Raw genomic sequence first — 55,021 nt, 5'->3', positions numbered from 1 at the left:
GATACCCAGCGGTGTCAGGGTCGTTTCGTAGAAACGTATTGAGCGCGCAATATCGCTTATCGACAGAAAAATGTGATCCAGCATGTCAAAACCCTCGCGTATTCAAATGTTGTACCCGCCAGCAACTTCGATGGTCTGTGCATTGATCCAAGCGCCATCCTCAGATAACAGCATCGCAATAATACGTGCGACATCTTCGGGCTCACCGACCCTGCCCAGCGCCGTTTGCGCGGCCAGCAATGCTTCAAACTCATCATTCAGCCCACCGCCCAGTTCGGTGCGGATAGCCCCCGGAGACACGGCATTGGCCCGTATGCGTCGCTCGCCAAACTCTTTCGCCATGTAACGAGTAAGCACTTCAAGACCGCCCTTAAACGACGCATAAGGAGCCACTCCAGCAGTGGCCACGCGGGTGGTTGCGCTGGTCAGGTTGACGATGCTGGCGTTTTCTTCAAGCAAGGGCAGAAGCGCTTGGGTCAGGAAAAATGGCCCCTTGAAGTGGACATTGAACAGCCCATAGCCCGCATTGTTAACCAGTCCACCGAGGCTGCTGGTACCCCAGCGTTCCTGCAAAGTCATCAGAACTGTTTCACGGAAAGCTTCAAAACTGCCAACATTGGCAACATCGAGTTTTAGTGCGACGGCCTTACCGCCCGCCTGCTCGATAATGCCTGCGACCTCTGCGGCCGATTCGGGATTGTTGTTGTAAGTCAGAATGACACCCATGCCGCGTTGGGCAATGTGCTGGGCTGCACTGGCACCAATCCCCCGGCTGCCTCCGGTGATGACGATGACGCTCATAGCGTGCTCCGCTGTCGAAGAGATGAGCCACTACAGTACCTACTCATGGTTTAGCCGGCACAACCGTTCCTGCTCTAAACTTGCCTGTTTCTGCTTTTTGCTTGCGCATCGTATGGGTCTTGGGTCAACATCCAGCTCATGAAAAATCAACTGAATGAACTGCGTTTCTTGGCCGCCAAAGCCGAAAATCGCCGCACAGAGACAGGTATCCCGCGAGTCGCCATGGTTCAAGGCAAAATCCCTGAGCACATGCTGGCTGCCGTTTACGACCCTATGATCAACCTGATTCTGCAAGGCAGTAAAACGATGACGGTTGGCGACCGCACACTGCAGTACGATCCCGCGACGTACTTCGTGATGTCCGTCGACTTACCTGCGGTGGGCGCAGTGCATCCGACTAAATCGGGAGAGCCTTATCTAGCTGTCAGCCTGACACTAGACCCAACGGTACTCGCAACCTTACTAGCCGATTTAGCCAAACCCACGGCGCGTAATGAAAATGACCCCGGGTTTTCGGTGGCAGCGGTGACGCCAGAGCTAATGGACGCTTGGGTGCGCATGCTGCGACTGATGAATAACCCTGACGCTATCGCAGCACTTGCTCCGGTCTACGAGCGCGAGATACTGTTTTGGGTCCTACAGGGCCCCCACGGCTGGATGCTGCGTGAGATCGCTGCACCAGACACGGCTATGGCTCGTGTAAGTCTCGCCATTCAATGGATTCGTCGGGACTTTGCCCTGCCCATCAGAGTGGAAAGCTTGGCGCAAAAAGCGGCCATGAGTGTTTCGGCGTTTCACCGGCATTTCAAAGCCGTCACGACGTTAAGCCCGTTGCAGTATCAAAAGCGCGTGCGCCTGTTGCAGGCCCGGACGCTCATGGTTGCTAGTGCCAAAAGCGTCACGGCCGCCGCCTTCGAAGTAGGCTACGAAAGCGCCACACAGTTCACCAGAGATTATGCGCGAGTATTCGGCCTCCCACCTGCGAGAGATGCGGCGAGAATCCTGAGCGAAACTAGAGCCGATAAGTGACATTGGCGAGATCCGATACCAATCAACGAGCTGTCTAGAGTGTTGGTCTGTGTTGGAACCGACCGTTGTGCTTTAGCCCTGGTCAGATGACCTGCGAGTGACCACTTTTGGCCGGCTGTTGCCTGTCGCGACCGGCAGCAGTTGTTGTTCTCTGCCAGCATGCCGGGCGCGTTCGATGCAACTGACGGGTCAGGTCGAATGCAAGTGCGTTGGCAAGTCTGTGCAATTACCCAATCAACCTACATAAGCAACGCCGCGCGCCTCATCGGCGGCGGTTGCGGTGGGTTTTTCGAGGCCTATTCGGGGTCAATTTCCTTTTCGCCCGGGTCTTTGCCTTCGTCAAGGCTGTGCTCGATGACCGCATTCAGTTCGGCGCCGAACAGCAGCACCGCCGATGAGATATAGAGGTAAAGCAGCAGGATAATGATTGCGCCAATGCTGCCGTAGGTGGCGTTGTAGTTGGCGAAGTTTTGCGCGTAGTAGCTAAAGCCCACTGAGGCTGATATCCAGACAATTACCGCCAATATGGAACCGGGGGTGATAAAGCGAAATTCCTGCTCGACATCCGGGGCCACGTAATAGACCACCGAAACCACTGCCATCAACATGAAAACTGCCAAAGGCCAGCGCAGTATTGACCAGAGCGTAACCACGATTTGCTCGATACCGAGTTGCTGCGCCAGCCAGTTGATTGCTTGGGGCCCTAGTACCATCAGGCCGGCTGCGCCGAGCAAGGTAATTGCGATGGCAATGGTGTAGATAAATGACAGGGGGAAACGCTTCCAGGCGGGACGGCCTTCTTTGACACCATAGGCGCGATTGGTGGCGGTCATGACAGAGCGTACCGCTGATGATGCGGTCCACAGTGCGACCACAATAGCGACAGAGAACAGCCCTGCTTTTTGCGTTTGCAGTTGATCGATCGCTGGGTTGACCAGGTCATAGGCATCGCGCGGCATCACAAGCGAAGCTTGGAGGCGTAGCCAGTCGAAGAAAGGTTGCAGGTCCAGTACGCTGATGATGGCGATCAGAAATAGCAGAAAGGGGAACAGCGAGAAAAATATCTGAAAGGCTAACGCTGAGGCGTAGGTAGGTAACTCGTCATCGACGAAATCGATAACGGTTTTTTTGATGACCCTATGGAGCTTGAGGCCGGTAAAGTCCGGGAAAAGCATGCTGATTCCTTGCTGCGAGTGACGGTCCAATACCTAGTAAATGCTTTGCGTGTTTACTTTTGAGCACCACCAGTCAATAACAGTTCCCGCTTAACAGAGGGTGAGCCCTGGGTGGGTGAGCTTGCCTCTGGCTCAGCACTGAAGCGTTGTAACTGCATCTCTTGCAGGCGGCTGAGGGTGCGGCGGAAGGCAAACTCCAGATAACCTTCGGTATACAACTCGTTCAGTGGTACTGCCGCTTCAATATACACAGGCACGCGGCGGTCGTAGCATTCATCTATCAGGGCGATAAAACGCCGCACGCTGTCATCAAACACGGCCAAACTGGGCAGCTTGCGGTCACCTGCCTCAATACGCTGTGCGCTGTCCTCGGTGCCACGGGCAATCTTTGCATGACGTTGCTGACCGCTCAGACAAGGCACATCACTGATTAGAATCGTGCTGAATCGATCACACAAGGCAATGTAGTCCTCAGAGCCAAGAGCCTCTACGCAGAGGTCGGCAAAACGACACCAGATCACGCTGTCGGCATGGCGTATCAGCTTTATGTGGCGTTGATTCAGTGTGATCGCTTCGGCGGTGTTTGGCTGCCCCTCACTCAAGCGATTGAAGATCCCGTGCAAGGCGCTTGGGCTGTCATTGGCAGTGAGCCAATAGCGCTGCACTTGTGTGCCCGGATGCAAGCGATGGTCCTGGCCGCCATCCACGTTGACCACCTGCATATTCGCCTCAATGGCGGCGATTGCCGGCAAGAATCGCTCACGGTTAAAGCCGCCTTCATACAGCTGGTGGGGCGGTTGATTGGACGTGCAGACCAGTACTACGCCTTCCTCGAACATCACTTGGAACAGTTTGCCGAGAATTATCGCGTCGCCGATATCATTGACGAAAAGTTCATCAAAACACAGCACCCGCACTTCGTCGCGCAGCTCACAGGCTAGCGCCCGCAGTGGGTCAGCGGTGCCCGTCAACTGGAACATGCGCTGATGGACCCAGCGGATAAAATGATGAAAATGCTGACGCCGGGTCGGTACCTGCAGGCTTTTATAGAATTGATCCATCAACCAGGTTTTACCGCGCCCCACAGGCCCCCACAGATACACGCCGACCGCAGCCGGTTTATCCACTGCGGAGTTGTGCAACGCGTCGTAACAGGCCTGCAGTTGCTCAGCGGCAAACTGCTGTGCGTTGTCCGGCTTGAAGTCCAGTTGATCGATGGCGTGGTGGTAAGCGGCGAGTGGCGGGCGTTGGGTCATGTTTGCGGCTGGCTTTCTAGTTTCTTACGACAGGAACGCCCAGTTTACAACGTCAGCGCAGGCTGGGCGGTTACATCACTGCAGCAGTTTCAATACAGCTTCTGCTGTGGCTTCCGATGAGCCGGGGTTCTGACCGGTAACAAGATGGCCGTCGCCGACCACATAGCTTTCCCAATCAGCCGATTTTGAATAGATCCCGCCTTTCTCCTGGAGCATGTCTTCAACCAGGAAGGGCACCACATCAGTCAGCTGTACCGCAGCTTCTTCGCTGTTGCTGAACCCGGTTACGCTCTTGCCATTGACCAGCGGTTTGCCGTCGACCCCTTTGGTATGGCGAAAAATAGCCGGGGCGTGGCAAACGGCGCTAACCGGTTTACCCGCAGCATAAAAGTCCTCGACCAAGGCAATCGAAGTGGCATCTTCGGCCAAGTCCCAGAGCGGGCCATGGCCGCCCGGATAGAATAAAGCGTCATAGTCTGTGGCGTTTACCGTCTCAAGCTTAACGGTGTTGGCCAAGGCTTTTTTCGTCGCCTCATCGCCCTTAAAACGGTCGGTAGCAGCTGTCTGTGCATCAGGCTCGTCGCTTTTCGGATCGAGCGGTGGTTGACCGCCCTTGGGTGAGGCCAGAGTGATCGCGGCGCCCGCATCTTTAAATACGTAGTAAGGCGCGGCGAACTCTTCGAGCCAGAAACCGGTTTTTTTACCGGTATCGCCCAGGCGATCGTGGGATGTTAAAACCATCAGAATTTTCATATCAGCCTCTTAATAGATGCGCTTAGTCTTCGTTGCCGACTTGAATCACTAACTTGCCGAAATTCTTGCCTTGGAGCAGGCCGATGAAAGCTTCTGGTGCATTCTCCAAACCTTCGACGATTTGTTCGCGGTACTTGATTTTGCCGTCGGCCAGCCATTGACCCATATCGCGGGCAAACTCGTCATAGCGGTGGGCGTAATCATCGAAAATGATGAAGCCTTGAATCTTCAAGCGCTTAGTCAGAATGGTGCGGGTGAGCAGGGTCATGCGGTCCGGCCCATCAGGCAAAGCGGTCATGTTGTACTGGGCAATCAGCCCGCAAACCGGAATCCGTGCGCGGGCATTGAGCAGCGGCAGTACCGCATCGAAGACCTTGCCGCCGACGTTCTCGTAATACACATCGATGCCTTTCGGGCAGGCTTTGGCCAATTGCTCGGCAAAGTCGCTGGCGTGGTGATCGATGCATGCGTCAAAACCAAGCGTCTCAACGGCGTGGCGGCACTTCTCAGGGCCACCGGCGACGCCGACCACATGGCATTGTTTAATTTTGCCAATTTGGCCCACGGTGGCCCCAACAGGCCCAGTCGCGGCGGCTACAACCAAGGTTTCACCGGCTTTCGGTTGACCAATGTCGAGTAAGCCCATGTACGCGGTAAAGCCCGGCATACCCATGATGCCCAAGGCATAGGCAGGGTGTTGCGGGTTGCTGCCTAAGTTGGTCAGGCCCGTGCCGTCCGATACCGAGTAGTCTTGCCAGCCGCTGTAGGACAACACCCAGTCGCCGGTTTTGAAGTCTGGATTATTGGAGCTGACCACGCGGCTTACGGTGCCACCGACCATCACGCCATCGACCTCAACGGGATCGGCGTAAGAGGCAGCGTCGCTCATGCGACCGCGCATATAGGGGTCGAGTGACAAGTACACACTGCGCAGCAACAGCTGATTTTTCTCAGGCGTTGGCACTGGCTTCTGTTCAATTCGGAAGTTCTCTGCGGTCGGCGCGCCACTCGGGCGTGAGGCGAGAACAACTTGGCGGTTCATACTCGTTGATTGCTGCATCTGTGCATGACTCCTGATTGAGTGTGTTGCAGACCTGACTGCAATCCGGCTCAGGCCATATGACTACTTTGTTAGGTGGGCTTTTGGGCCAATCGTTTCAATTATCTCGGGTGCTTCAGCTTAGCTGATGCTCACCATAGAGAGTTATTAGACTGGTCGTCTAGTTTTGGTTCAATTGGATTTCAGATTGCGGCTTGGGAGGGGTTGGAATTGGGTGTCGCATGCGAAGATTGGTCATCGAGGGTCAACCAATCATCGAATGTGCTTGCGAAAATGGTGGATGAAAAGAGCGTCATCCAGCCGATTGGCAGAGGCGTCAGGGCGTGAGCAGTTGTTGCGAGACGCGCATGGCTTGCTGCATGGGTTCGCTGGTGCGGTGCAGCTTGCTCAATAAGCTGGCGCCCAGCCATAACTGGTAGAGCATTGCCGCATTGTCTTTGGCATCAAGGTCGGGCAACGAGCCGTCGGCATTGGCGGCGTCTATGCAGTCAGCCAGACGGCCTATGACTTGATCGGTGCCGTCACGCAGGGTAATGCGCATGCCCTCCGAGAGGTCGGCCACCTCTGCGCTCAACTTCACCACCAGACACTTAGCCTCGCACTGCGGGCCGCTGTAGCCGTCGAGCCAATGCTGCCAATAACCAAGGAGACGTTCGCGCGCGCTAAGCGCCTGATCGGCGAAACGTTCATCCAGTCCGGCGAGATAGTGCTTGAAATAGTCTTCGAGCAGGGCTTGGCCAAACTGCTCTTTCGACTTGAAGTAATGGTAGAACGAACCCTTGGGAATGCCTGCCGTTTGCAGGATTTCACTAAGACCGACACCGGAAAAGCCTTTGCTCGACATGATCTGATGACCGGTGTCGAGTAGGTGCTGGCGAGTGTCGTCGTATTTAGGCTTCATGGACCCTAGCTTAATTGAAACATCGCCCCATGGGCTAGCAGGCAGAAATTAAGCAAGGACGTGTGTCCCATTTTCATTGGCTTGGTTGAGCCTCAGAACGGCAGCAGCTCACGGAGGAGCTTACTCGCTGACCACTACACCTTTCCAAAATGCCACATAGCCCCGAATGTTGGCGGCGGCATCTTTGGGTTCAGGGTAGTACCAAGCGGCATCGGCGTTACGCTGGCCCTCAACCTCAAGGGTGTAGTACTGCGCTTGGCCTTTCCACGGGCAATGACTGCTGTGGTCGCTGGGCTTGAAGTACTGGCTGACAATGGAGTCAGGCGGGAAGTAGGGGTTGCCTTCGACCAATACGGTCGCATCTGACTGAGCAATTACTTTGTTATTCCAGATCGCTTTCATGGTTCAGTCCTCAACCAGATGTGGCGCGAGTTCGCGCCACAGGTACTTGTCACAGGAACTTCGAGAGCGCTAAGCGAGCTTCTTCAAGGAGACAGCGTTCATACAGAAGCGCAAACCGGTTGGCTCTGGTCCATCGGGGAATACATGGCCCAAATGTGCGTCGCAGACATTGCAGGTGTTCTCAATGCGGGTCATGCCGTGGCTTGAGTCCGAATGATAGGCAACCACGTTGTCTTTGATCGGCTGGGTGAATGACGGCCAGCCGCTGTGCGATTCGTATTTGCTGCTGCCATCGAACAGTGGCGTATCGCAGCACACACAACCGTATACACCGGGTTCAAACAGGCTACACATCTGTGAACTATGTGGCCGCTCTGTTCCGGCTTGGCGGGTGACCCGGTATTGCTCAGCGTCGAGCTGGGCGCGCCACTCTTCTTCGGTCTTGGTGACCTTGCGATCAGGCGCTGGGTTGCCGTGGGTGGCGCGAGAAATGACATCGTTCCAGTTATGCATCATAGGCTCCTAGCTAAATATCGATTGTGCAGCCGACTGAGCCAGCTGGGGTAGTCGCATATGTATCGCTATGTTGAACAACTCACTGCAGTGAGTCGCATAACCAACCGGCTGTTGAGCGTCTACGCAGATACAGACGTGTGAATCTGTAAAGTGTTACAAAAAACTGATCTGGCGGCGCGCAGTCCTGCGGCAGGGGGCGGCACGGGGCGATAACCTGTCAACAGGGTACAGCAAGTCATACTGTGTTTGCGGCGAAAAATGGTGGCTGAAAAGAGCGTCAGCCACCCTACAAGAGCGTCAACCACGCAAGCGTCAAGCTGTGTTTAACCTGTATGCGGCTTAGCGCCAGTTGAGGATTGGCCAGTGGGCCTGCTCGGCATATTCCCTGAGCTCCGGATCCGGATTCACCACGCGTGGGTTGTCGACTTGCTTGAGCAGGGGCAGGTCGTTGCGCGAGTCTGAGTAAAAATACGCCCCTTCAAGGGATTCGCCATTGTCGGCAAGCCATTGTTTGAGGCGGGTAACCTTGCCTTCGCGGTAGGTCAGTACGCCTTGGGTGTTGCCGCTGTAGCAGCCATGTTGAATGTCGAGGTCGATGGCCAGCACCTCTTCAACGCCAAGGCGCTGGGCAATTGCACTGACCAGAAAATGCGCAGAAGCGGAGATAATTACAATGCGCTCGCCTGCTTTGCGGTGTGTGGCCAGGCAGCGGGTTGCATCGCTGTGCAAGCGCGGCTCGATCACATCCTCGACAAATGGCTCAACCACAAAGGCCACTTCTTCGGGCGTGCGGCCAACCAGTGGGGAAAGGCTGAACGCCATGTAATCTTCCATCGCCAGTTCGCCTTGGGCATACAAGGCCATCAATTGCTCATCGCGGGCCAGAAAGCTTTCGCCATCGACCCAGCCAATCTTGGCCATTTCAGCGCTCCACAAGCTCGCGCAGTCGCCGTCAATCAAGGTGTCATCTAAGTCAAAAATTGCCAGGGTCATTACGCCACTTCTCGTACGGCTTGCTCATCGATACTGAGGATTATACGTTGGCCTTTGCTGTGCAGGTCGCTCTCGCTGCGATTGAGCACATCGACCAGTAACTCAACTCCCCGTGCTTCTACGCGGTAGCGGATCACGTTGCCGAGCAGGCTGTGGCTGCGGATCTGCGCTTCAATCTCACCGCTGGGGTTGATCGCGATGGCTTCAGGGCGGATGGCCACGCGCGTGCTGAACGTGCGGTCCAGCAGACGGCTGGCAGCATCAGCATCAAGCAGGTTGTAGTTGCCGATAAAACCAGCAGCGAAGGCGTCAACCGGTTCGGAATAGAGGGTTTCCGCATTACCGCTTTGCACGATCTTGCCCGCGTTCATCAAAAAGATGCGGTCACTCATTACCAGCGCTTCTTCCTGGTCGTGGGTGACGAAAATCGTGGTCAGGCCCAACTCTTGCTGAATCTCGCGGATCTGCTCCCGCAAATGCTTACGGATGCGAGCATCGAGCGCAGAGAGCGGCTCATCCAGTAATAACAAGCGTGGCCGGGTCACCAGCGAACGAGCCAGCGCCACACGTTGGCACTGGCCACCGGACAGCTGGTGCGGATAACGATTGGCAAAATCGCTAAGCTCAACCATCTTCAGGGCTTCTTGCACGCGCTCATGCGTTTGTTCTTTTTTTACTTTTTGCATGCGCAGGCCAAAGGCGACATTTTGCTCGACGCTCATATTGGGGAACAGCGCATAGCTCTGGAATACCATGCCGATGCCGCGCTTTTGCGGTGTGACTGGCACCAGGTCTTCGCCGTCGAGCAGAATCTGCCCACCGTTGACTGTGGTCAAGCCGGCAATACAACGCAGCAAGGTCGATTTACCGCAACCTGATGGGCCGAGCAGGGTGACAAATTCGCCCTGGGCGATTTCACAATTGATATCGCTGAAAATTTGCGTGCTGCCATAGCTTTTATGCAGGCTCTGAATGCTCAGAAAACTCATGATTTGTCCTTGTTCAGGCGATTGGCTGCCCAGGTAAATATCAACACAAAGAAGAAATAAGAGATCACCAGCGCACTGTTGAAGTGGCCGCTGCTGTTGCGCATGTTGTTGAGGTAAACCTGCAAGGTTTCATAGCGCGTGCCGACCAGCATGTTGGCGAAGACAAATTCGCCAAACAGGAACGAGAACGACAGAAACAGCGAAACCATCAAGCCTTTGCGCAGGTTAGGCAGAACCACCAGAAAAGCGGCTTTCCAGGTGCTGGCGCCTAGCAGGTGCGCAGCGTCCATCAGGTCTGGCAGGTTGATCGCCTGCAGGTTGTTGGTGATCGCCCGGTACATAAAGGGCAGGGCGATGGTGAAGTAACAGCCAATCAGAATCCATGGCGTACCCACTAACTGCACCGGCCCGGAACCATAGACTTGCAGCAAGCCCACCGATGACACCACGGGCGGCATGGCAAACGGCAGCAGGATGAGGATATTCATCAGTGCGTCGAGTTTCGGGAAGTAGTAATGCACCACAAACAGCAGTGGCAGGATCAATACAGAGGCCAGAAACAGCGCGGCAAAGCAGATCAACAGTGACTGACCAAAAGCCCTGAGGAAACGCGGCTCACCCCATAATTCGAGGTACCACTTGAAGGTCAAACCATCGGGCAAGATGGTCGCCGACCAGCTGGTCGCCAAGGAATACAACAAGGTGCCTGCCAGGGGTAATAGCAGGATTAAAAACAGCAGCCATACGACCACGCGGTGGTAGAGGATGCTGGCGGTCTGGGTCTCAACGCGCGACATGGTAACTCCTCTTCAAAAGCACCTGGTGGACGATGGTAATCAGCGCCATCAACCCGAGCAGGACCATGGACAGGGCGCTTGCCAGGTTCGGATTGAGCGAGATGTCGCCAGAAACCAAGCCGGCGATGCGAATCGGCATGATATTGAAGTTACCTGTAGTCAGGTAATACACCGTGGCATAAGCGCCCAAAGCATTGGCCAGTAAAATCACAAAGGTGCCGAGCAGCGCCGGTGTCAGGACCGGTAAACCGATATGTCGCCAGAAATCCCAGCCGTTCGCCCCGAGCAAAGCGGCGGATTCGCGCCAGTCTTCGCGCAAGGCATCGAAAGCCGGGTAGAGCAGCATCACGCCGAGGGGAATCTGGAAATAGGTGTAAAGGACGATCAAGCCGGTTTTCGAGTACAGGTTGAAATCGTCAATCCAACCAATTTGCTTGAGCAGCAGGGTGATAGCGCCATTGAAACCGAGCAGGATGATAAAGGCGAAGGCCAGCGGCACACCGGCAAAGTTGCTGGTCATGTTGGAGAAGGCTATGACGAAGTCGCGCAACTTAGAATCGACCTGATGCAGCGAGTAGCTGCCGATGATGGCGATGATGATGCCGAACAGGCTCGACCAGAACCCCACCTGCAAGCTGTGTTTGATCGCTTGCAGGTAAAACTTGGAGGAGAAGATTTTTTCGAAGTTGCCCAGGCTCCAACTTCCATCAACGTTAACGCTGTTAAGGCTAATCCAGATCAGCGGGGCGATCTGAAAGGCGAAGAAGAACAGTGCAAAGGGGACAAGGCACAAGGCTGCCAGCCATTTACGCTGTGACAGTCGGGATTTAACAGCACTCACTTAAGCAGTTCCTTGCACAGTGGTTTGTCGTGATCGGCGCCAAGCAGTTGGCAGACCGTGCCGCACAATTCAGTCTGCTTGGGCGCTGCTTGTGGATCAAAGCTAAATGCATCACCAAGAACAAACAGCGGGACTTCGCGTTCTTCAGCCAGCAAACCGTTGTGCGAGCGGTCGTTGTTCATGCCGTGATCGGCAGTCACCAATACTTGATAACCAGCCTCCAGCCAGCGCTGCAAATACTCGGCGAGGATTAAGTCAGCGCGTCTGGCACTGTTGCGATACTGCGCGGAGTCGAGCCCGTGCTTGTGACCGGCATCGTCAATATTCATGGGGTGCACCAGCAGAAAATTCGGTGTGTGCCGGGCGCGTAAATGCTCAGCATCGTCAAACAGGTGCGAGTCAGGGTAGTGATCGGCGTAGTAGAAGTGGCCGTGCTGAATTGCCAGCGTGGCGTCGTCGGTATGGCGATCGCGGGCGGGTACGAATGGCGCACGGTTATAGAGTTCACTCATCCAGTGGTAAGCCGCCGCAGCGGTACTGAGGCCGGCGTCGCGCGCATAGTGAAAGATGCTGCGTTGGTTGCTCAGGCGCACCACATCGTTGTGCACAATGCCACTGTCGATAGGCGAAATACCGGTCATGATGCATTCGTAGAGCGGTCGCGACAGCGAAGGGAGCTCACATTCGAGCTTGTACAGCGCGGCGCGTCCGGCACCGCAATAGGCCTGCAGGTGGCCCATGGCATGCTGGGCGACCTCATAATTCAGGCCATCCAAAATCACCAGGATGACATTGTGTTTCATAGTCGACTCACAGGGTTCTTTATCAAATCAGGGAGACAACTCGCGTTGCCTCCCTGCTGGTCAAGCATGCAAAAACCGCTTATTCCATATTGATAATGACGTTCTCTTGCCACTGTTGCGGCAGTGCCTTGGATGTTGCTTCCCATGCAGCCGCATCCTTGATCGGCTTGACGTTGGCATACTGCTCGTTAGGCAGCAGTTTGGCTTGAACCTCAGCCGGCAGGGTCAGGTGGTCAGCGCGAATTGGCCGCGCATTACCTTTGGCCAGGTTGATCTGACCGGCATCGCTAAGAATGTACTCACGCGCCAATTTGGCTGCATTGGGGTGCTTGGCGTATTTGTTGATGATGGTGGTGTAGCCCGAAATCACCGAGCCGTCAGATGGGATCAGCACCTCAAACCGACTTGGGTCGATGTGATCGCGGTAGCTTAGGCCATTGAAATCCCAGACCACGCCGACTTCGACTTCACCTTTTTCCAAGGTCTGGATTGTTGGGTTCGACAGTGACAAGCGACCCTGCTCGGCAATTGCAGCGAAGAAGTCCAAGCCGGGTTGAATGTTCTTTTCGTCACCGCCATTGGCAATGGCTGCTGCCAGCACGCCGTTTACCGCTTGGGCGGCGGCGCTGACGTCACCAATGGCAACCTTGTACTTACCGTTTTTCAGGTCTGCCCAGCTTTTAGGCACATCTTTAACCAGCTGCTTGTTGACGATAAATGCAATCGAGCCCGTGTAGGCGAGCATCCAATGGCCATCTTTGTCTTTGGCCCACTCTGGAATCTGGTCCCAGTTTGTCGGTTTGTAGGCCTGGGTTACCCCTTGTTGCACGGCGATAGGGCCGAATGCGGCGCCGACGTCACCAATATCTGCGGTGGCATTGTCTTTTTCGGCGGCGAACTTGGCGATTTCCTGCGCCGAGCTCATGTCGGTGTCGAGGTGTTTGAGGCCGTAGGTTTTGTTTAGATCAGCCCAGGTGTCTTTCCAGTTGGCCCAGCTGTCCGGCATGCCGACGCTGTTCACTTCGCCCTCAGTGCGAGCAGCCTGCTCGAGTGCTTTGACATCTGTATCCGCAGCCATCGCGTGTGTCGCCATGGCGATGGCCGAACCCATCAATGTAGCTAGCAGCAGTTGTTTCATTGGAAACTCCCTTGCAATTGAGTGTTGGTCTAGATCAGCAATACCCGAGCCAATTTAGGCGGAAAAAATGACAGTTTTATGTCCTCCGCCACTGCTTATTGTTAGTACCCTTTGGCCGCGTGCCGCTCTTCAAGCGTAGACCATGGATAAGTCGCTGTTTTAAAAGATCATATTTACCCATCTTGCTGGCACGAGAGGTGCTTTGCCTCTACCTGTCATCTAGCCGTCATCTAGACTGCCTAGGCTTGCTGCAAATGTTGAGCGGATTGAATGAAGTATTTAATGCCCCGAAACAGGGCTGGACTAGTCCAAAAGGAACACCTTGATGCGTGAGGTAACACCGCGGGCCGTTACGACTATCTGTCGTGCGCTGGAAGAGCAGATTGAGCATGGCTTACTCGCATCCGGAAACAAGCTGCCCGCCGAGCGCAAGTTGAGTGAGTTGTTCGCCACGACACGCATTACATTGCGCGAGGCCTTGGGCCAGTTAGAAGCGCAGGGGCTGGTGTACCGTGAAGAACGTAGGGGCTGGTTTGTTTCGCCCGCACGGGTGGCTTACAACCCACTGGTGCGCAGTCATTTTCATGCGATGGTTGCCGAGCAGGGTCGTGAGCCTGCTACCGAGGTATTAAGTGCGCGGTTGATACCGGCCAATGCCGAGATTTGTCAGATACTGGGGCTATCTGCACTGACCAGCGTGATTCAGATTCGCCGCGCGCGGCGCATTGACGGGCGCTTGGTGCTCTACGTTGAACACTATTTGAATCCGGTATATTTTCCGGCGATTCTTGAATTTGATCTGACCCGGTCTTTGACCGAGCTTTACGCCAGGCAATATCAGATTCGCTACGGACGGGTGCGGTTTGACATGGTACCTACAGCGCTGCATGCCGATGCGGCGAGCAGCTTGAGGGTGGCGGTAGGGAGTCCGGCGTTGCGCATTACGCGAGTCAATCGTGATCAGCATGATCGCTTGATTGACTGCGATCTTGAATATTGGCGCCATGACGCCATCCACGTCAGCGTTGAAGTGCCGGATTGATCGTCGGGGTGGGTGACGCTTTGTTCGCCCACCCCGGCATCTGCAAGGCTTGAAATAGCGTTATGCGTAGTTTTCCGGGCTGAGCTTGCGCTCGATCAGCTCGATCAGGATATGCACAACCTTGATATGCAACTCCTGAATACGGTCGGCATAGTTGCCTCCCGGTGCGCAAATGCAAACATCTGCCAGTTCTTCCAGCTTGGAACCGGGTTTGCCCGTCAGGCCGATGACCTTGACCCCAAGCTGCTTCGCTGCAGCGACTGCATTGAGCACGTTGGGGCTTTTGCCACTGGTGCTGAATGCCAGCAATACATCGCCTTCACGGCCGTGGGACTCGATATAACGCGAGAAAATGTATTCGTAGCCAAAATCATTGGCCACGCAACTTATATGGCTGGCATCGCTGATTGAAACTGCGGCGATGCCTGGGCGATTGCCACGGTAACGACCGGTAAGCTCTTCAGCAAAGTGCATGGCGTCGCACATTGAGCCGCCGTTGCCGCAGGAGAAGGCTTTACCCTTATGCTCAAAGCTGTCGACCAGCATTTGTGCAGCCCGCTCGATATTTTGCAGGGTCTGCTCATTGTTGATGAAGTTGTCCAGCGCACTTTGCGCTTCCAGCAGGCTGTTGCGAATGTGCTCGATCATATGGGCCTCAAGGCAGCTCAGGGCTGCTGTAGAACGCACTCAGAACTTTAACCAGATGCGCCAAGTCATGGCTGCCGGCAAGCTCGCGGATTGAGTGCATGGCAAAGGTTGGCAAGCCAATATCAACGGTACGAACACCCAGTTGGCTGGCGGTGATTGGACCTATGGTCGAACCACACGCCATGTCACTGCGCACCACAAAGCTCTGTACGGGTACTTCGTTTTCCAGGCACAGGTGGCGGAAAAAACCTGCCGTTTCACTGTTGGTGGCGTAGCGCTGGTTGCTGTTGATTTTGATCACGGGACCAGCATTTAGTTTTGGCCCGTGATTCTCGTCATGTTTGTCTGGATAGTTCGGGTGAATACCGTGAGCGTTGTCTGCAGATACAAGCAGCGAGCGTTGAATGCTGCGCACGAAGTCTTGATCATTAGGAATCACCCGGCGCAGTACTTGCTCAAGCATCGGCCCATCCGCGCCGCAGGCTGAGCTAGAGCCGATTTCTTCGTGGTCGGTGCAGACCAATACGCAGGTTTCGGCATCGCCAGCACTCAGCAGCGCTTGCAGCCCGGCATAACAAGACAGCAAGTTGTCCAGACGCGCCCCAGCGATGAAATCACGGTTAAGCCCGATCACCGCAGCGGGCTGGGTATCGTAAAAGCTCAGTTCGTAATCAAGTACGGCGTCGGCATTCAAGCTGTGCTCAAGCGCCAGTTGGTTAGCCAGCATGGCGCGAAAATCAACCGGTTCAGTGCCGGCAACCTGAGCCAGAATCGGTGGCATCTCGATTTGCTTATTGATTGCCCAACCACTGTTAGCATCACGGTTAAGGTGGATCGCCAGATTAGGGATGACTGCAATTGGCAGCTCAAAGTTGATCAACTGGCTTTCAACCTTGCCGTCGCGGCGGAAGGTGACACGCCCGGCTAAGGACAGGTCGCGGTCAAACCAGGGGGCGAGTAATGCACCGCCGTAAATTTCGACACCCAGTTGGAAAAAACCATGGCGTTGCAACTCTGGGTTGGGTTTAACGCGCAGGCATGGGCTGTCTGTGTGGGCGCCGACCAGGCGGATACCGGCTTCGGTCAGCGGGCGCTTGCCAACTTTGAAGGCAATGATGGCCGAGTCATTACGCGTGACGTAATACTGGCCACCGGCTTCGGTGTGCCAAGTATCGCGCTCATCCAAGCGCTGGTAGCCCGCAGCTTCCAAGTGAAGCGCAAGGTTGGTAGTAGCATGGAAGGGCGTTGGCGAGGCTTTGAGAAAGTCGATCAAGCCTTGATTCAGTTCGTCGCGCATAGGTGCTCCTGGCAGCAATGAGCAGAGTTTATCGGATTTGCGCGCAGGAGGGGATTAACTAAGGCTACTGAGGTGATTAAGTCGGGATATGGACCAGGCTGAGCTGGTGATTGCCAACCCGGCAAAATTGCCCTTCGACCTCATGCCCGGCACGCCAGTGTTGATTCAAATCGACGAGCAGGCGCAGGCGCGCTTTTCCCTGATCGCCGCCGTCGCAACTGATCAGTTCCGCGTCCTCAAAGTAAAAGCGTTTCAACACCAAGGGGTAAAGGGCTTTGAACAGGCTTTCTTTGAGCGAGAATGTCAGGCTGATCCGCCAGGCTTGCTGCTGGGCACTTTCGTCGGCGATCCGCTGTAGTTCTGCCGGGGTTAGAATTTCCTTGGCCAACCGTGTCGCCCGTTCAGTGCTCAGTGGGCACTCAATGTCCAGGCCAACGCCGCGCCAGTGGCTGACGTCGGCGACAATGGCGGCTGCCAGGCCGCGACCGTGAGAGATCGAACCACTGATACCTGTTGGCCAGACAGGGGCGCGGTCTTCGCCTACTTCTGGCACGCTTGCGACCCCGGTAACCTGATACAACGCCTCACGCGCGCAAAGACGGCCAGCAAGGTATTCAGTCTGGCGCTTGGCAACGCCGCGCACAGGGGCAATCCCGCAGCGATCAAACACCGTGGGATCAAACAGGCCGGGGTCAAATTGAGTGCTGATCAGCCGCGTATTGGGTAAGTGCAATGGCAAAGGCCAGTGATCACTGAGGGCAGTACAGCAGTTTGGGATATAGCGTTCATTCATCTGTGCATTCTGCACTGTGTATAGCCGCAGTTCTAGGTAAAGGGCGCGGCTGGATACTCATTGGACAGCGCAATAGTCAGCCGGCAACGCTGCGATGGGGTGATTATATTGTGGCAGGGCGTACCAAGTTGAAACTTCGTTCGGTGGTGCTGGGGCTTCGGGTCGGCAGGATGCTGCGGTCTAGGTCGCCTTTCAGGGTTTCGAACAAATCGAGGGTAAAAACCCGATTTCCAAAGAACCATGAGTGGCTTTTATTGCCGTGAAAGCCGTCAGCTTGATCGACCGCCTGCAAGGTTTCGCTTTCAAGCAATGCCTGATGATAAAGCGAACAATCAATATTGGCGGTTGTACCCGGTGCACGTGGCGGTAAACCAACGCGTCCGGCGCGTGGCGCGACGCCTGCGCGTTTGACGTTACTTAGCTTAAGCACGCTGTCACCCAGGCTGAAGTAATTAGTCAGGCGGGTACTGTGGCGGTATAACGAATCAGTTGTAGCATTGCCTTCAGTGAGCGAGCCAGATGAGATGTCTGCGCCAATAAAACACAGTTGGCTGATCATCCAGCTGTTGTTTTCCAGGCGGGCGTCATCCGCGTCATCGAAGGCTTCGCGCACCACATAAGCGCCCATTGAGTGCGCCAGAATGTGGGTATTGACTGCACAATCCGGGGTTTGCTTGGCGGCGAGTAGCGAGATCAAATCGGTGACCAGTTGCATGGCGCTTTGCTTCGCGTCGTGGCGGTCCTCCAGATAGCCTGCGGTTTTGTTGTCGCAAGGCCAGTCAAAAGAGACCAGGGCGCCTTTCCAGCCAACCCTGTAAAGGTCATTTTTCAACTGTCGGTGTCGCATTATCAGTTCTTCGGGGCTGTTGTTGTAGCCGTGGACGAAGATCAGAATGTCACCGCGAGCGGCTCCTGTTCGCTCATCAACCCCCCAAATCGCAACCTCAAGCATTTGTTGCAGCCAGGCATTGACCCAGGTGACGCCGGTACGACCGTCTTGCGGTTGTGGCAATTGCTGCTCGGCAACCCGCAAAAAACGCGAAGGCCCGGGTTCGGCTATAAACAGTCCTTGTTTGATACGGCGTGCGCTAACGACAAAATCGGTCATCGTGGAATCCTCCGTGATTGCCCATGCAAAGTAACCCCATGAGCATTTCCAGAGTAGGACGTGGAAGGCAGCACGTCTAGGCCGCAAAGTGCCACCTTTCTTTAGGCCAGTTTCAGGGTTACCACACCCATTAAAATGACGATGCAGGACACCACTCTGAGCAGGGGCAGCGTCTCTTTAAGGACCACACGGCCGATTAACAAGGCAAACAGGACGCTGCTTTCACGCAATGCTGATACCACTGCCACCGGAGCTAGCGTCATGGCCCAGATGACAATACTGTAGGCCATCAGTGACATCACGCCACCGCCCAGTCCGCCTTTCCAGTAAAGGCTTAACCTGCTCAATATGGCTGTGCCACGTAGGCCAACCAGGATCATAAAGGTCACTGCGCCATTCATTGCAAACAACCACATTGCGTACGAGAAGGCATCGCCATTGACCCGAGCGCCTACCGCATCTGCCAGCGTATAGGCGGCAATAAAACTGGCAGTAGTTAACGCGGTAAGCAGCAGCGGGGTGTTAAATGGACTGTCTTTGCTGGTGCGCAGCGCCATCAACCAGATCCCGGTGACCAGAATCAGCAAGCCGCTGATTTGCCCCCAGCTCAAGGTTTCATGGAGCAAGACCACGGATATCAAGGCAACAATCAGCGGCGAACTGCCCCGGGATAACGGGTACACCTGACTCAGGTCGCCGTATTTATAGGCATGGGCGAGAAAGCCGTTGTAGCCGATATGCAGCAGCACTGAGAGTATAATCCACGGCCAAGCCTCGACTTGAGGAAAGGCCACGAACGGCAGTGTGCAGAGCGCGGCAATGCCCGCGCCCATCTGAATCAGGCACACGGTAAGGTAGCGGTCGAGGCCGATCTTGATCAGCGCGTTCCAGCCGGCATGGAGCATGGCGGCGGCTATAACTGCAAAGAAGATACTGCTGTCCAAGCGTGCTTATCCTTAGTGCAATCCGTGCGTAACAGCCTGTGCGCAACGAGCTGCGTGGTTCTTAGGCGCAGTGCTCGAGGCCCTCCCGATAATGCATGGACGAATTAGCTATAGGTGTGCGCAATAGCTTACGCCTCTATGGCGATAATTTGCCAACCCAGCATGCCGGGACCTTCGGCCTTGGGCCATCAGGCAAAGTTGCGCCGTCGCTTGTTAATGCTCATCCATAAGGTCGATAGCATGCTAACATTTGTCGGCGGCCAGTCAGGGGCCGTGCTTTGTGAGCCGTGAAATGTCCAATACCGCTATTGCCAGCCATCTGCAACAAGGCACACCCGCCTATAAACGTGCCACTTTGGCGCTTTTCTGCGCTGGGTTTTCAACCTTTGCCCTGCTGTATTGCGTGCAGCCTTTGCTGCCGTTATTGACCAGTTATTTCAATGTTTCTGCCGCAGCCAGCAGCTTGGCATTGTCTCTCACCACGCTGAGCCTTGCCTTGTGTTTACTTGTGTCTGGTGCGCTGGCGGAGAGTTGGGGGCGCAAGCCGGTAATGGCGGTGGCGCTGGGGTTGGCCAGTCTGCTTGGAATTGCCTGCGCATTTGTCAGCGACTGGGATCACTTGTTGGTTCTGCGTGCAATGCTGGGGCTGGCGCTCAGCGGCTTGCCGGCACTGGCCATGGCCTATGTCGGCGAAGAATTCGATCCCAAAGCCCTGCCGGCAGCAATGGGCCTGTATATCGGCGGCACTGCGCTCGGCGGGTTGTTGGGCCGTTTGCTGGCGGGTTGGCTCAGCGATATTGGCGGTTGGCACCTGGCCTTGGCGGGTATTGGCGGCCTTGGCGTATTGGGTCTTGGTCTGTTTATCTGGCTGCTACCCCCATCCAGACATTTTCAAGCGCAGTCGTTATCGCTTAAGGGGTTGCTGGGTAATTTTAAAATGCATCTGGCCAACCCAGAATTACGCCTGCTGTTTAGCATGGGGTTCTTGTTGATGGGCGGCTTTGTCGCCATGTTCAACTACGTGGGCTTTCGTTTAGCGGCGGCGCCATTCAACCTGTCGTCGACTGTCATTGGTTTGCTGTTCACGGTGTATCTGGTGGGCATTTTCAGTGCTGGCTGGGCCGGCAAGCTGGTGCCGCGCCTGGGTGCACGGCACGTCATGCAGGGTGGGATCATCATCATGTTAATCGGCGTCGGCCTGTGTGCGACGCCTTGGCTGGCTGCCGTGGTGGTGGGCTTGGGCTTGTTCACCCTCGGTTTTTTCGCAGCCCATGCCGTTGCCAGCGGCCAAGTGGGGCAGCGGGCCAAAGGTGCCAAAGCACAAGCCTCCGCACTCTACCTCTGTGCGTATTACCTCGGCTCAAGCGTGGTCGGGTATGTTGGCGGCTATATTTTCGAGCACGCCGGCTGGTTGGCGCTGCTGGGTGTTTTGGCGGGCTTGTTTATCCTCGCCGCATGGCGTGCACGCCGCTTGTAGGCACCGGGTTTCTGGCGATTTTGAGGTCTGGCCGATCAGTGTTCCAGGGTCCGGTAAGCACCAGGTGTCAGGCCGGTCCACTTTTTGAAGGCACGGTGAAAAGCCGAGGGCTCGGAAAAACCGAGTTGTTCGGCAATCACTTGAATCGAGATATCATCGCGGCTCAGGTGATAGATAGCCAGGTCTCGGCGCAGATTGTCTTTCAACCCCTGAAAGCTCGAGCCCTCTTCGCGCAGATGGCGGCGTAAGGTTTGCGGGCTCATGTGCAGTTTTTGCGCGATGTGCTCAAGGTCTGGCCATTCGTTGCAGTCTCGGCCAAGCAAACGCCGGATCTGGCTGATCAGACTGTGCCCGCCATCGGGGCGGGCCAGTAAATCAGCGGGGGAGTGCTGAAGAAAGTGCTTGAGTGTGCGTTCGTCCTGCAGCAATGGCATCGCCAGATAGCGTTTGTGAAAGCGCAGGCAGGTGCGTTGACTGTTGAAGGTTCGCGGGCAGGGAAATAGTAACTGGTAGTGTGGTTCGTGATTGGGTTTCGGGTAGCTGAAGGTGACCTGCTCCAAGCGAATGCGTTGGCCGATTAACCAACTGCCCAGTCGGTGCCAAATGACCAGCAATGACTCCATTAAAAAGTGCTCAGGGTCATCCAGATTAGAGCCATCGACCCTGATACAGGCGAAGTCACCCTCATGGCTAATCTGAATACTGGGCGCCTCGGCGAACAGGCTGTAAAACAAGCTGCCGCGGCTCAGGGCTTTTTCCAGCGTGCGGCAGTGGATAATGGCGTGGCACATCATGGCAAACGTGCCACGCTTGCTCGGATGTTTACCGAAGCCGAGGTATTCGTCGTCGAGCAGTTCCCACAGTTGCTGAACAAGCAGCGCGAATTGTTCAGGGGCGATGCGTGCCCGCGGCTCGTCTAGTAGCGCCGGTTGGATATTGAGCTGTCGCAGCAGGGCCGAGCAGTCATAGCCTTTGCGCTGCGCACCGCCAATAGCGGCGCGGACAAAATGGCTGGCAATGGTTGCTTCGCTCATGAAAGCTGATCCCTGATAACGGCAGGCCGATGGTGCCAGTCAGCCGCTGCAGGGACAAGCTGCCAGGCGCAAGGATGACCCCGCGTGCGCTTAAATGGCTATTTCAGCGCATCGGTGCTTATTTATCGGCGCCGATAAACAGCAGATCAGACGGGTTGCCGACATTAAGCTTCTGTTGCACATCGCCCAGTTTGCCACTGCGTGAATCGCGGGCGATCACCAGCACTTCGTTGCTGCCTTGATTGGCAATCAACAGGTGATTGCCGCTCGGGTCGATGCGAAATTCACGCAGCTCTTTGCCCTCGACTGCGTGATGCTGAATCAACTCAAGCTGAGCATCCAACGGGTTGGTTTTGAATACCAGTATCCGGCTCACCGGGCCGCGCGTGGCGACATACAAAAAGCGCCCATCGTTGGAAGTGTGCAGCGCGCCTGCGGCATATGTGGCCCGGGGCGTCTCCGGCGGATTCAGGTCAATCATCTGCTGTTGAGCCAGCTTACCTTGGGCGTAATTGAATACCGCTAATTGATTGCTGAGCTCAAGCGTCAGGTAGGCATGTTTGCCATCGTTGCTGAACAGCAGGTGGCGTGGGCCGCTACCGGGTGGCAGGGCTGTTGATCCTGCAGGGCTTAAGGGCTTATTTGAGCCTGGTTGTGGGTTATAGCCATAGCTGACGACCTGGTCGGCACCTAAATCACTGGCAAGCAGATACTGCTGGTCAGGGCTCATGACCACCGAGTGAACGTGCGAGCTGGCTTGGCGCGCTTTATTCACTTGGCTGGGGCTGTGGCTAAAACGCTGGCTGGGCGCATGCAGCGCGCCATCGGAACTCACTGCTAACACGCTGAGACTGCCACCGGGCACAGGCTCAACCGCATAGTTGGCCACAAACAAGAAGCGGCCATCACCGCTTAGGCTGGCATGTGTTGGCTCATCGCCGCCGCTGGCGACGCGGTTGATTGGGTGAATCGAGTGGTCGCTTGGCTCGATCGAAAAACTGCTGGCCTGACCGATATTGTCAGCCTGACCTGGGCCGTTTTCATTGACACCAAATAGCCGGGTTTGGTCTCGCGAGAGCAGCAGGAAAGACGGGTTGGCGGCGCGGACAATCTGCTCTGGCTGTTCGCTGATGCGTCCAGTCTGGCTGTCGTAGTGATAGCGGTAAATGCCTTGGCTGGCACCCTGGGTGTAGCTACCGATTAGCAGGTCGTATTGATTAGACATGGTCGGGCTCGTGGTGCATGCGCTTAAGCTGGATAGGCTAAGCAGCAGGGCGAGAGGCTTGAGCATCGGGGCTCCTTAAACTAAAAGGGGGCCTTGCGGCCCCCTTGAAGGGAACCCCTGAAAAACTACTTTTTTCAGAGGCTCCTTAGCATTGTAACTGTCGGGCGAGCCGCTGTTACTTTTTCGGCAGGGCAAAGGCCATTACATAATCGCCTTGCTTGGTGCCGAGCGAACCATGACCGCCGGCAACGACCAAGACGTATTGACGCCCGTCTTTACCGGTATAGGTCATCGGTGTGGTTTGACCGCCAGCCGGGAGACGGCCTTCCCAGAGTTGCTTGCCGTTAGTCACGTCATAGGCGCGCAAGTATTGGTCGAGCGTACCGCTGAGGAAGGCCACGCCCGCTTCAGTGGTGATTGTCCCGCCAAGGCTTGGTACGCCCATCGGCAGCGGCAAAGGTACAGGCGAGCTGTCGCGCACAGTACCGTTTTTGTGCTGCCAGATAACCTGATGGTTAGTCAGGTCAACTGCTGCGATATAGCCCCAAGGCGGCGACTGGCACGGCAAGCCAAGCTGCGAGAGCAGGGGTTGCAGAATTACACCGTATGGCGCGCCTTTGTTTGGCTGCACGCCTTCGGTTTCACTCTTGCGTGCTGGGCCACCTTCAACCGCTTCACTCGGCACCAGTTGCGAGGTAAACGCCATGTAGTTGGGGTTTACGATGGCAATCTGGCGCTTGGGATCAACCGAAATCCCGCCCCAATCGAAGACCCCGAAGTTACCCGGGAACACAATCGAGCCCTGCAGCGACGGCGGGGTGTAGATGCCTTCGTAGCGCAGTGACTTGTACTGGATGCGGCACAGCATCTGGTCAAATGGCGTACCGCCCCACATGTCCTTCTCGGTCAGGGTTTTGGGCATGAAATTGAGTTCCGACATGGGCTGCGTCGGTGAGGTGAAGTCGCCTTTGACTGCGCCTTGCGGAACCGGTGTTTCATTGACCGGAACAATCGGCTTGCCGGTCGAACGGTCAAGCACGTAGATGCTGCCCTGCTTGGTGGATGCCATCAGCGCCGGCTTAACCCCGTCGGCGGTTTTGATATCGACCAGGGTCGGCTGACCACCAATGTCCATGTCCCACAAGTCGTGGTGGGTCATCTGGAAGGTCCAGCTCACTTTACCGGTTTTGATATCCAGTGCAGTCACGCCAGCGCTGTAGATCTCTGACGCTTCGGAACGGTTGCCGCCCCATTGATCAGGCATCTGGTTGCCCATCGGCAGATACAGCAGGCCGAGTTTGTCGTCGATGCTCATCACCGACCACATGTTCGGCGAGTTGCGGGTATAGGTTTCACCTTCGGCAATCGGCGCAGTGGCATCCGGCTTGCCGCTGTCCCAGTTCCACACGAGGTGGCCGTCTTTGGCGTCATAGGCGCGAATTACACCAGAAGGCTCATCGACCGAAACGTTGTCCGTCACGTGGCCGCCAATGATCACCAAATCACCACTCACACCCGGAGGTGAGGTGGAGTAGTAACCACCAGGGGTAAAGCTGCCCATGTTGGCGGTCAGGTCAACGGTGCCATTGTCACCAAACTCGCTGCACACCTTGCCGGTGTCGGCATTGATTGCCATCAAACGGGTGTCGGCGGTTGGCAGGAACAAGCGGCGAGGGCAGGCAGTTTGCTCAGGCGATGTCCCTGCTTGGGCTGCGCTCTTGTCTTCGTGATACGCCACGCCACGGCAGGTCATGTGTGCCCAGCCTTTGAAGCTATCGGCATGTTGCGTGGTGATTTTAGGGTCGAAGCGCCAGATCTCCTTGCCGCTGTCGGGATCAAGCGCAATTACCTGGCTGTGCGGCGTGCACACATAGAGCATGCCGTTAACTTTCAGCGGGGTGTTTTCTGCAGTGGTTTCCTGGGGGTCGTTCGGCCCTGGAATGTCCCCTGTACGGTAAGTCCACGCCAGCTCCAGTTTATCGGCATTTTCCGGGGTAATTTGCCCCAGTGGCGAATAACGGTCACCGAAGCTGGTGCGGCCATAGGCTTGCCAGTCGCCATCAGGCATCTCTGGGGCAGCGTTTTCGACATCCGTGCTGGCGCGGGTCAACTCACCTTTGATTTCACCGTTGTAACCGGTGAACTGGCTGGCAACGGCCACGGCACCTGCCAATACCACCGAGGCACCGAGCAAGCCGTTGGCCAGACCGACAGGCTGTGGCTGCAGCGGACGACGAATCCAAGGCAGCCACAGGATCAAGCCGATGGCGAACCATAGCGAGAGACGTGGCACCAGTTGCCACCAGTCGAGGCCAACCTCCCACAGAGACCAGCCAGTGCTGGCAAACAGGAAAATCGCATAAATAATGACGACGGCTGGATGCAGGCGGAACAGGAAGAAGCCACTGAGGCTAACGCCTATACCCGCAAGCAAGTAATACCAGGAGCCACCCAGCATGCCGAGGCGAATGCCGCCGACCAACAAGGCCAGGCCCATGATGAGTAGTAGCCCGGCCAACAATTTGGCGGGTATTCGGCCGCGACTCCGTGCACCAGCTGTGCGCATATGAAAGCTCCTGTTGAGGTTTAACGACGGTGTTAACAGCCGTACGCCGATTTAGAACATCGGAATACATGAACACCTATTGGTTCATCGCTGAATATGTGCTGATTGAACGCTGTTCGGAATATCTTGTGACAAGTACCCATAATACCTGACTGAAACTGTCAATGCAGGCTGAGCATAAGGATCATTGAGGCTCAACGCTGCGGGATCTAGGCTAAGTAACCCATTCAAAGAAATCGTTCAGTCTGAATTTTTGTTAGCGTTAAGCTGTGATGGCTGAAAGTTTAGCCGAACAATAATAAGTAAGGAGTTGCAATGAACGGCCCGCTTGCCTCGCTCAAAGTGTTGGATTTCTCGACCCTGCTACCGGGGCCGTTTGCCTCGTTGTTATTGGCCGATATGGGGGCGGATGTCTTGCGCGTTGAATCGCCAACGCGCACAGACCTTGTGCGGGTTTTGCCGCCCCATGTTGATGGGGTTTCGGCCAGCCATGCGTATCTCAACCGTAATAAGCGCAGCATTGCTTTGGATTTGAAGCAAGCTGCTGCGGTTGAGGTGGTCAAGCAACTGGTCAAGGATTACGACATTGTGTTGGAGCAGTTTCGCCCGGGGGTGATGGATAAGCTGGGCGTTGGTTATGAGGCGTTAAAGGCAATAAATCCCAAGTTGATCTACGTCTCGATCACCGGTTACGGACAAACGGGGCCCTACAAGGACCGGGCCGGACATGATATCAACTACCTCGCATTGGCCGGTGTTGCCAGTTACACCGGGCGCAGTGAGTCAGGACCGCTGCCCCTGGGTGTTCAGCTTGCCGACATCGCCGGCGGTTCATTGCATGGCGTCATGGGCCTGTTGGCAGCGGTTATTCAACGCAGTCACACGGGCGAAGGTCAGTATGTGGATATCAGCATGACGGACTGCGCCTTTAGCCTAAATGGCATGGCCGGGGCAGGCTACTTGGCCGCAGGTGTTGAGCCGCAGATGCAGAAGCAGGCGCTCAACGGCGGCAGCTTCTATGATTACTACCGCACTCGAGATGGTCGCTGGATTTCGGTGGGCAGCCTGGAACCACAGTTTATGCAGCAATTTTGCGCGGCAATTGGCCGTCCGGAGTTGGCGTCTCGTGGCTTGTCGCCCAAGCCTGAGGAGCAAGAGGCGCTCAAGCGTGAATTGGAGATCGAGTTTGAGAAGCACGACTTCGACGAGCTGTGTCAGCGTTTCGCCGGCATAGATGCCTGCGTAGAACCGATGCTCACGCTTTCAGAAGCTTGCGAGCACCCTCAGTTGCAGGCCCGGGGTGTGGTCACCGAAGTGCCGCGTGAGGGCCAGGCCGGACAGAAGCAACTGGCCTGCCCAATCAAGTTCTCTTGTGGTTTGCCTGCGCCCCGACACGTAGGTGCAGCAATCGGTGCACATACGGGTGAGGTACTAGCCCAGCTGGGCTACAGCGAGCTGCAAATTGCGGATTTAAAGGCCAGCAAAGCTGCACTCTAATCTGCAAAAGCCCCGGCGGGGTAACCGTGGCTCAGCTCCGGTTGTCCAGGTTTTACTTTTCGGTCAGCGTCATCAATACATCGGCATACCAGGTGCAGTTCAGGCCGAGGGCTTCATCGAGCTCAAGGTCACGGGTGCCGACATCAAGACGTGCAGAGTGGATACCGAGCAGAACCCAAGGTAACTCTCCAAGTGCGTCTTTTTGCGCTGAGGTCGCACGCATCACCACCGGTGCACCACTAATGCCTCGGTGGGTACGGGCATCGCTCAGGAAGTAACCTTCACCCTGAAAGCGCAGGCCAAAAGAGGAGGCGATCACGGCCTGTCTGACCACGGGAATGTGGTGCAGGGTGTCGTGAAAGCCCAGTGGGAAGCCAACCACCAGCAATGAAGTGCCAACTTCGACTTGATCCAGCGAATGCTGCAAATGCTCTGGGGTATAGGCCTGATAGAACATTTCTGCTGGCAATGCAGTGCGATCGAGTTCGATCACCGCCACATCAATCTCGCCGGTGGTGTCTTCAGCCTGACGCCAGATGCTTTTGCCCTCGTTGTACAGTGGAACCGAGAAACCAATTGATTGCGTGATGTTGTCAGCGTCGGTGTGCAGTTCGATTTCGATGCGGCTGGGATAATGCTCGGTGGGTGCATCAATCACTACGTGACGGCTGGTGACTAAAAACAAGCGATTATCACGTTCAAAATAGAAGCCTGTGGCGTTGGTCAGATGACTGTCTATGTCAAAGGTCGAAAGGCGAGTGGCGGTCAGTAAAATAGGTTCGATCATCAGCGTGTCCTTTCGCAAATAGAAGGTGATGAGTATGCACCTTGTCAGCATACCTGCGGTGTTTGACGCAGGTATTGCTCAATGGTGCCGGTCCCCCGACTAGTGGTTTCTCATCGCCTGGCAGGTTGGCGCTGCGTAACGCTATTCGACCCGTTGCTCGCCTGTGAAGCGCAGCGTGACTTTGCAGCGCCGGCAGAAATAACGTCGACCTTTCGCCACTAATGCATGGCGTTGTGCAGAGAAGGGGAATTCACCTTTGTTCTCAGGGCAGGTGCAGCGGTAGATATAGCGTTGCACTTGGCGACGCTTGACCTCGTAGGCATGGCAGCGATTGGGTGGTAGCTCGTAGACGCCGCGCATAATCAATTGCCATTCTTCGCCGTGGGCTTGAATGCTTAAACCGAACAGGTGGTGGGCGATCAAGTGGGCGACTTCGTGGGCCACGGTCTGTTTGAGAAAGTCTTCTTTATTCTCGCGGTACAGCTGCGGATTAAAACGCAGTTTATTTTCCGTGAGGTGAGCGACCCCGGCTTTCTGGCCGCGCAACTTGAAGCACACTTCAGGGCGCGGAAAGGGCTGCTTGAAGAAGGCTTCAGCTTGGACATAGCAAGCTTCTACACGGTTGTGGATCTGGTCGGGCATAGGCTTCACAGCAGATGAGTAGCCCCTGATTATGCCCGTGCCCAAGCGTTCTGGCAGCCGTTAAGCGACGAAACCACCTGTTGGTGGTTTCGTTAATGAGCTTTAGCGGGAGTGCTTAACTGGTGTATTCAGGTCCAAGCCCGATGCCCCACAGGATGACCGATGCACTGATCATTGCCACCAGCACCACCAGACCGACTGCGAGCACTGAGCTCGAGAACATAAAGCCCTCATCGTCAGGGATACTCATAAAGGTAGGGATGCCGACATAGAGCAAGTAAACCGTATAGCAAATGGCTATTGTGCCAACCACCATGCCCAGCCACATATGCGGATAGAGTGCAGCCAAACCTCCTATAAACAGTGGGGTTGCGGTGTAAGCGGCAAACACCACGCAGCGCGTGAATGATGGCGTGGCGTCATAGGTTCGCGCCATCCAGTGAACGAATGCCCCCATGACAGCAACGCCTGCAAGCATGGCGATGTAGGCCATGATGGTCAGTTGCATGGCGCTGCCTTCGGTGAGCATCACGGGTGCATGGCCGGCGATGGACCAACCTACTTGTGTGGTTCCGATATAGGCCGAGACAGCGGGTATCGCTGCGAGTACCAGCACATGGGTGAGATACATGTGGCTAATGGATTCTTCTTCGCCACGGATTTCTTGCCATTCTTGGTCAGGATGGGTGAAGAGCCCCAAAACATGGTGGATCATACCTGGCACCTCCTTTTGTTATAGCGGTCGCCCCCCGGCTGAGCGCCCGGAACGCATGATCAGCGTTGCCGGGTACAGGCCAAATTAAATGCGACCGTATGTCGCAGTATAGGCACTGTGTAGCGAAAGAGAGGAGGACTGGCTTAGAGCAAATCGGTATTTACGGATCACTGGTAATAGCGCGTGAGAATTTCCATTGCTTTGTTAATTGACTGCAAGCGCTCTGTATTGCCGCCTCGGTCTGGATGGTGAAGGCTCACGAGCTGGCGGTAACGCTGCTTGATTTGGATAAAATTCAGGCTTTCAGAACTTTGGTTAAGTTCGAAAAGCTCCAGCGCGGCCAGTTTTTCATCGCCGCCTTGCATGCGAGTCCAAAAACTGACCAGAAGTTTTTCAACATCACGCGCTTCGATGCCGTGCAGGTTGCCCATGTCCAGATAATAGCTGCGTAATGGATCATGCTCGCTGAGCCGTTGCGCGTCGGGTTGCTGGCCAACGGGATACGGGCGTAGCTCGATGAGAATGGCGCTGATGTGCAGGTTCGCACTTTGCCCTTGCCACAGGTGGTCCCGCAGCCGATAGAGGGCGTTAAACACTAAGAAGTGGGTGCGAAATAGCCCCAGCTTGTCGGTCAGAGGCAGGTCGGGTATATGCGGTGAGCGCAGGCTTTTAAGTTGCTGGATAAGTGCGTATTCGCTAAGCCCTTCGGGCGCAGCTTTAAGCAGGCTCAGCAGCTGTTCGGGTAAATCGGCTGTGTCAGTCATGGCATAAGCCTAACAACTGCGCGCGGCATACGCAGCGATGATCGTTGTTGGCCGCGCCATCTGTGTTCAAGGTCTCATTTGCCGCTTGCGGGGTGCATTCAGGGTGTCAGCTGATTAATGGGGTAGGGCGGCGCACACAATCTAGGTAAACTATCGGGCTTTAGTATTTCTATGCGGACACCAGCGCACCATGGGCACCCTCTCGGTCAATCAGAACAAACTGCAAAAACGTCTGCGTCGTCAAGCTGGCGAAGCCATTGCTGACTACAACATGATCGAAGATGGCGACAAGGTGATGGTATGCCTGTCTGGCGGTAAAGACAGCTACACCATGCTTGATGTGCTGCTGCATTTGCAGAGAGTCGCGCCGATCAAGTTTGAAATTGTTGCGGTGAATATGGATCAAAAGCAGCCGGGCTTTCCAGAGCACGTGCTGCCGGCCTACCTGGAATCCATTGGTGTGGCGTATCACATCGTCGAGAAAGACACCTACTCGGTGGTTAAAGAGAAGATTCCCGAGGGTAAAACCACCTGTTCGCTTTGCTCGCGCTTGCGCCGTGGGACGCTTTACACTTTCGCCGATGAAATCGGTGCAACCAAAATGGCTTTGGGTCATCACCGCGACGATATTCTGGAAACCTTCTTCCTTAATATGTTCTACGGTGGCACCTTGAAAGCCATGCCGCCAAAGCTGCGCTCTGACGATGGGCGCAACGTGGTGATTCGTCCGTTGGCTTATTGCAATGAGGCGGATATCGAAGCGTATTCCACACTGCAGCAATTCCCGATCATTCCGTGCAACCTCTGTGGTTCGCAGGAAAACCTGCAGCGTCAGGTGGTTAAGGACATGCTGCAAGAGTGGGAGCGCAAAACCCCTGGGCGCACCGAGATCATGTTCCGCGCACTGCAAAATATTGTGCCTTCGCAGTTGGCTGACCGGGAGCTGTTCGATTTTGCCAGTTTGAAAATCGACCAGAATGCGACGCCGCGCTTTGTAGATGTGATGAACCTCTGACGCGCCGCTGTCTGTATTTTCAGGCTGCTTGCAGCTCAAGCAGAACAACCCTTGGCAACTGAGCCTCTGAAACAGGTTATCAATGCGCGACTACAAATGGCTCAATGAATACTGCCTCAATCGTTTTGGTTCTGCCGCCAAGCTCGAGGCGCACTTGCTGCAACCTCAATCCCCTGAAGACCTGCGCGGTATCAGCGATGACCGTTACCTGTCGGTGATGAGCCTGCGGGTGTTTCGTGCCGGGCTTCGGCACAGTGTGATTGACGCAAAGTGGCCCGCGTTCGAGCAGGTCTTTTTTGGCTTTGATCCCGAAAAGGTCGTGCTGATGGGCGCCGAGCGGATTGAGAATTTGATGCAGGATGCGCGCATCATTCGTCACCTTGGCAAGCTCAAGAGTGTGCCGCGCAATGCTCAGTTTATTCTCGATGTGCGCCATACAAAAGGCAGCTTCGGTGAGTTGATCGCCAGCTGGCCGGTGACCGATATCGTCGGCTTATGGAAGTACATTGCCAAGCATGGCGCGCAAATGGGCGGGTTATCAGCGCCGCGATTCCTGCGCATGGTCGGTAAAGATACCTTTGTGCCGACCAATGACATGGTCGCAGCGCTAAATGCACAGGGCATTGTTGATAAGGTTCCGACCAGTCTCAGGGACTTGGCAACCGTACAGGCGGCGTTCAATACCTGGCATGAGCAAAGCGGTCGCCCTTTATGCCAACTCTCTACCATGTTGGCCTATACGGTTAATCACTGAGCCCAGAGGTATAGCTGATGTTGAGCCCAATCGAGCAACTGGCCCAGGCTTTCAATTGCGCTGAACGGGTGCTGATCATCACCGGCGCAGGCCTTTCTGCGGATTCAGGATTGCCCACCTATCGCGGCGTCGGCGGCCTGTATAACAGCAATACCAACGACGGTGTACCGATTGAAGTAGCGCTCAGCGGGCCAATGCTCCAGCGCGATCCTGCGCTGTGCTGGAAGTATCTCGCTGAGCTGGGTCGTGCATGCCTCGGGGCGCAGCCAAATCAAGGCCATGAAGTGATCGCGCAGTTGCAGCGGCTCAAACCGCACTGCTGGCTGTTGACGCAGAATATCGATGGCTTTCACCGTGCGGCTGGGAGCCCGGATGAGCGATTGATCGAAATTCACGGCCAGTTGGCACCGCTGTACTGTCAGTCATGTGGCCAGAAAGACGATGACTTGGCGCGGCGATTAGCCGCAGCCTTGCCGCCATTATGTCGCCGGTGCGCCGGCGTCATGCGGCCTCCGGTGGTGTTGTTTGAAGAGATGTTGCCGGAGAAAGCCATTCACACACTCTATGAGCAACTGGGTGAAGGCTTTGACCTGGTGCTGGCGATAGGCACCAGTGCCAGCTTCCCGTATATTGTCGAGCCCGTGCTGCGCGCCCGGGCTATTGGCGCTTTTACGGCCGAGATAAACCCTGCAAGAACCGACCTCAGTGACCGGGTTGATCTGTACATCGCGGGAAGGGCCTTAGATGTTTTGCCGGAACTCCTAAGTCACATTTCAGTCAATAGAATTTGCAAATCATCCCCATAGAAGGCATAGTCTCGCGAATTTATTGAATTCGACACGGTTGTGCCCATGCTAAAACGCTTCGCACCACTCGTGCCTATTGCACTGACGGTCCTTCTGGCAGCCTGTGCTAGCCAGGCACCGCAAACTCAAGTTATCCAGCCTGATCCAGTGGCTGAGGTGGCCAATCCCGCGACTGAAGACTTTACTGATTTCACTGATGCGCTAGCTGCGCAGAAGTCTTACCAGCTGCCGGTGTTGGCTGACAGTATTCTTGAACACGGTCTTTCGCTGGTTGGTACTCGCTACCGCTGGGGCGGGAGCAGCGTGAAATCGGGTTTCGATTGCAGTGGTTTTATCGGCTATCTGTTTGAAGAAGAAGCCGGCATGCAATTGCCACGCTCAACGCGCGAAATGATCAACATCGATGCGCCGATTGTGAAGCGCGATGAGTTGGAGCCAGGAGACTTGGTGTTTTTCAGCACCAACGGCCGCGGGCGTGTGAGTCATGCTGGAATTTACATGGGTGATGATCGCTTTATCCACTCTGCCAGTAGGCGCAGTGGTGGGGTCCGGATAGACAGTCTGCAAGACTCCTACTGGAAGCGAAACTACCTCGAAGCCAAGCGTGTATTGGCGATGGCTTCAACCGGGCAGGGTGTCACTGTCCGTTAATGTGTGTGCAAAGGCGCTTAGGCGCCTTTTTCATTTTTGCTGGTATCGGTTGTCTTGCAAGTTTGCGGGCATGGAGCGGTAGGGCTGTATTTTCATTTTTTCTAGCATCCGCAACCGCTGTTGCTGCTTGGGTTTCGTAATGCATAAATCTTTATTAAGTATTTTGTTTTGTTGTTCATTTGGGTTACTGGCCAGCTTTTCAGCGCAGGCCAATGATAAACACGGCAGTCTCGAAAAGAATTCTTTGCCTAAAGCCGCGGCAGTGGTTGGGCGCGCTCAAGAGTTGATCGGTGTGCCTTATCGCTGGGGCGGCACTAATGTGCATCGTGGTTTCGATTGCAGCGGTTTGATTGTTTACCTCTTCGGTAGCGAGGCCAATATCCACCTGCCGCGTACCACAGGGCAGATGATCAAGATGAAGGCGCCTAAAGTCGCCAAGAATGATCTGCGTGCGGGTGATGTTGTGTTCTTCAATCACAACGGCAATGGTCGCGTCAGCCACATGGGCCTGTATATAGGTGAAGGGCGTTTTATCCACGCGCCGCGTACCGGCAAGTCAATCCGTATCAGCAAGCTCGGCAGCAGCTACTGGTCTCGCCACTATATTGGTGCCAAGCGATTCCTCAAAGGCGAAGGTTCCCGTGATCAGCCTATGCTGGCTTCACGGGGCCACTCCAAGCTCAGCCACAGTGCTGGATTTACCCGAACAGTCATCTCTGCGCATAAAGCTTCGCGCAATCAGCCACTGCTTGCATCGCGCTCAAGCTTGCGTCATAAGCGATAGCACGGCAGAGTAGGCGCACCAAGACAGTGAGTGCGCCTCGCATGACTCGAACGATCCGCATTGCTATTCTCTCATTCGCAGCGCTACTAAGCGCCTGTTCCAGTCATCCCCCGACGCCGCAAGCCGTCCCGCAAAAAATCAATCCTGCTGCCAATGGTAATGCTGACGATGTGCTGATTCGAGCTATTGGCTTGGTTGGCACACCTTATCGTTATGGCGGCAATACCCCGGCTGGTGGCTTTGATTGCAGCGGATTAATTGGCTTCGTGTATCGCGATGTGGCCGGTATCAGTTTGCCGCGCACCACCGGCCAGCTCAGACAGATGCGTGGGCAGAATGTCAGCCGGAGCAATCTGCAAAGTGGCGATCTGGTGTTCTTTGCCACCAGTGGCGGTAGCCGGGTAAGCCATGCGGGGATCTATGTGGGTGAAGGCCGCTTCGTGCATGCACCCTCAAGCGGTGGCACCGTGCGCCTCGACAGCCTGAACAATACCTATTGGCAGGGTGTCTATTTGGATGCCAAGCGGGTATTCAGTCCAGAACTGGCGCATAACCTTTAGCCAAGTGTTAACCGCTGCGCTAGCTGGTCCGGCTGGCGCAGCCTGATTTCGAGCCGAGACGCAAATGACCAATCGAACGCTCAATCTTGATCCAAGCTTGTATCAATACCTGCTGGATGTCTCGCTGCGTGAGTCTGCCTTGCTTAAACGGCTGCGTGATGAAACTGCGGAGCTTGCCAATGCACGTTGGCAAATAGCTCCTGAGCAAGGCCAGTTCATGGCGCTGCTGGTGCAGTTGCTGGCGCCCAAACGGATTATCGAAGTCGGTACCTTCACCGGTTACAGCGCGATCTGCATGGCGCAGGCGATGCCTGCGCACGGCACACTTATCTGTTGTGATCTGGCGGCCGACTATAACGCCACTGCAGAGCGCTATTGGCAAGAAGCCGGGGTTAGCGAGCGCATCGAGCAGCGTTTGGCACCCGCATTAGATACCCTTGCAGAGCTGGAGCGCGAGGGTTACGGCGGGACAGTCGATCTGATATTTATCGATGCTGATAAAGCAAACTACCCGGCCTATTTCGAGCAGTCGCTGCGTCTGCTCAAACCCGGAGCGTTAGTGCTTTTTGATAACACCTTGTGGAGTGGGCGTGTACTTGAAGCCAAGCCTGAAAGCGCCGACACACGAGCGATTCAGGCGCTTAACCTCCAGCTTAAAAATGACGCGCGTATCGATCTTTCGATGTTGCCTGTCGGCGATGGCCTGACCCTGTGCCGCAAGCGCTAGCATTTGCCCTGTGCCCGAACCCACGCGTTTGCCGCCCCAGCCTGAAGCCTGCGAGTTGTGTGCGCGCAAAGCGTTGTTGACCCGCCATCATTTGATCCCCAAGTCGCTGCACAACAAAACCTATGTGCAAAAGCGCTACGCCAAGACTGAACGCATCACGGCGACCTTGTGGCTGTGCCGCGCTTGCCATAATCAAGTGCACCGTCTGTTCACCGAGAAAGAGTTGGCGTTGAGCTACAACACTCGCGATAGCCTATTGAGTGATGAACGCCTGCGCACCTTTGTTGTCTGGTTGGCGGACAAGCCTGCCGGCTTTCATCCGCGTCATTAAGCCTGGGTCAGTGGCGGGTGGCTCACACCTTCGTGGATGACGCTGCGCTTCAAGGAGGGTTGACGGCTTTATCAACCACCATTTGCGCCGCAAACCCTTGATGACCGGGTAAGCGCTGCTTGCCGCGCTTGGCCTTGCCGATCGTGAGGAATATGCGCAGCCTTGCATTGTTATTTGACCTTCTAGTCGCAAGTCACTACTCTGCGCGACTTGCTTCAGGTGCCTTGTATTTACAGGGTGAAACAGGGAAGTCGGTGCGTCTCGTGTAATAACGCCAAACAATTCCGACGCTGCCCCCGCAACGGTAAACGAGTCAAATCAAACGCTTTTCAACCACTGTGCTTCGGCATGGGAAGGTGCGTTTGCTGGTGTGCTGCCAACAGCCCACCGCTCGTAAGCCCGGAGACCGGCCTGTCGCAATTTCACGGCATCGCGGAGGGCTTTGTCGGGCGTATTACCGTCTGTGCCTTTCTGCGCGTCTGTGACAAATACGTCCGCTGTTCTCCGTATGCCTTTCCCAGCCTAGGTCGCACGGGTGAGAGCGGCGGAGCATACGCAATGAACAGTAAGTCCTTTTTCACGTCAGCAGCCGTCGTGCTGTGTGGCGTTTCCACTGGTTCACAGGTTTTCGCAGCAGAACCGAACCAGCTTGATGATACCGTGGTCACTGCCACTCGTACGGCGCAAACGGCCAGTCAGAGCCTGGCTGCCGTCACTGTATTTGATCGTGCTGAAATCGAGCAAAGTCAGGTGAGTTCCGTACCTGAGTTATTACGTAAAGTCCCAGGTGTTTCCTTTGCCAATAATGGTGGGCCGGGCAAGTCGACCTCGCTGTTTATGCGCGGCACTGAATCCGACCACGTATTGGTGATGATTGACGGGGTCAAGATTGGCTCTGTCAGTTCGGGCGGCGCAGCCCTGCAGGATTTGCCAATCGAATTGATCGAGCGGATTGAAGTGGTGCGCGGTCCGCGTTCAAGCCTCTATGGTTCAGAGGCGATTGGCGGGGTTATCCAGATTTTCACCCGCAAGGGCCAGAGCGGCGGCGCTAAACCCTTTTTCTCAGCGGGCTACGGCACTCACGACACCTACACCGGCAGCGCCGGCGTCTCCGGTGGCGACGATAAAGGCTGGTACAGCCTGGGTGTCAGCAGCTCGGACACTGACGGGATCAATGTCAAATCTGCGGGCATTAGCGGTGCAGAAAGCGATGACGACGGTTACCGCAATCTTTCTGGCAGCCTCAGCGCGGGCTATCGCTTCGACAATGGGCTGGAACTGGACGGCAACGTACTCAAGGCCAAGTCGCATAACGACTACGACAGCGTAAGCCGCAGCCGTACCTCAGGCTTTAATGCCAATGCAGATGGCGAGTCCAACGTCTATGGCGCTCGTGCTCGGTTCTCCCCCTTTGATGTCTGGCAGGTCACCTTGCAGGCTGGACGCAGTGAAGACAAGTCAGATGCCTTCACCGATGGTAGCTTTAATTCCCGCTTTGACAGCCGTCGTGACACAGCAAGTTGGCAGAACGATTTACAGATTGCGGACGGTCAAACCCTGACCTTGGGCACTGACTACCAGCGTGATGAAATCAACGGCAGCACTGACTACGATCAGGACTCGCGCGACAATAACGGCTACTTCGTACAGTACTTGGGTGATGTCGGCCGGCATGACTGGCAAGTGGCGTTGCGCCGCGATGATAACCAGCAGTTTGGCGATCACCAGACCGGCAATATCGCCTATGGCTTTGCCTTGACCGATTGGTTGCGCAGTACGGTCAGTTACGGCACTGCATTTAAGGCACCGACCTTTAATGAGTTGTACTTTCCCGACTATGGCAATCCAAACTTGGATGCTGAAACCTCAGAAAGCATCGAAATAGGGCTTACCGGTCAGCACGATTGGGGTCATTGGGTGGTTAACGCCTTCCGCACCGAAATTGACGACTTGATTGCTTATGACGCTTCGATTGAGGGGCCGTCAAATGTCGATAAAGCGCGTATCAACGGTGTAGAGCTGGTTGTCGCCAGTCAGTTGTACGGTTTTGACTGGAGTGCCAACTACACGCTCATGGACCCGGAAAACCAGTCGAGCGGGGCCAATGACGGCAACGAATTGGCGCGTCGTGCCAAGCAATTGTTCAACCTTGATATTGACCGCCGGATAGGCAAATTCAGCGTCGGCGGCAGCGTACATGCAGAAGGGCAACGTTATGACGATCTGGCCAACACCAAGGAGCTCTCGGGGTTCGCCACGGTTGATTTACGCGGTGAGTATCGCCTGACCGAAGAATGGCGCGTGCAAAGTCGTGTCGCCAATTTACTGGGTGCCGATTACGAAACTGCCGACGGCTATAACCAGCCGGGCCAAGCCGTGTATCTAAGTGTGCGCTACCAGGCGCTCTAGTCGCTAAGCCTTTGCCAGGACGCCGGATTGGCGTCTTGGCCATATCAACAGGAGAGAATGATGAATCTTTCACCGCGCAACCAGTTGCTGATTGGCATTGCGCTTGGCGCATTGATGGCCATGACCCGGGGTCAGCACTTCGCAACGGTCAATCTGCCCAGTGCTTCCTGGGCCGTGTTTTTCCTTGCCGGCGTTTTGCTGAAGCCGCGCTGGGTATTTCCGGCGTTGTTTGTCGAGGCTTCGCTGTTCGATATGGCCGCCGTGCAATGGGCAGGTGTGAGCGACTGGTGCATGTCGCCAGCCTATTGGATGTTAGTGCCTGCATACGGGACCCTGTGGTTCGGTGGTCGGCTGTACGCCGGCATGCATCGTCACCAATGGAGCAATCTGCTGTTGCTCGCTGCAATGGCTTCGCTCAGCGCCTTTGTTTGCTACCTGTTTTCCGGCGGTGGATTTCTATTTTTCTCGGGTCGCTACCCAGACCCAAGCATGTCTCAATTGGTTGAACGCATTGCCCTGTATTACCCGCGTAACCTGACCAACCTGGCCTTGTATCTGGGCGTTGCCAGTGTTTTCTACCTGGGTCTGAACGCCGCCTTTGCCGCCCGTCAACGCGAGGTGCAGTCGTAGTCATGTTTAGCCAGACCCATACCGGGTTTTCGCGGGTTCAATATTATGTGCAGGGTAATTGAGATGAACAGCACGCGAGTCCATCAGTGTCCGGCATTGCTGATCGCAGCGCCGGCCTCTGGGCAAGGTAAAACCACAGTCACCGCGGCGCTGGCGCGCTTGTATTCGCGTCAAGGTAAGCGGGTCCAAGTGTTCAAGTGTGGGCCGGATTTCCTTGATCCGATGATTCTCGCGCGCGCCTCTGGTCAGCCGGTTTATCAGCTGGATTTGTGGATGGTTGGCGAGGCTGAAAGCCAGCGCTTGCTTTGGCAAGCAGCAGGCGAGGCGGATTTGATTTTGATTGAAGGGGTGATGGGTCTGTTTGATGGCTCGCCATCGGCTGCCGATCTTTCCCGACACTTTAAGGTGCCTGTGATGGCGGTGATTGACGCCTCGGCCATGGCGCAAACCTTTGCTGCGGTGGCCCATGGTTTAGCCACCTTTCAAGCGGGTTTGCCATTCTCCGGGGTGTTGGGTAATCGCGTGGGCAGCGTGCGCCATGGGCAAATATTGGCAGATGCATTGCCCGAGTCTATCCGCTGGTACGGCGCATTGCCGCGCAGTGCCGAGATCGAGTTGCCAAGCCGCCACCTGGGGTTGGTTCAGGCGAATGAGTTGACTGATCTTGACGCCCGGTTGGATGCCGCCGCCGATGCGCTGGCATCCAGTGCGCAGGTTGAACTGCCGCCAGCCATTAGCTTCGCGGCCCCCGTTGCGCGAGCTATTGAACCACTGCTGGCGGGCGTGCGGATTGCGGTTGCGCGGGATGCGGCATTCGCCTTTATATATCAAGCCAACCTGGATCTTCTGCGTGAGCTGGGCGCCACGCTGTGCTTCTTTTCTCCACTTGATGATGGCGCGTTACCTCAAGTCGATAGTCTGTACTTGCCCGGTGGTTATCCCGAGTTGCACCTTGCGCAGTTGGCAACGAATGCTGGCATGGCTGCCGCTATCAGGCAGCATCATGGCGCAGGTAAACCGATCTTGGCCGAGTGCGGCGGCATGCTTTATGTGCTGGAGTCGCTGACCGATCAGCAGGGCGAGACAGGGGCAATGCTCGGTTTGCTAGATGCACGCGCAGCAATGCAGCCGCGGCTGACTGCCCTGGCTTTACAGGAAGTCGAACTGCCTGAGGGATTGCTCCGCGGACACACCTTTCACCACTCCACAATTAAGGGCGAATTACCTGAAGTCGCCCGTGGTGAATGCCCGAATTACCGACGTACCCGCGAGTCGGTATATCGTCAGGGCCGACTGACAGCCTCCTATATTCACTTTTACTTTGCCTCGAACCCGCGTGCTGTTGCTGAGATTTTTCGGCCATGAATGAGCACGCTTACAGCGCCGCAGAGCGCGCTGCGATCTACCGGGTCATCGCCGAGCGACGTGACATGCGCCATTTCAGTGGTGGTGAAGTCGCCCCTGAGTTGTTGGCGAAATTGCTTGAGGCCGCGCATCAAGCACCAAGCGTCGGGCTGATGCAGCCCTGGAGGTTTATTCGCATCACTCGGGTGCAGACCCGCGAAGCGATCGCTGAGTTGGTCGAGCAAGAACGGCTGCGCACTGCCGAAGCACTTGATCAGCGCTCTGACGAGTTTATGCAGCTTAAGGTCGAGGGTGTTCGTGAGTGCGCCGAGTTGTTGGTGGTCGGTTTGATGGATCGACGCGAGGCGCACATTTTTGGCCGGCGTACCTTGCCAGAGATGGATTTGGCCTCGGTGGCCTGTGCGATTCAAAATATGTGGCTGGCAGCACGTGCTGAAGGGTTGGGCATGGGCTGGGTGTCACTGTTTGATCCATTCAAATTGGGCAAGCTATTGAACATGCCGGCTGGCAGTAAGCCTGTCGCTGTTTTGTGCCTTGGGCCAGTAAAGGCTTTTTATTCCAATCCCATGCTTCAGGAGCAGGGTTGGGCGCAGCCACGCGAGCTGAGCGAGCTGCTCTCAGAAAATCAGTGGGGCGAATAATGCCGCGCATCATCGGCTTGACCTGCGAAGTCTGTGAGACCGTGCGGCAGTCGCCGACATGCTGGACATCGGGCGTTATCCGGGAGCGCTCTAAGGAAAATATTGCTGCGTGGCTTAATCAACAGCTGCACGAGATCACCTCGGCAGATATCCTCCCGCCCGGCACTGCGGCGCTCAGCGATGGAGTGCAGCAGTTACAGGCATTGATAAGAGGTTGCGCAGAAGCGCGAGGATGAGTTTGTTTTTAAGCACTGTTGCCGCTGTGGCGGCGGATGCCATTTTTGGTGAATCTAAAGGGTGGCATCCACTGGTGGCCTTTGGGCAATGGGCCGAGCGCATTGAACAGCGGTTTAATCCGTCTGGAGCGGGCTGGCGCAGTCATGGCGTCAGCGCCTGGTGTCTGGCTGTGTTGCCGTTGACCGCGCTGGCCTGGCTGCTGAGTCAGGTGTCAGCATTCGGCTGGTTTGTTGAGATTGTCGCGTTGTATGTTGCCTTGGGACTGCGCAGCCTTGGCGAGCATGCGCGGCCAGTGGCGCAAGCGCTACGTTTGGGGGATCTGGCACTGGCCCGCGAACGAGTGGGTTATATGGTCAGCCGCAATACCGCTCAGCTCGATGCCCATGGAGTGGCCCGTGCGGGCACCGAGTCGGTCTTGGAAAATGGCAGTGACGCCGTCTTTGCGGCGTTGTTCTGGTTCATCATCGCGGGTGCGCCCGGCGTGGTTTTGTACCGCTTGAGCAATACCCTGGATGCGATGTGGGGTTATCGCAATGAGCGCTTTGAACGCTTTGGCTGGGCCGCTGCGAAAATAGACGATCTGCTTAATTACATTCCAGCGCGTCTGGTTGCCCTGACCTATGCGCTGCTTGGCAATACCTGCGAAAGTTTGCGTTGCTGGCGCAGGCAAGCGCCATTGTGGGACAGCCCCAATGCAGGCCCGGTAATGGCTGCCGGGGCAGGGGCCTTGAATGTTCAGCTAGGCGGCGCTGCGCAATATCACGGGGAAAACCATCATCGCCCTGACCTGGGTGCCGGGCCACAGGCTCGCGCTGCCGATATCGAGCGTGCGCTCAATCTGGTTTACGGCGGCGTCCTTCTCTGGTTGCTGCTGTTGGGCGCTTGGGCGTTGTTCAATGCTTGAACACGGCGGACGGTTACGACTTGCGGCGCTGCAATATGGTATCGCGCTGCCCGATTGGCTCGACTTGTCCACCGGCGTAGCGCCCTATGGTTTAACGCTGCCGGATATTCCCGCCGCGGTTTGGCAGCGGCTACCCGAGACGGAGGACGGTCTGGAGGCCGCCGCACGGGATTACTATGCTTGCGGCGCGCTGTTACCCGTGGCTGGTTCGCAGGCGGCTATTCAGGCCTTGCCGCGACTGCGGCGCAGATCAATTGTCGGCATGGTGCCCTTGGCCTACGCCGAACATGCGGCTGCATGGCGCCGTTATGGGCATAAGTTGCTGACGTTTAGCGAAGCCAGTATCAACCGTGCACTCGACCGTCTCGATGTGATGGTATTGGTCAATCCCAATAACCCGACCGGGCGCCTTATCGAGCCTGAGCAATTGCTGGCCTGGCACGCGCGTCTGGCTGAGCGTGGCGGCTGGCTGGTGGTTGATGAAGCCTTTATCGACTGCACCCCGGAGCTGAGTCTGGCCAAGTATAGCCATCTACCGGGATTGATCGTGCTGCGCTCGTTTGGCAAGTTTTTCGGCATGGCTGGAGCGCGTTTGGGTTTTGTTCTGGCGCAACAGCGCTTGCTGCAGGACCTTGCCGAGATGCTTGGGCCATGGCCAATTAATGGGCCAACCCGGCTGGTTGCAACCACCTTGTTAAGCGACTTTGAGGGCCAGTCTGCGCAGCGCCAACGACTCCAGAATGACGCCCAGCGGCTGCAGGAACTGCTGGTCGCGCAAGGCTTGCCTGCACTGGGCGGCTGCGCGTTATTTCAGTGGTCGGCCACAGAACAGGCGTCACAGCTGTTTGAGTATCTGGCCAATCAAGGCATTTTGCTGCGTCACTTCGAGTATCCGCAAAGCCTGCGCTTCGGGCTGCCGGGCGATGAATCCGGCTGGCAGCGCTTGCGCGCTGGGCTGCAAGCTTTTAATGAGCGTCAATAATGACTAACAAACAACCGATGCAAAGCGCCACATTGATGGTGCAAGGCACCACATCAGACGCCGGTAAAAGTACCTTGGTGACGGCGCTTTGCCGGTGGTTGGTGCGCCAAGGCATTAGCGTGGTGCCATTCAAGCCACAAAATATGGCGCTCAATAGCGCCGTTACCGCCGAAGGCGGCGAAATTGGCCGCGCGCAAGCGGTGCAGGCGCAAGCGGCAGGTTTAGCGCCGCACACCGATATGAACCCCATATTGCTCAAGCCCAGCAGCGATACCGGCGCTCAAGTAATTATTCACGGCCGGGCAATCACTCATATGAATGCGGTGGCCTATCACGACTACAAAAAGGTCGCGATGACTGCCGTGCTGGAGTCGCATCAACGGTTGCGCAGCGCTTATCCGGTGGTCATGGTTGAAGGCGCGGGCTCGCCTGCGGAGATCAATCTGCGTGCAGGTGATATCGCCAATATGGGCTTTGCCGAAGCGGTCGATTGCCCGGTTATCCTGATTGCGGATATCGACAAAGGCGGGGTATTCGCTCACTTGGTCGGCACCCTGGCGCTGTTGTCAGAAAGTGAGCAGGCGCGGGTCAAAGGTTTTGTGATTAATCGCTTTCGTGGCGACATTGCCTTACTGCAACCGGGGCTGGACTGGTTGGAAGCGCGCACGGGGAAACCGGTGTTGGGGGTGTTGCCGTACTTGATGGATTTTCATCTCGAAGCGGAAGATGCGATCGACACGCGGCAAGTCAGCAAAGCTGAGCAGGTGCTGCGGGTGATTGTGCCAGTATTGCCGCGCATCAGTAATCATACCGATTTCGATCCCCTGCGTTTGCATCCCCAGGTTGAGCTGACATTTGTCGGGCCCGGCCAGCCAATCCCTACTGCCGATTTGATTATTCTGCCGGGCTCGAAAGCTGTGCGCGCAGATCTGGCGTTCTTGCGTGAGCAGGGCTGGGATCTGGCGATCAATAAACACCTGCGTTACGGCGGCAAAGTGCTGGGGGTGTGCGGTGGCTTACAGATGCTCGGCAACAGCATTGATGATCCCCACGGGCTGGAAGGTGCTCCCGGTTGTAGCGCGGGTTTACGCCTGTTGCCGATCGACACTGTGCTTGAGTCGCACAAGCAATTGCGCAATGTGACTGGGCGCCTGCAGGCCACAGGCGCAGCGATTAGTGGGTATGAAATCCATGCTGGCGTCAGTGTGATTGATCCATCGCTGGCCCCAGCGGTTGAACTCGATGATGGGCGCCGCGATGGTGCTGTCAGCGCCGATGGGCAGATTCTGGCGACCTATCTGCATGGTTTGTTCGAGTCCACGGCGGCCTGTACCTCGTTGCTGCAATGGGCCGGTTTGACTGAGGTTGAAACGGTTGATTATCACGCCCTGCGTGAACGCGATATCGAACGTCTGGCCGATATGGTTGAGGCGCATCTGGATGGCGCCGTGTTGAAACAGCTGTGCGGGTTAAGCTGATGCAGATCGAGGTAAAGCATGCATGAATTGATTCTCGGTGGCGCCCGCTCGGGCAAGAGTCACCTGGCAGAACGCTTGGCGCTGGAGTCGGGCCTGGCGGTCACCTATATCGCCACCAGCGAGCCGCTTGATTTAGAGATGGGGCAGCGTATCGCCCATCATCGCCAGCGGCGCCCGGTCCATTGGCAATTGATTGAAGAGCCATTGCAACTGGCCAAGGTATTGCGCGACAACGCTGCCCCGGAGCGCTGTTTGCTGGTTGACTGCCTGACGCTGTGGCTGAGCAATTTGCTTATGTTGAACGATGATGAGCGTCTGCAGCATGAAATTGACGCGCTGTTGGCATGCTTCGAGGCGCTGCCCGGGCGGATCATTTTTGTCAGCAATGAAACCGGGTTGGGGGTGATTCCCCTTGGTGAGTTGACCCGTCGTTATGTAGACCAGGCCGGCTGGTTGCATCAAGCCCTGGCTGAGCGGTGCCAGCGTGTGGTGTTCACGGTTGCTGGCCTGCCGATGCTACTAAAAGGTGCTGCGTTATGAATGAGTCATGGTTGCAGCAACCCTGCCGTCAGCCCGATTTGACCGTGCAGCAGGGTGCCGAAGCGCGTCAGACACAGCTTACTAAGCCTGCCGGATCCTTGGCTCTGTTAGAACAGCTCGCGGTGCGGTTGGCAGGACTACAAGGGCGTGAGAGACCTGCGCTTGAGCATATCTGGATCAGTATCTTCGCCGCTGATCATGGCATCGCCAATGAAGGTGTGTCGGCTTTTCCGCAAGAAGTTACCGGCCAGATGCTGCGTAACTTTGTCAGTGGCGGGGCAGCCATCAGCGTGTTGTCGCGTCAGTTGGCGGCGCAGCTTGAGGTGATAGACCTGGGCACCGCGACTGCGCTTGAGCCACTGCCCGGCGTGCGTCATTTGGCCTTGGGTGCAGGAACCCAAAGCTTCCTGCAGGGGCCGGCGATGAGCCGCTTGCAAGTGCTGCAAGCCCTTGGCGCGGGATGTGATGCGGTGCTGCGCGCTCAAGCCGCAGGCACCCAGCTGTTTATCGCCGGCGAGATGGGCATTGCCAACACCACATCTGCCTCGGCACTGGCCTGTTGGTTGCTGCAATGTGATGCCCAAACTGTAGTCGGGCCCGGCACTGGTCTCGATGCTGCGGCGATGGCCCATAAAGCCCGGGTGATTGATGCGGCACTGGCCCTGCATCGCCCGCATATAACCGATGTCATCGATGGCCTGCGCCGTATTGGAGGCTTTGAAATTGCCGCTCTAACGGGCGCTTATTTGGCCTGCGCACAGCACGGCATCGCAGTGCTGGTTGATGGCTTTATCTGCACTGTCGCCGCCTTGGTTGCGCAGCGCTTGAATCCAGATTGCTCGCCTTGGTTATTCTTCGCTCATCAGGGCGCAGAGCCGGGGCATGCCAAGGTCTTGCAAGCACTCGATGGGCAACCGTTGCTGACCCTGGGTTTGCGCCTCGGTGAGGGCAGTGGTGCGGCCTTGGCTGCACCCTTGCTGAGGATGGCCTGTGCACTGCATAACGACATGGCGACTTTTGCTGAGGCCGCTGTTGCCGGGCGCTCAGCATGACAGTCCAGCTCGATTTGTTGCGCCATGGTGAAACCGAACAGGGCGGCGGCTTGCGGGGCTCCATTGACGATGCCTTGACCGCCACCGGGTGGGCCCAACTGCGCGGTGCACTTGCCAACGCTCTGAGTGCACAGCAGGGCGGGGCGTCGTGGGATCGGATCGTCAGTTCGCCCTTGCAGCGTTGCGCTCGCTTTGCTGAAGAAGTCGCTCAGATGCAGGGCATTGCCTTTAGTTTCGAGCCGGCTTTGCAAGAACTGCATTTCGGTGACTGGGAGGGCCTTAGCAGTGCCGCGCTGATGCAGCAGGATGCCCAAGGCCTTGGCCAGTTCTGGGCTGATCCTTATGCCTTTACGCCGCCCAATGGCGAACCCTTGACCCAGTTCGAAGCCCGAATCCTGGCCAGCCTGGAGCAGTTGCAGCACAAATATGCTGGGGAACGGATTTTGCTGATCACCCACGGCGGGGTGATGCGCTTGTTGTTGGCCAGAGCGCGGGGGTTTGCGCGGAGTGATTTGATGCAGGTCAGTGTTGGCCATGCTCAGCTGATTCGACTCGAGCTAGACGCTGATGGCCAATTACGTGAGCGCCTATGCAAGCATTTATGATCGCCCTGCAGTTCTTGACGCGGCTGCCTATCACGCTCAAGCAGGTGCCTGGCGCCGAGCAAAATGGTCGCTCAGCACTTTACTATCCGCTGGTGGGCTTGCTTATTGGCGCTGTGTTGTTGCTTGCCCAGTCTCTGCTCAGCGGGGTGCCGCCAATGCTCCAGGCTGCGTTGTTGCTCAGCCTATGGGTGGCGATAACGGGCGGCTTGCATCTCGATGGCCTAGCCGACAGCGCCGATGCCTGGGCGGGCGGCTTTGGTGACAAGCAGCGGACCTTGGCGATCATGCAGGACCCGCGCAGTGGTCCTATTGCCGTGGTGGTAGTGCTGCTGTTGTTGCTGCTTAAGTTTGCTGCGCTGGCGGTCTTGCTCGATGCAGGTTCAAACCCGGCGCTGGTGTTGGCTCCATTGCTGGCGCGCAGTGCTTTACCTTTGCTGTTTTTAACCACGCCCTATGTGCGCAAGGGCGGTTTGGGGCAGGCGTTGTCCAGTCACTTACCCCGAGCGCACGTGCCCTGGCTGTTGGCGGCGGTGGTCGGGTTTGGGGTGATTTTTCTCCCCGGAGCTTGGCTGGCTGTGATCACCGCTGGATTGGTTTTTCTCCTCTGTCGCCAGCTTATGCTCAAGCGCCTTGGCGGCACGACTGGCGATACCGCAGGTGCGTTGCTTGAGGTTGTGGAGTGCGCGATAGTGGTGGTGCTCGCCTGCGCGACGAGTTAACTGACGGCTCGAAGGATTGTTCTATGCCTGAGAAAATAATCATTGCCTTAGTGGTTGTCGTCACCTTGGCGGCGCACTACTGGCTTTATCGCTGGGTAAAATTCAAGATCGACGAAGGGGTGGTCCTCAAATGCCTGGGCGATGCCACGTCACAGGGAAGTGCGGCGCCATTAAGCACTCAAGCAATTGCCCAGCAGACCCAAGTCAAACTCCAACGGGTGGCTAAGGTTTGTCAGCGAAGCCCAAAAATCCAGCGTTCAGCCAGCGTAGATGAAGCCTGGCAGCTGTCTTGACTGTTGGCCGGCAGATTGCCCTTTAACCCGCTCAAATAGCATGTCTGCATCGATTTCAATTGCTTATTTGATGATGCGGGTATATACCCCTAATTATGTTATCAACTGAATGTTTGTGCACTCAGCTGCGCCGTGCGAGTCGCGGTGTCAGCAAGCTCTACGACGATGCCTTAAGTGCTGTTGGGATCAATGTTGCCCAATATTCACTGCTCAAGCACTTGCAGCGCCTGCAACAGCCAAGTATTAGCGAGCTGGCTGATGCATTGGGTCTTGATCGCAGCACGCTCGGACGCAACCTGCGCGTCCTCGAAACCAAGGGCCTGGTGGTGATGCAAGAGGGTGCGGATCAACGCAATCGCATTGTCTTGCTCAGTGCTCAAGGCGAGCAGGCAATTATTCAGGCTTTTGTCGCATGGCAAGGTGTTCAGCAGCTTATTGTCCAGCGCATCGGGGCTGAGCAGGTGGAGACATTGGCTAATTTATTGACTGAGTTACAAGCGTTCGACTAACCGCAGCTCACGGCGCACTTAGGGATTGTTATGAAGAATGTATGGCGCACAAGTGGTTGGGTAATGCTCGGAGCTTCGCTGATCCTCGCGCTGTCGCTGGGGATTCGACATGGCTTCGGTTTGTTCTTGCCGCCGATGAGCGCGGAGTTTGGTTGGGGCCGTGAAGTCTTTGCCTTTGCGATTGCCCTGCAAAACCTGATCTGGGGGCTTACGCAGCCATTCACCGGCGCCATAGCCGACCGCTATGGTGCGCAGCGCACGGTGATTATTGGCGGTGTCTTGTATGCGCTGGGCTTGGTGTTGATGGGCTTTGCCGATTCGCTTTGGTCATTGTCTTTGAGCGCTGGTTTGCTTATCGGTATGGGGCTTTCAGCCACGTCGTTTTCGGTGATTCTGGGTGTAGTCGGGCGCACCGTTGCGGTTGAGGATCGCAGCATGGCAATGGGCATTGCCAGCGCCGCCGGCTCATTCGGTCAGTTTGCCATGTTGCCGGGTACCCTTGGCTTGATTAGCTGGCTGGGCTGGTCGTCGGCGTTGTTGGCGCTGGGGATGCTGGTCGCGCTGATTGTGCCCTTGGCAAAAATGATCAAGGACAAGCCACTGCCGATCCAGCACGGCGAGCAAACCTTGCTTGAGGCACTGCGTGAAGCCAGTACGCATTCGGGGTTCTGGTTGTTAGCCCTGGGCTTTTTTGTCTGTGGCTTTCAGGTGGTGTTTATCGGCGTGCATTTGCCGGCCTATCTGGTCGATCAGCATTTGCCGGCCTTGGTCGGCACCACCGTATTGGCGCTGATCGGTTTATTCAATGTCTTTGGCACGTACACCGCTGGCATGCTCGGTAGCCGTCGTTCCAAACCGCGCTTGCTCACTGGTTTGTACCTTGCCCGGGCAGTTGTGATCACTGCGTTTGTCTGGGCACCACTGACGGTATGGAGTGCTTATGCATTCGGCATCGCCATGGGCTTGCTCTGGCTGTCAACCGTGCCGCTTACCAACGGCACCATTGCCACTATGTTCGGTGTGCGTAATCTGTCGATGTTGGGTGGAATCGTGTTTCTGTTCCACCAACTCGGTGCATTTCTCGGTGGTTGGATGGGCGGATACCTCTATGACAAAACCGGCAATTATGATTTGGTTTGGCAGATATCAATCGGCTTGAGCCTGATCGCTGCTGCGCTTAACTGGCCCGTACGGGAACAACCGGTGGCGCGCCTGCAAAATGCTCAGGCCGCACTGTGAATCGAGTCTGGTTGATCCGCTCCAGCCTGGCGATTGCAGGGCTATTGCTGCTTGGTTTGATCTGGTGGGGCTGGCGTCAGGGTGGCTTGGCGGTGCTGCAGTTGGGCGTCGGCGTTTGTTGAGCGCTCATCCTGCTCAACGGGTTAGCCATTGCGGGGGGTGTCAAACCTGTTGCTGTGCAGATGATTGCTGTCAATGCGCAGGCGGGCGTTTAGCCGGATCAACAGCGGGTGTGTCGCAGCGCTGCTGGGCACTGTTGGCCATGATGTGGCGGTAGATTCGCGCGGCTTTATTATTGTTATTTGTGCCGCACAAATTGTGTGCTTGACCGCTACGCTTTAGAAGCGGTAAGTCACCTGAGCACCGAGACCGTGGGCGCTGTTTTCATAAGTAGAGCTGTAGTTGCCGCGCAATGGATCACTGTTGTTGATCTTGGCGTCGTCTTCTTTCAGGTAGGAATACGCCACGTCAATGGTCATGTCCTCGGTTGGGCTCCAGCCAGCACCCAAGCTCAAGATTTTGCGGTCACCGGTTGGGATACGCGGCGAACGGTCGGTGTTGTTGGCTGGTGACTGGTCAACGGCCAAGCCAGCACGTAATACCCACTGCTTGTTCAACTTGTAGGCGGCGCCAATTGCATGGGCCCAGGTGTCATGCCAGTTTTGCTCTTCGGTGATGGTCGCAAATGGCGCGCTAACACCTTCGTTGTCGACTGTGATGTCTTCCAGGCGGCTCCAGCGAGTGAAGGTGCTACCGGCGTAGACGGTCCACTGATCGTTGATGTCGTAGGTCAGGGACATATCGACAGACTCAGGCGTGGTGATGTCCAGGCTGGCGTCATACTTGCCTGTCAGGCCTAGCGCATTCAATGGGCTGCCATCTGGTGCTGAAATCTTGGTGTCGCCTTCAAGCTTGTAATCAACCTTGGAGTGGTAAGTCACACCGGCACGGACATGCTCGTTGAACTCGTACAGCACGCCGAAGTTATAACCAACGGCAACATCGTCACCCTTGATCTTTACCTTGCCGTCATCAGGCGTAAAGCTTGGGATCTTTGAGGTCAGTTCGCCGGAGATGTGGTTGATCGTTGGACCGAAACCGATCGACAAGTTGTCATTGAAGCGGTAGCTGACGGTCGGCTGCAGGGTAATGACCTGAACCTGGCTCTTATCGCCGAAGTAACGGCCCTGGAAATCACTCTCGTAGTCCGTTACCAGACCGAACGGCACATACATGCCGATACCGAAGCTGACTTTGTCATCGATTGGTTTGACGTAGTAGCCCATAGGCACGCCCACAACTGGCACCATATCGCCGTCATTGCTGCCGTTCAGGTTGCCGTCTGCTTTTTTGATGTCGGTTTTAGCAAACACCACTGCAGCACCCGCAGAGACTTGTTCGCGCTTCAGGCGTGACATGCCAGCCGGGTTGCCATACAGGGTAGTGGCGTCTTCGGCAGAAGAAGAGCGACCCGCAAAACCGGTACCCATGCCGCTGATGCTTTGCTCATTGAGGGCAAAGCCGCTGGCCAGGCTGTAGGTGGATGCGACGCTGATGGCTAAGGCCAAACTGCTTTTTAGAATTTTTTGGCTCACAGGAGGACTCCAAAGGGTAGCTGGGGAGCGCAAGCTAACAGGCTTTTTGGGGGTTTGCCAAGGGGTAGAAGTTCTCCTAAAAGCCAAGTTTTGTAGGACAATTTGTGGCGTTGTGCCGCTAACTTCGTTGATTGTGAACAGGCGTACACTGAATGAAATGGTCGCAAAGCCTGACTATTCGGACAGTTTGGCAATATGTCAGGCAACTTGACCGAGTTGGCCGATGCAGCGTTGCCATGCCTCGACAAAGTCTTGTGCGCGGCCCGTTGGTCGAAAAACATGACGCCAAATTGTTGCCATGCCTGCCAAATCATCCACTGCGGGCAGAGGACTGTGCTCTATTTCAATCAGCATCCAGGCAATTGCCGTGGCATAGCGCAGATTAACTGTTAGCTCTAAATGGGGGGCGTCTAGAAAGGCATGTTGACTGGCTAGCCCGCGAATCTTGCTTGCCAGGTCGGGATCAAAGGCTAAATGGCAATCCCAGAGCTGCTGGTGGCGAGTCTCTGTAATGCGAAACAGGCCATGCCCCAGTTTGTCATCGAGTTCGGCGCAAAGGCTCGATTGGCTGGCTGCTGCACCCAGCAACAAAGCTTCTGCAGCAGGTGAGTGGCGGCCCAGGTAGACCAATGTCGGGCGAATAACGTGCTGGCTCAGTTCACAGGCCGCAATTCCCATACCTTCCTCACAAAATAGAAGACCGGTAGGGCGTATGTTTGGGTACTGCTCGTTTGTATAAAAGCCCTGCCGGGGCGGGGTTAGCCGCTTATGTTGAAGTGTAGTGCGACCTTTGGGTTGTAAAGGACTGTTTTTAAATTGTTTTCTGCGTTGATAAATTACCTATATATCAGTTGGGAATTAACAAGCCCGCTGATGTAGCGGGTTTTAGGGGGGCTTTTGGAGTTTAAACGCCAGTGGCTACGGGCCTTTGCGGGTCGGTGATCCACTCACTCCATGAGCCTGCATAGAGCGGCGCCAGGGGATAGCCCGCCAAACATAAGCTAAACAGATTGTGGCAAGCAGTTACGCCGGAGCCACAGTAGGCAACCAGTTCCTCCGCAGCGCGTTGTCCGAGCAAATCACTGAAGCGCTGATGGAGCTGCGCCGGGGGCAAGAAGCGTCCATTACTGCCCAGGTTGTCAGTAAATACCGCACACTGGGCGCCCGGTATATGCCCGGCTACGGGGTCGAGAGGTTCCACTTCACCTTTGAAGCGCGGCAGCGCTCTGGCATCCAGCAATGTCATTTGGGTTGTATTGAGGCGGGCTTGGAGTTGCTCGGCGCTAAGCACGAGCGATGGGTCTGCCTGGCCACTGAAGGTGCCTACATTCGCCGGCAATGTTTCGTGGCTAAGGGCGAATCCCGCATCGTGCCATGCCTTTAGGCCGCCATCGAGCAGGTACACCCCCTCACGCTTCCCCAGCCATGCCAGCAACCACCAGGCTCGCGCCGCATAGGCACCCGGACCATCATCGTAAAGCACGACTTCACTGTGATTGTCCAAGCCAAGCTTGGCCAGCCTTGCGATCAGTTGTGCAGGTTGTGGCAATGGGTGGCGCCCAGTTACGCCTGCTGTGATTTCGCCCGACAAATCGCCTTCCAGATCAAGGTATTGCGCGCCGTCGATATGCCCTTCGGCGAAACTTCGCTGGCCGTAGCCGATGTCGTCGAGGGCAAACCGGCAATCGAAAATACGCAGGTCCGGGTTCTGCAGGTGGCCATGCAATTGTTCCGCGGTGATCAGTTGAGCGATAGGCATAGGTGGGCACTCTCGGGCTAATGGGGTAAATAGCTAAAGTGGGTTTTATCATTGCCGCAGGCAAACTCAAACCTTTCGGCGTGGTCTTACTCAGTAGGATACTGGTTGCTTTAAAACTTTTTAACGCATCTGCTGATTCTGAGGTGACGAGTGCAGGGCTGATTAGTGAGGTGAATAACATGCTGACAATTAAACCGAGTGAGCATACTAATATCATTGAATTCGAGCTTGATGGCAGCTTGAGCCGTGATGAGTTTGATCAATTGGCTGCGCGCATTGAACAGGTCATCACTGAATATGGGCAGGTGCGCATGGTTGAGGTCGTCAAGCATGTGGGGAGCATCTCTGCGTCCGCGTTATGGGCTGACTTTAAATTTGCGCCCAAGCACCTCAAGCATTTCTCCCATGTGGCAATTGTTGCCGATCAAAAATGGATTGGTTGGTTTAGCGAGTTGGTGAAGCCACTGATGCACGCCCAGATCAGTAACTTCAGGTTGGAGGAGCTGGATCAGGCGCGTCACTGGATTCGTAACGCCACTGATGTCGTTTGAGTATCGATTACCTTCTAATAATGAGAGCAAGGTGCAATGCAGCCACAACCTTTGATCGCTGTCGCCGATGTACCGCTCAGTAGCCTTTGGTACAAGCAATTGCTCGGCTGTAAGTCGGCCCATGGTGGCACTGAGTACGAACAGTTGGTTAACGCTCAGGGCCAAATGATTCTTCAATTACATGCGTGGGATGTTCACGATCATCCCTTGTTGGGGGATCGCAATGTCGAATCACGTGGCAACGGTATGTTGCTGTGGTTTCAGGTCAATGACTTTGCCGCCGCCCTGGTGCGTATCGCTGCGTTGCAAATCAAGGTGGTGCAGGGTCCATTGTTGAACCGCAATGCAATGCATCGTGAGGTCTGGCTGCGTGACCCCGACGGCTATACGGTGGTCTTGGCAGGGCAGCATGGCGACTGAGGCAGCTTTCTGGTTTTTCAGCGCGGGCAAATAGCCTTTTAAAGCCAGCTGGCGCTGCTGTATCGTGCGCGGCATTGACTTGAACCGAGTAGCCGATGAAACGCTTTGTGTTGCTGGACACCGCACCTATTCCTCAGAGCAGTTCCGCGCTGTGCCTGTTCGAGTATGGCGAGGATTTTGTGATCAAGATTGCCGGCGGTGACGGCGGTCAACTGATGAATACCCGAATGCACGGCTCTGAAGATGCCTTGGCGGCAATCCCGTGCAAGCGAGTTGCAGCGCGTCCTGAACCGCGCGTGCTGATTGGCGGGCTGGGGATGGGCTTCACCCTCGCGTCAGCCCTGTTGAGCCTCGGTAAAAACGCCGAAGTTGCCGTGGCCGAACTGGTGCCGGGTGTGATCGAGTGGAATCGTGGTGCGCTGGGCGCCAAGTCGGGTTATCCCATTAATGACCCACGCACACGGATTATTGAGGATGATGTTGCCAACGTCCTCAAAGTGGCTAAAGGCGACTATGACGCGATCATGCTTGATGTCGACAATGGCCCCGAGGGGCTGACGCAAAAGAGCAACACATGGCTGTACTCAATGGAAGGGTTGCGTCAGTGCCACAAAGCCTTGCGGGCCAAAGGCATGCTGGCCGTCTGGTCGTCGAGTGCGGATCGCAAGTTTTCCGAAAAAATCGCTAAAGCGGGCTTTAAAGCCGAAGCGGTTCAGGTTTATGCCCATGGCAACAAAGGCACTCGCCATACCATTTGGATCGCCGAAAAGCTGGGCTAATGATTGCCTGCTGGCGTTCATTTTTAGTGGGTGGAACAACACGAAGCTTGGCCATCGTGGCGTTGCGAATTCTCGAAGATCTGCGGCGTCTGATGGTGGCTGAGAAAGACGTCAACCACCCTTGTATCTCGACTACTCCCTCTCAGGAGGCGATAGTCTCCGACTGATCATCGGAGGAGAGAGTGCAAGTCGTGACCACCCTTAAGCCTCGAGCTTGCTTCGTAGATAGCGCTGCACTCCTCCGCACTCATCCATTAAGTCCGAACGGTATCCTGAGCCTCGAGCTCGCATCGGCAAGGTTGGACGGGTGAAGTGACGATCTAAACTAACTCAGTGAGGAGTAAGCGTCATGACGATTGTTGTCGGCATCGATATCGCCAAACACAGCTTCGATATCGCCACCCTGCAAGGCAATGGCAAGTACCGTACTAAGGCCAAGTTGAGTAACGATGCAGCTGGTTTTCAGGCATTCCAGCAATGGCTGCTCAAATACGCTGAAGCTGATGCTTGGATTGTGATGGAGGCTACGGGCATCTACCACGAAGCGTTGGCTGAGTGGCTGTTCCAACAGGACTATCGTGTCTGCATCCTTAATCCGGCCCAAGTGGCTTATTACGCGCGCAGCCAGTTACAACGAGTAAAAACGGACAAAGTCGATGCCAAACTCATCGCTGATTACGGCAACCGGCATCA

The 55,021-nt window shown here is 55.9% G+C and carries 61 protein-coding genes and 1 riboswitch (1 of these 62 cut by a window edge); of the genes, 31 read left to right on the top strand and 30 right to left on the bottom strand.

Features of this window, described 5'->3' with window-relative positions; all coding sequences use genetic code 11:
- Together AACY09_RS08020 and AACY09_RS08015 are read right to left on the bottom strand one after the other, a co-directional pair.
- On the bottom strand, positions 1–84 hold the 5' portion of the coding sequence (locus tag AACY09_RS08020) for a VOC family protein (RefSeq protein WP_339487166.1). Its footprint begins 318 nt before the window's first position; 84 of the gene's 402 nt are visible here — the first part of the coding sequence; the start codon lies at positions 82–84; its stop codon lies off the left edge, out of view.
- A gap of 18 nt (positions 85–102) precedes the next feature.
- The gene (locus AACY09_RS08015) at positions 103–801 is read right to left on the bottom strand and encodes an SDR family NAD(P)-dependent oxidoreductase (protein WP_339487165.1); all 699 of its coding nucleotides are present in this window, start codon (positions 799–801) and stop codon (positions 103–105) included.
- Between the two features lie 138 nt (positions 802–939).
- Here AACY09_RS08015 and AACY09_RS08010 point away from each other — a divergent pair, with 138 nt between their 5' ends.
- Positions 940–1,830: an AraC family transcriptional regulator gene (locus tag AACY09_RS08010; RefSeq protein ID WP_339487164.1), complete on the top strand. Its 891-nt coding sequence runs from the start codon at positions 940–942 to the stop codon at positions 1,828–1,830.
- Between the two features lie 296 nt (positions 1,831–2,126).
- Here AACY09_RS08010 and AACY09_RS08005 read toward each other — a convergent pair whose 3' ends face one another.
- The 13 genes from AACY09_RS08005 to AACY09_RS07945 all read right to left on the bottom strand — a co-directional run bounded on the left by AACY09_RS08005 (position 2,127) and on the right by AACY09_RS07945 (position 13,454).
- Positions 2,127–3,005 carry a YihY/virulence factor BrkB family protein gene (locus AACY09_RS08005; protein ID WP_339487163.1) on the bottom strand — a complete coding sequence of 293 codons (879 nt, stop codon included), beginning with the start codon at positions 3,003–3,005 and terminating at the stop codon, positions 2,127–2,129.
- A gap of 53 nt (positions 3,006–3,058) precedes the next feature.
- Complete coding sequence (gene zapE, locus AACY09_RS08000) at positions 3,059–4,261, bottom strand: cell division protein ZapE (RefSeq protein WP_339487162.1); 1,203 nt, start codon at positions 4,259–4,261, stop codon at positions 3,059–3,061.
- 75 nt (positions 4,262–4,336) lie between these two features.
- Entirely contained in the window at positions 4,337–5,014 is a 678-nt protein-coding gene (locus AACY09_RS07995) for a type 1 glutamine amidotransferase domain-containing protein (protein WP_339487161.1), read from the bottom strand.
- Positions 5,015–5,036: 22 nt separating this feature from the next.
- Positions 5,037–6,074, bottom strand: coding sequence for an NADP-dependent oxidoreductase (locus AACY09_RS07990; protein WP_339487160.1), 1,038 nt, complete (start codon positions 6,072–6,074; stop codon positions 5,037–5,039).
- Positions 6,075–6,390: 316 nt separating this feature from the next.
- The gene (locus AACY09_RS07985; protein ID WP_339487159.1) at positions 6,391–6,975 is read right to left on the bottom strand and encodes a TetR/AcrR family transcriptional regulator; all 585 of its coding nucleotides are present in this window, start codon (positions 6,973–6,975) and stop codon (positions 6,391–6,393) included.
- Positions 6,976–7,095: 120 nt separating this feature from the next.
- Positions 7,096–7,377, bottom strand: a complete 282-nt coding sequence (locus tag AACY09_RS07980; RefSeq protein WP_339487158.1) for a DUF427 domain-containing protein — start codon at positions 7,375–7,377, stop codon at positions 7,096–7,098.
- 69 nt (positions 7,378–7,446) lie between these two features.
- Positions 7,447–7,890: a peptide-methionine (R)-S-oxide reductase MsrB gene (msrB, locus tag AACY09_RS07975; RefSeq protein ID WP_339487157.1), complete on the bottom strand. Its 444-nt coding sequence runs from the start codon at positions 7,888–7,890 to the stop codon at positions 7,447–7,449.
- Between the two features lie 342 nt (positions 7,891–8,232).
- Positions 8,233–8,886, bottom strand: coding sequence for an HAD family hydrolase (locus AACY09_RS07970; RefSeq protein ID WP_339487156.1), 654 nt, complete (start codon positions 8,884–8,886; stop codon positions 8,233–8,235).
- Positions 8,886–9,875: an ABC transporter ATP-binding protein gene (locus tag AACY09_RS07965; protein ID WP_339487155.1), complete on the bottom strand. Its 990-nt coding sequence runs from the start codon at positions 9,873–9,875 to the stop codon at positions 8,886–8,888. The genes AACY09_RS07970 and AACY09_RS07965 overlap by 1 nt, the downstream gene beginning before the upstream one ends.
- The gene (locus tag AACY09_RS07960; protein WP_339487154.1) at positions 9,872–10,672 is read right to left on the bottom strand and encodes an ABC transporter permease; all 801 of its coding nucleotides are present in this window, start codon (positions 10,670–10,672) and stop codon (positions 9,872–9,874) included. The genes AACY09_RS07965 and AACY09_RS07960 overlap by 4 nt, the downstream gene beginning before the upstream one ends.
- Positions 10,659–11,492 carry an ABC transporter permease gene (locus AACY09_RS07955; protein ID WP_445323809.1) on the bottom strand — a complete coding sequence of 278 codons (834 nt, stop codon included), beginning with the start codon at positions 11,490–11,492 and terminating at the stop codon, positions 10,659–10,661. Before AACY09_RS07955 ends, AACY09_RS07960 begins: the two co-directional genes overlap by 14 nt.
- Before the next feature lie 17 nt (positions 11,493–11,509).
- Positions 11,510–12,316, bottom strand: coding sequence for an alkaline phosphatase family protein (locus AACY09_RS07950; protein ID WP_339487152.1), 807 nt, complete (start codon positions 12,314–12,316; stop codon positions 11,510–11,512).
- 79 nt (positions 12,317–12,395) lie between these two features.
- Complete coding sequence (locus AACY09_RS07945; RefSeq protein WP_339487151.1) at positions 12,396–13,454, bottom strand: ABC transporter substrate-binding protein; 1,059 nt, start codon at positions 13,452–13,454, stop codon at positions 12,396–12,398.
- Between the two features lie 325 nt (positions 13,455–13,779).
- Between AACY09_RS07945 and AACY09_RS07940 the strand changes: the two genes are divergently transcribed.
- Positions 13,780–14,496 carry a UTRA domain-containing protein gene (locus AACY09_RS07940; RefSeq protein ID WP_339487150.1) on the top strand — a complete coding sequence of 239 codons (717 nt, stop codon included), beginning with the start codon at positions 13,780–13,782 and terminating at the stop codon, positions 14,494–14,496.
- Positions 14,497–14,556: 60 nt separating this feature from the next.
- Here AACY09_RS07940 and lpcA read toward each other — a convergent pair whose 3' ends face one another.
- From lpcA to AACY09_RS07915, 5 genes are all read right to left on the bottom strand, one after another.
- Positions 14,557–15,144: a D-sedoheptulose 7-phosphate isomerase gene (gene lpcA / locus AACY09_RS07935; protein WP_339487149.1), complete on the bottom strand. Its 588-nt coding sequence runs from the start codon at positions 15,142–15,144 to the stop codon at positions 14,557–14,559.
- Positions 15,145–15,151: 7 nt separating this feature from the next.
- A complete protein-coding gene (locus AACY09_RS07930) occupies positions 15,152–16,441 on the bottom strand; it encodes a M18 family aminopeptidase (RefSeq protein ID WP_339487147.1) in 1,290 nt (429 codons plus the stop codon).
- A gap of 76 nt (positions 16,442–16,517) precedes the next feature.
- Entirely contained in the window at positions 16,518–17,234 is a 717-nt protein-coding gene (locus AACY09_RS07925; protein WP_339487146.1) for a 4'-phosphopantetheinyl transferase family protein, read from the bottom strand.
- Positions 17,235–17,337: 103 nt separating this feature from the next.
- Entirely contained in the window at positions 17,338–18,342 is a 1,005-nt protein-coding gene (locus tag AACY09_RS07920; protein WP_339487145.1) for an alpha/beta hydrolase, read from the bottom strand.
- A 101-nt stretch (positions 18,343–18,443) separates the two neighbouring features.
- Positions 18,444–19,286, bottom strand: coding sequence for an EamA family transporter (locus AACY09_RS07915; RefSeq protein WP_339487144.1), 843 nt, complete (start codon positions 19,284–19,286; stop codon positions 18,444–18,446).
- A 292-nt stretch (positions 19,287–19,578) separates the two neighbouring features.
- Between AACY09_RS07915 and AACY09_RS07910 the strand changes: the two genes are divergently transcribed.
- Complete coding sequence (locus AACY09_RS07910; RefSeq protein WP_339487143.1) at positions 19,579–20,763, top strand: MFS transporter; 1,185 nt, start codon at positions 19,579–19,581, stop codon at positions 20,761–20,763.
- Positions 20,764–20,798: 35 nt separating this feature from the next.
- Here AACY09_RS07910 and AACY09_RS07905 read toward each other — a convergent pair whose 3' ends face one another.
- From AACY09_RS07905 to AACY09_RS07895, 3 genes are all read right to left on the bottom strand, one after another.
- Positions 20,799–21,797 carry an AraC family transcriptional regulator gene (locus tag AACY09_RS07905; RefSeq protein WP_339487142.1) on the bottom strand — a complete coding sequence of 333 codons (999 nt, stop codon included), beginning with the start codon at positions 21,795–21,797 and terminating at the stop codon, positions 20,799–20,801.
- 118 nt (positions 21,798–21,915) lie between these two features.
- On the bottom strand, positions 21,916–23,088 hold the full coding sequence (locus tag AACY09_RS07900) for a lactonase family protein (RefSeq protein WP_339487141.1): 1,173 nt from the start codon (positions 23,086–23,088) through the stop codon (positions 21,916–21,918).
- Positions 23,089–23,197: 109 nt separating this feature from the next.
- The gene (locus AACY09_RS07895; RefSeq protein WP_339487140.1) at positions 23,198–25,588 is read right to left on the bottom strand and encodes a glucose/quinate/shikimate family membrane-bound PQQ-dependent dehydrogenase; all 2,391 of its coding nucleotides are present in this window, start codon (positions 25,586–25,588) and stop codon (positions 23,198–23,200) included.
- A 315-nt stretch (positions 25,589–25,903) separates the two neighbouring features.
- Here AACY09_RS07895 and AACY09_RS07890 point away from each other — a divergent pair, with 315 nt between their 5' ends.
- Positions 25,904–27,085 carry a CaiB/BaiF CoA transferase family protein gene (locus AACY09_RS07890; RefSeq protein ID WP_339487139.1) on the top strand — a complete coding sequence of 394 codons (1,182 nt, stop codon included), beginning with the start codon at positions 25,904–25,906 and terminating at the stop codon, positions 27,083–27,085.
- 52 nt (positions 27,086–27,137) lie between these two features.
- On the opposite strand, the gene AACY09_RS07885 is transcribed toward AACY09_RS07890, so the two are convergent.
- The 4 genes from AACY09_RS07885 to AACY09_RS07870 form a co-directional block, all read right to left on the bottom strand.
- On the bottom strand, positions 27,138–27,872 hold the full coding sequence (locus AACY09_RS07885) for a S1 family peptidase (RefSeq protein ID WP_339487138.1): 735 nt from the start codon (positions 27,870–27,872) through the stop codon (positions 27,138–27,140).
- A gap of 141 nt (positions 27,873–28,013) precedes the next feature.
- Positions 28,014–28,514, bottom strand: coding sequence for a SprT family zinc-dependent metalloprotease (locus AACY09_RS07880; protein ID WP_339487137.1), 501 nt, complete (start codon positions 28,512–28,514; stop codon positions 28,014–28,016).
- Positions 28,515–28,629: 115 nt separating this feature from the next.
- Positions 28,630–29,229, bottom strand: a complete 600-nt coding sequence (locus AACY09_RS07875; protein ID WP_339487136.1) for a Yip1 family protein — start codon at positions 29,227–29,229, stop codon at positions 28,630–28,632.
- A 167-nt stretch (positions 29,230–29,396) separates the two neighbouring features.
- Complete coding sequence (locus AACY09_RS07870; RefSeq protein WP_339487135.1) at positions 29,397–29,993, bottom strand: DNA-J related domain-containing protein; 597 nt, start codon at positions 29,991–29,993, stop codon at positions 29,397–29,399.
- 190 nt (positions 29,994–30,183) lie between these two features.
- Here AACY09_RS07870 and ttcA point away from each other — a divergent pair, with 190 nt between their 5' ends.
- The 23 genes from ttcA (at position 30,184) to AACY09_RS07755 (ending at position 49,346) form a co-directional block, all read left to right on the top strand.
- Positions 30,184–31,008 (top strand): tRNA 2-thiocytidine(32) synthetase TtcA, encoded by an 825-nt coding sequence (gene ttcA / locus AACY09_RS07865; RefSeq protein ID WP_339487134.1) that lies wholly within the window; start codon positions 30,184–30,186, stop codon positions 31,006–31,008.
- Positions 31,009–31,090: 82 nt separating this feature from the next.
- A complete protein-coding gene (locus AACY09_RS07860) occupies positions 31,091–31,762 on the top strand; it encodes a DNA-3-methyladenine glycosylase I (RefSeq protein ID WP_339487133.1) in 672 nt (223 codons plus the stop codon).
- A 17-nt stretch (positions 31,763–31,779) separates the two neighbouring features.
- Entirely contained in the window at positions 31,780–32,568 is a 789-nt protein-coding gene (locus tag AACY09_RS07855; protein ID WP_339487132.1) for an NAD-dependent deacylase, read from the top strand.
- Between the two features lie 45 nt (positions 32,569–32,613).
- Positions 32,614–33,219: a C40 family peptidase gene (locus tag AACY09_RS07850; protein ID WP_339487131.1), complete on the top strand. Its 606-nt coding sequence runs from the start codon at positions 32,614–32,616 to the stop codon at positions 33,217–33,219.
- A 139-nt stretch (positions 33,220–33,358) separates the two neighbouring features.
- The gene (locus AACY09_RS07845) at positions 33,359–34,003 is read left to right on the top strand and encodes a C40 family peptidase (protein ID WP_339487129.1); all 645 of its coding nucleotides are present in this window, start codon (positions 33,359–33,361) and stop codon (positions 34,001–34,003) included.
- A 41-nt stretch (positions 34,004–34,044) separates the two neighbouring features.
- The gene (locus tag AACY09_RS07840; protein WP_339487128.1) at positions 34,045–34,563 is read left to right on the top strand and encodes a C40 family peptidase; all 519 of its coding nucleotides are present in this window, start codon (positions 34,045–34,047) and stop codon (positions 34,561–34,563) included.
- Positions 34,564–34,627: 64 nt separating this feature from the next.
- A complete protein-coding gene (locus AACY09_RS07835; RefSeq protein ID WP_339487127.1) occupies positions 34,628–35,290 on the top strand; it encodes an O-methyltransferase in 663 nt (220 codons plus the stop codon).
- Positions 35,291–35,300: 10 nt separating this feature from the next.
- Positions 35,301–35,621, top strand: a complete 321-nt coding sequence (locus tag AACY09_RS07830) for a hypothetical protein (RefSeq protein WP_339487126.1) — start codon at positions 35,301–35,303, stop codon at positions 35,619–35,621.
- A 200-nt stretch (positions 35,622–35,821) separates the two neighbouring features.
- A riboswitch (cobalamin riboswitch) is annotated at positions 35,822–36,050 on the top strand.
- A gap of 129 nt (positions 36,051–36,179) precedes the next feature.
- Positions 36,180–38,030, top strand: a complete 1,851-nt coding sequence (gene btuB / locus AACY09_RS07825; RefSeq protein WP_339487125.1) for a TonB-dependent vitamin B12 receptor — start codon at positions 36,180–36,182, stop codon at positions 38,028–38,030.
- A gap of 57 nt (positions 38,031–38,087) precedes the next feature.
- Positions 38,088–38,660: a hypothetical protein gene (locus AACY09_RS07820; protein WP_339487124.1), complete on the top strand. Its 573-nt coding sequence runs from the start codon at positions 38,088–38,090 to the stop codon at positions 38,658–38,660.
- A gap of 63 nt (positions 38,661–38,723) precedes the next feature.
- On the top strand, positions 38,724–40,025 hold the full coding sequence (locus AACY09_RS07815; RefSeq protein ID WP_339487123.1) for a cobyrinate a,c-diamide synthase: 1,302 nt from the start codon (positions 38,724–38,726) through the stop codon (positions 40,023–40,025).
- Positions 40,022–40,666: a 5,6-dimethylbenzimidazole synthase gene (bluB, locus tag AACY09_RS07810; protein WP_339487122.1), complete on the top strand. Its 645-nt coding sequence runs from the start codon at positions 40,022–40,024 to the stop codon at positions 40,664–40,666. The genes AACY09_RS07815 and bluB overlap by 4 nt, the downstream gene beginning before the upstream one ends.
- Positions 40,667–40,898: 232 nt before the next feature.
- Positions 40,899–41,807 (top strand): adenosylcobinamide-phosphate synthase CbiB, encoded by a 909-nt coding sequence (gene cbiB / locus AACY09_RS07805; protein WP_339487121.1) that lies wholly within the window; start codon positions 40,899–40,901, stop codon positions 41,805–41,807.
- Positions 41,800–42,789, top strand: coding sequence for a threonine-phosphate decarboxylase CobD (gene cobD, locus AACY09_RS07800; RefSeq protein WP_339487120.1), 990 nt, complete (start codon positions 41,800–41,802; stop codon positions 42,787–42,789). Before cbiB ends, cobD begins: the two co-directional genes overlap by 8 nt.
- Before the next feature lie 17 nt (positions 42,790–42,806).
- Positions 42,807–44,267, top strand: a complete 1,461-nt coding sequence (locus tag AACY09_RS07795) for a cobyric acid synthase (RefSeq protein WP_339487851.1) — start codon at positions 42,807–42,809, stop codon at positions 44,265–44,267.
- A gap of 18 nt (positions 44,268–44,285) precedes the next feature.
- Positions 44,286–44,807, top strand: a complete 522-nt coding sequence (gene cobU, locus AACY09_RS07790; protein WP_339487119.1) for a bifunctional adenosylcobinamide kinase/adenosylcobinamide-phosphate guanylyltransferase — start codon at positions 44,286–44,288, stop codon at positions 44,805–44,807.
- Complete coding sequence (gene cobT, locus AACY09_RS07785; RefSeq protein WP_339487118.1) at positions 44,804–45,859, top strand: nicotinate-nucleotide--dimethylbenzimidazole phosphoribosyltransferase; 1,056 nt, start codon at positions 44,804–44,806, stop codon at positions 45,857–45,859. Before cobU ends, cobT begins: the two co-directional genes overlap by 4 nt.
- Positions 45,856–46,464, top strand: coding sequence for an alpha-ribazole phosphatase family protein (cobC, locus tag AACY09_RS07780; RefSeq protein ID WP_339487117.1), 609 nt, complete (start codon positions 45,856–45,858; stop codon positions 46,462–46,464). Before cobT ends, cobC begins: the two co-directional genes overlap by 4 nt.
- Complete coding sequence (locus tag AACY09_RS07775; protein WP_339487116.1) at positions 46,449–47,183, top strand: adenosylcobinamide-GDP ribazoletransferase; 735 nt, start codon at positions 46,449–46,451, stop codon at positions 47,181–47,183. Before cobC ends, AACY09_RS07775 begins: the two co-directional genes overlap by 16 nt.
- 23 nt (positions 47,184–47,206) lie before the next feature.
- Positions 47,207–47,476, top strand: a complete 270-nt coding sequence (locus AACY09_RS07770) for a hypothetical protein (RefSeq protein WP_339487115.1) — start codon at positions 47,207–47,209, stop codon at positions 47,474–47,476.
- 95 nt (positions 47,477–47,571) lie between these two features.
- On the top strand, positions 47,572–47,985 hold the full coding sequence (locus tag AACY09_RS07765) for a MarR family winged helix-turn-helix transcriptional regulator (RefSeq protein ID WP_339487114.1): 414 nt from the start codon (positions 47,572–47,574) through the stop codon (positions 47,983–47,985).
- Positions 47,986–48,015: 30 nt separating this feature from the next.
- Positions 48,016–49,224 carry an MFS transporter gene (locus tag AACY09_RS07760; RefSeq protein WP_339487113.1) on the top strand — a complete coding sequence of 403 codons (1,209 nt, stop codon included), beginning with the start codon at positions 48,016–48,018 and terminating at the stop codon, positions 49,222–49,224.
- Positions 49,221–49,346, top strand: a complete 126-nt coding sequence (locus AACY09_RS07755) for a hypothetical protein (protein WP_339487112.1) — start codon at positions 49,221–49,223, stop codon at positions 49,344–49,346. Before AACY09_RS07760 ends, AACY09_RS07755 begins: the two co-directional genes overlap by 4 nt.
- A 216-nt stretch (positions 49,347–49,562) precedes the next feature.
- On the opposite strand, the gene AACY09_RS07750 is transcribed toward AACY09_RS07755, so the two are convergent.
- The 3 genes from AACY09_RS07750 to AACY09_RS07740 form a co-directional block, all read right to left on the bottom strand.
- Entirely contained in the window at positions 49,563–50,819 is a 1,257-nt protein-coding gene (locus AACY09_RS07750) for an OmpP1/FadL family transporter (RefSeq protein WP_339487111.1), read from the bottom strand.
- 198 nt (positions 50,820–51,017) lie between these two features.
- The gene (locus AACY09_RS07745) at positions 51,018–51,497 is read right to left on the bottom strand and encodes a hypothetical protein (RefSeq protein WP_339487110.1); all 480 of its coding nucleotides are present in this window, start codon (positions 51,495–51,497) and stop codon (positions 51,018–51,020) included.
- A 226-nt stretch (positions 51,498–51,723) separates the two neighbouring features.
- Positions 51,724–52,578, bottom strand: a complete 855-nt coding sequence (locus AACY09_RS07740) for a sulfurtransferase (protein WP_339487109.1) — start codon at positions 52,576–52,578, stop codon at positions 51,724–51,726.
- A 179-nt stretch (positions 52,579–52,757) separates the two neighbouring features.
- Between AACY09_RS07740 and AACY09_RS07735 the strand changes: the two genes are divergently transcribed.
- From AACY09_RS07735 to AACY09_RS07720, 4 genes are all read left to right on the top strand, one after another.
- Positions 52,758–53,129, top strand: coding sequence for a SpoIIAA family protein (locus AACY09_RS07735; RefSeq protein ID WP_339487108.1), 372 nt, complete (start codon positions 52,758–52,760; stop codon positions 53,127–53,129).
- A 36-nt stretch (positions 53,130–53,165) separates the two neighbouring features.
- Entirely contained in the window at positions 53,166–53,549 is a 384-nt protein-coding gene (locus AACY09_RS07730) for a VOC family protein (RefSeq protein WP_339487107.1), read from the top strand.
- A 95-nt stretch (positions 53,550–53,644) separates the two neighbouring features.
- The gene (locus AACY09_RS07725; RefSeq protein WP_339487106.1) at positions 53,645–54,328 is read left to right on the top strand and encodes a spermidine synthase; all 684 of its coding nucleotides are present in this window, start codon (positions 53,645–53,647) and stop codon (positions 54,326–54,328) included.
- A gap of 349 nt (positions 54,329–54,677) precedes the next feature.
- Positions 54,678–55,021, top strand: a 344-nt coding sequence (locus AACY09_RS07720; RefSeq protein WP_339487105.1) for an IS110 family transposase, incomplete at its 3' end; no start/stop codon positions are given.

Source organism: Pseudomonas sp. EL_65y_Pfl2_R95 (genome assembly GCF_963971045.1).
Classification (GTDB): Bacteria; Pseudomonadota; Gammaproteobacteria; order Pseudomonadales; family Pseudomonadaceae; genus Aquipseudomonas.
Note: the sequence above shows the minus strand (reverse complement) of the source record. Positions and strands in the feature narration are given on the sequence as shown.

Bases quoted from the DNA above. Each gene is read 5' to 3' on its own strand.
- AACY09_RS08015 (WP_339487165.1), bottom strand. From the start codon at position 801: ATGAGCGTCATCGTCATCACCGGAGGCAGCCGGGGGATTGGTGCCAGT.
- AACY09_RS08010 (WP_339487164.1), top strand. From the start codon at position 940: ATGAAAAATCAACTGAATGAACTGCGTTTCTTGGCCGCCAAAGCCGAA.
- AACY09_RS08005 (WP_339487163.1), bottom strand. From the start codon at position 3,005: ATGCTTTTCCCGGACTTTACCGGCCTCAAGCTCCATAGGGTCATCAAA.
- zapE (WP_339487162.1), bottom strand. From the start codon at position 4,261: ATGACCCAACGCCCGCCACTCGCCGCTTACCACCACGCCATCGATCAA.
- AACY09_RS07995 (WP_339487161.1), bottom strand. From the start codon at position 5,014: ATGAAAATTCTGATGGTTTTAACATCCCACGATCGCCTGGGCGATACC.
- AACY09_RS07990 (WP_339487160.1), bottom strand. From the start codon at position 6,074: ATGCAGCAATCAACGAGTATGAACCGCCAAGTTGTTCTCGCCTCACGC.
- AACY09_RS07985 (WP_339487159.1), bottom strand. From the start codon at position 6,975: ATGAAGCCTAAATACGACGACACTCGCCAGCACCTACTCGACACCGGT.
- AACY09_RS07980 (WP_339487158.1), bottom strand. From the start codon at position 7,377: ATGAAAGCGATCTGGAATAACAAAGTAATTGCTCAGTCAGATGCGACC.
- msrB (WP_339487157.1), bottom strand. From the start codon at position 7,890: ATGCATAACTGGAACGATGTCATTTCTCGCGCCACCCACGGCAACCCA.
- AACY09_RS07970 (WP_339487156.1), bottom strand. From the start codon at position 8,886: ATGACCCTGGCAATTTTTGACTTAGATGACACCTTGATTGACGGCGAC.
- AACY09_RS07965 (WP_339487155.1), bottom strand. From the start codon at position 9,875: ATGAGTTTTCTGAGCATTCAGAGCCTGCATAAAAGCTATGGCAGCACG.
- AACY09_RS07960 (WP_339487154.1), bottom strand. From the start codon at position 10,672: ATGTCGCGCGTTGAGACCCAGACCGCCAGCATCCTCTACCACCGCGTG.
- AACY09_RS07950 (WP_339487152.1), bottom strand. From the start codon at position 12,316: ATGAAACACAATGTCATCCTGGTGATTTTGGATGGCCTGAATTATGAG.
- AACY09_RS07945 (WP_339487151.1), bottom strand. From the start codon at position 13,454: ATGAAACAACTGCTGCTAGCTACATTGATGGGTTCGGCCATCGCCATG.
- AACY09_RS07940 (WP_339487150.1), top strand. From the start codon at position 13,780: ATGCGTGAGGTAACACCGCGGGCCGTTACGACTATCTGTCGTGCGCTG.
- lpcA (WP_339487149.1), bottom strand. From the start codon at position 15,144: ATGATCGAGCACATTCGCAACAGCCTGCTGGAAGCGCAAAGTGCGCTG.
- AACY09_RS07930 (WP_339487147.1), bottom strand. From the start codon at position 16,441: ATGCGCGACGAACTGAATCAAGGCTTGATCGACTTTCTCAAAGCCTCG.
- AACY09_RS07925 (WP_339487146.1), bottom strand. From the start codon at position 17,234: ATGAATGAACGCTATATCCCAAACTGCTGTACTGCCCTCAGTGATCAC.
- AACY09_RS07920 (WP_339487145.1), bottom strand. From the start codon at position 18,342: ATGACCGATTTTGTCGTTAGCGCACGCCGTATCAAACAAGGACTGTTT.
- AACY09_RS07910 (WP_339487143.1), top strand. From the start codon at position 19,579: ATGTCCAATACCGCTATTGCCAGCCATCTGCAACAAGGCACACCCGCC.
- AACY09_RS07905 (WP_339487142.1), bottom strand. From the start codon at position 21,797: ATGAGCGAAGCAACCATTGCCAGCCATTTTGTCCGCGCCGCTATTGGC.
- AACY09_RS07900 (WP_339487141.1), bottom strand. From the start codon at position 23,088: ATGCTCAAGCCTCTCGCCCTGCTGCTTAGCCTATCCAGCTTAAGCGCA.
- AACY09_RS07895 (WP_339487140.1), bottom strand. From the start codon at position 25,588: ATGCGCACAGCTGGTGCACGGAGTCGCGGCCGAATACCCGCCAAATTG.
- AACY09_RS07890 (WP_339487139.1), top strand. From the start codon at position 25,904: ATGAACGGCCCGCTTGCCTCGCTCAAAGTGTTGGATTTCTCGACCCTG.
- AACY09_RS07885 (WP_339487138.1), bottom strand. From the start codon at position 27,872: ATGATCGAACCTATTTTACTGACCGCCACTCGCCTTTCGACCTTTGAC.
- AACY09_RS07880 (WP_339487137.1), bottom strand. From the start codon at position 28,514: ATGCCCGACCAGATCCACAACCGTGTAGAAGCTTGCTATGTCCAAGCT.
- AACY09_RS07875 (WP_339487136.1), bottom strand. From the start codon at position 29,229: ATGATCCACCATGTTTTGGGGCTCTTCACCCATCCTGACCAAGAATGG.
- AACY09_RS07870 (WP_339487135.1), bottom strand. From the start codon at position 29,993: ATGACTGACACAGCCGATTTACCCGAACAGCTGCTGAGCCTGCTTAAA.
- ttcA (WP_339487134.1), top strand. From the start codon at position 30,184: ATGGGCACCCTCTCGGTCAATCAGAACAAACTGCAAAAACGTCTGCGT.
- AACY09_RS07860 (WP_339487133.1), top strand. From the start codon at position 31,091: ATGCGCGACTACAAATGGCTCAATGAATACTGCCTCAATCGTTTTGGT.
- AACY09_RS07855 (WP_339487132.1), top strand. From the start codon at position 31,780: ATGTTGAGCCCAATCGAGCAACTGGCCCAGGCTTTCAATTGCGCTGAA.
- AACY09_RS07850 (WP_339487131.1), top strand. From the start codon at position 32,614: ATGCTAAAACGCTTCGCACCACTCGTGCCTATTGCACTGACGGTCCTT.
- AACY09_RS07845 (WP_339487129.1), top strand. From the start codon at position 33,359: ATGCATAAATCTTTATTAAGTATTTTGTTTTGTTGTTCATTTGGGTTA.
- AACY09_RS07840 (WP_339487128.1), top strand. From the start codon at position 34,045: ATGACTCGAACGATCCGCATTGCTATTCTCTCATTCGCAGCGCTACTA.
- AACY09_RS07835 (WP_339487127.1), top strand. From the start codon at position 34,628: ATGACCAATCGAACGCTCAATCTTGATCCAAGCTTGTATCAATACCTG.
- btuB (WP_339487125.1), top strand. From the start codon at position 36,180: ATGAACAGTAAGTCCTTTTTCACGTCAGCAGCCGTCGTGCTGTGTGGC.
- AACY09_RS07820 (WP_339487124.1), top strand. From the start codon at position 38,088: ATGATGAATCTTTCACCGCGCAACCAGTTGCTGATTGGCATTGCGCTT.
- AACY09_RS07815 (WP_339487123.1), top strand. From the start codon at position 38,724: ATGAACAGCACGCGAGTCCATCAGTGTCCGGCATTGCTGATCGCAGCG.
- bluB (WP_339487122.1), top strand. From the start codon at position 40,022: ATGAATGAGCACGCTTACAGCGCCGCAGAGCGCGCTGCGATCTACCGG.
- cbiB (WP_339487121.1), top strand. From the start codon at position 40,899: ATGAGTTTGTTTTTAAGCACTGTTGCCGCTGTGGCGGCGGATGCCATT.
- cobD (WP_339487120.1), top strand. From the start codon at position 41,800: ATGCTTGAACACGGCGGACGGTTACGACTTGCGGCGCTGCAATATGGT.
- AACY09_RS07795 (WP_339487851.1), top strand. From the start codon at position 42,807: ATGCAAAGCGCCACATTGATGGTGCAAGGCACCACATCAGACGCCGGT.
- cobU (WP_339487119.1), top strand. From the start codon at position 44,286: ATGCATGAATTGATTCTCGGTGGCGCCCGCTCGGGCAAGAGTCACCTG.
- cobT (WP_339487118.1), top strand. From the start codon at position 44,804: ATGAATGAGTCATGGTTGCAGCAACCCTGCCGTCAGCCCGATTTGACC.
- cobC (WP_339487117.1), top strand. From the start codon at position 45,856: ATGACAGTCCAGCTCGATTTGTTGCGCCATGGTGAAACCGAACAGGGC.
- AACY09_RS07775 (WP_339487116.1), top strand. From the start codon at position 46,449: ATGCAAGCATTTATGATCGCCCTGCAGTTCTTGACGCGGCTGCCTATC.
- AACY09_RS07770 (WP_339487115.1), top strand. From the start codon at position 47,207: ATGCCTGAGAAAATAATCATTGCCTTAGTGGTTGTCGTCACCTTGGCG.
- AACY09_RS07765 (WP_339487114.1), top strand. From the start codon at position 47,572: ATGTTATCAACTGAATGTTTGTGCACTCAGCTGCGCCGTGCGAGTCGC.
- AACY09_RS07760 (WP_339487113.1), top strand. From the start codon at position 48,016: ATGAAGAATGTATGGCGCACAAGTGGTTGGGTAATGCTCGGAGCTTCG.
- AACY09_RS07745 (WP_339487110.1), bottom strand. From the start codon at position 51,497: ATGGGAATTGCGGCCTGTGAACTGAGCCAGCACGTTATTCGCCCGACA.
- AACY09_RS07740 (WP_339487109.1), bottom strand. From the start codon at position 52,578: ATGCCTATCGCTCAACTGATCACCGCGGAACAATTGCATGGCCACCTG.
- AACY09_RS07735 (WP_339487108.1), top strand. From the start codon at position 52,758: ATGCTGACAATTAAACCGAGTGAGCATACTAATATCATTGAATTCGAG.
- AACY09_RS07730 (WP_339487107.1), top strand. From the start codon at position 53,166: ATGCAGCCACAACCTTTGATCGCTGTCGCCGATGTACCGCTCAGTAGC.
- AACY09_RS07725 (WP_339487106.1), top strand. From the start codon at position 53,645: ATGAAACGCTTTGTGTTGCTGGACACCGCACCTATTCCTCAGAGCAGT.